At 71.8% G+C, this 55,573-nt stretch carries 56 protein-coding genes (2 of these 56 only partly in view); 28 read left to right on the forward strand and 28 right to left on the reverse strand.

Annotation, left to right across the window (positions count from 1 at the left end; genetic code table 11):
• The 3 genes from ABKA17_RS18970 to ABKA17_RS18980 all read right to left on the reverse strand — a co-directional run.
• Positions 1–105, reverse strand: the start of a protein-coding gene (locus ABKA17_RS18970) for a peroxiredoxin (RefSeq protein WP_353693267.1). It extends 363 nt beyond the left edge of the window; only the first 105 of its 468 coding nucleotides appear in the window; it begins with the start codon at positions 103–105; the stop codon falls past the left edge of the window.
• Positions 102–482, reverse strand: coding sequence for a DoxX family protein (locus ABKA17_RS18975; protein WP_353693268.1), 381 nt, complete (start codon positions 480–482; stop codon positions 102–104). Before ABKA17_RS18975 ends, ABKA17_RS18970 begins: the two co-directional genes overlap by 4 nt.
• A 74-nt stretch (positions 483–556) precedes the next feature.
• Positions 557–1,318 (reverse strand): AraC family transcriptional regulator, encoded by a 762-nt coding sequence (locus tag ABKA17_RS18980; protein ID WP_353693269.1) that lies wholly within the window; start codon positions 1,316–1,318, stop codon positions 557–559.
• Between the two features lie 54 nt (positions 1,319–1,372).
• Here ABKA17_RS18980 and ABKA17_RS18985 point away from each other — a divergent pair, with 54 nt between their 5' ends.
• Positions 1,373–2,542, forward strand: a complete 1,170-nt coding sequence (locus ABKA17_RS18985; RefSeq protein ID WP_353693270.1) for an MFS transporter — start codon at positions 1,373–1,375, stop codon at positions 2,540–2,542.
• Here the strand turns inward: ABKA17_RS18985 and ABKA17_RS18990 are convergent.
• The 7 genes from ABKA17_RS18990 to ABKA17_RS19020 all read right to left on the reverse strand — a co-directional run bounded on the left by ABKA17_RS18990 (position 2,500) and on the right by ABKA17_RS19020 (position 8,662).
• Positions 2,500–3,015 carry a MarR family winged helix-turn-helix transcriptional regulator gene (locus tag ABKA17_RS18990; protein WP_353693271.1) on the reverse strand — a complete coding sequence of 172 codons (516 nt, stop codon included), beginning with the start codon at positions 3,013–3,015 and terminating at the stop codon, positions 2,500–2,502. The two genes, ABKA17_RS18985 and ABKA17_RS18990, sit on opposite strands and share 43 nt — an antisense overlap.
• 125 nt (positions 3,016–3,140) lie before the next feature.
• Positions 3,141–4,310: an NAD(P)/FAD-dependent oxidoreductase gene (locus ABKA17_RS18995; protein ID WP_353693272.1), complete on the reverse strand. Its 1,170-nt coding sequence runs from the start codon at positions 4,308–4,310 to the stop codon at positions 3,141–3,143.
• Complete coding sequence (locus tag ABKA17_RS19000) at positions 4,307–4,501, reverse strand: ferredoxin (RefSeq protein ID WP_353693624.1); 195 nt, start codon at positions 4,499–4,501, stop codon at positions 4,307–4,309. The genes ABKA17_RS18995 and ABKA17_RS19000 overlap by 4 nt, the downstream gene beginning before the upstream one ends.
• A 53-nt stretch (positions 4,502–4,554) precedes the next feature.
• On the reverse strand, positions 4,555–5,787 hold the full coding sequence (locus ABKA17_RS19005; RefSeq protein WP_353693273.1) for a cytochrome P450: 1,233 nt from the start codon (positions 5,785–5,787) through the stop codon (positions 4,555–4,557).
• Positions 5,788–6,064: 277 nt separating this feature from the next.
• Complete coding sequence (locus ABKA17_RS19010; protein ID WP_502994287.1) at positions 6,065–6,775, reverse strand: response regulator transcription factor; 711 nt, start codon at positions 6,773–6,775, stop codon at positions 6,065–6,067.
• Complete coding sequence (locus ABKA17_RS19015; RefSeq protein WP_502994289.1) at positions 6,765–7,439, reverse strand: TetR/AcrR family transcriptional regulator; 675 nt, start codon at positions 7,437–7,439, stop codon at positions 6,765–6,767. The genes ABKA17_RS19010 and ABKA17_RS19015 overlap by 11 nt, the downstream gene beginning before the upstream one ends.
• Before the next feature lie 2 nt (positions 7,440–7,441).
• Positions 7,442–8,662 (reverse strand): cytochrome P450, encoded by a 1,221-nt coding sequence (locus tag ABKA17_RS19020; RefSeq protein WP_353693275.1) that lies wholly within the window; start codon positions 8,660–8,662, stop codon positions 7,442–7,444.
• A 324-nt stretch (positions 8,663–8,986) separates the two neighbouring features.
• Here ABKA17_RS19020 and ABKA17_RS19025 point away from each other — a divergent pair, with 324 nt between their 5' ends.
• Together ABKA17_RS19025 and ABKA17_RS19030 are read left to right on the forward strand one after the other, a co-directional pair.
• Positions 8,987–10,192, forward strand: a complete 1,206-nt coding sequence (locus ABKA17_RS19025; RefSeq protein ID WP_353693276.1) for a sensor histidine kinase — start codon at positions 8,987–8,989, stop codon at positions 10,190–10,192.
• Positions 10,189–10,872, forward strand: a complete 684-nt coding sequence (locus ABKA17_RS19030; protein WP_353693277.1) for a response regulator transcription factor — start codon at positions 10,189–10,191, stop codon at positions 10,870–10,872. Before ABKA17_RS19025 ends, ABKA17_RS19030 begins: the two co-directional genes overlap by 4 nt.
• 4 nt (positions 10,873–10,876) lie before the next feature.
• On the opposite strand, the gene ABKA17_RS19035 is transcribed toward ABKA17_RS19030, so the two are convergent.
• On the reverse strand, positions 10,877–11,557 hold the full coding sequence (locus ABKA17_RS19035) for a TetR/AcrR family transcriptional regulator (RefSeq protein ID WP_353693278.1): 681 nt from the start codon (positions 11,555–11,557) through the stop codon (positions 10,877–10,879).
• Between the two features lie 114 nt (positions 11,558–11,671).
• Here ABKA17_RS19035 and ABKA17_RS19040 point away from each other — a divergent pair, with 114 nt between their 5' ends.
• From ABKA17_RS19040 to hemC, 6 genes are all read left to right on the forward strand, one after another.
• Positions 11,672–12,409 carry an SDR family oxidoreductase gene (locus ABKA17_RS19040; protein ID WP_353693279.1) on the forward strand — a complete coding sequence of 246 codons (738 nt, stop codon included), beginning with the start codon at positions 11,672–11,674 and terminating at the stop codon, positions 12,407–12,409.
• 128 nt (positions 12,410–12,537) lie between these two features.
• Positions 12,538–13,518, forward strand: a complete 981-nt coding sequence (locus ABKA17_RS19045) for an ATP-dependent DNA ligase (protein ID WP_353693280.1) — start codon at positions 12,538–12,540, stop codon at positions 13,516–13,518.
• Positions 13,519–13,662: 144 nt separating this feature from the next.
• The gene (locus ABKA17_RS19050) at positions 13,663–14,439 is read left to right on the forward strand and encodes an NPP1 family protein (protein WP_353693281.1); all 777 of its coding nucleotides are present in this window, start codon (positions 13,663–13,665) and stop codon (positions 14,437–14,439) included.
• A gap of 102 nt (positions 14,440–14,541) precedes the next feature.
• Positions 14,542–15,561 carry a questin oxidase family protein gene (locus ABKA17_RS19055; protein ID WP_353693282.1) on the forward strand — a complete coding sequence of 340 codons (1,020 nt, stop codon included), beginning with the start codon at positions 14,542–14,544 and terminating at the stop codon, positions 15,559–15,561.
• Positions 15,562–15,602: 41 nt separating this feature from the next.
• A complete protein-coding gene (locus ABKA17_RS19060; protein WP_353693283.1) occupies positions 15,603–16,436 on the forward strand; it encodes a hypothetical protein in 834 nt (277 codons plus the stop codon).
• Between the two features lie 49 nt (positions 16,437–16,485).
• Positions 16,486–17,421 carry a hydroxymethylbilane synthase gene (gene hemC, locus ABKA17_RS19065; RefSeq protein WP_353693284.1) on the forward strand — a complete coding sequence of 312 codons (936 nt, stop codon included), beginning with the start codon at positions 16,486–16,488 and terminating at the stop codon, positions 17,419–17,421.
• Positions 17,422–17,424: 3 nt separating this feature from the next.
• On the opposite strand, the gene ABKA17_RS19070 is transcribed toward hemC, so the two are convergent.
• From ABKA17_RS19070 to ABKA17_RS19085, 4 genes are all read right to left on the reverse strand, one after another.
• The gene (locus ABKA17_RS19070; RefSeq protein WP_353693285.1) at positions 17,425–17,940 is read right to left on the reverse strand and encodes a hypothetical protein; all 516 of its coding nucleotides are present in this window, start codon (positions 17,938–17,940) and stop codon (positions 17,425–17,427) included.
• A 192-nt stretch (positions 17,941–18,132) separates the two neighbouring features.
• Positions 18,133–18,978, reverse strand: a complete 846-nt coding sequence (locus tag ABKA17_RS19075; protein ID WP_353693286.1) for an ABC transporter permease — start codon at positions 18,976–18,978, stop codon at positions 18,133–18,135.
• Positions 18,938–19,768 (reverse strand): ABC transporter ATP-binding protein, encoded by an 831-nt coding sequence (locus ABKA17_RS19080; protein ID WP_353693287.1) that lies wholly within the window; start codon positions 19,766–19,768, stop codon positions 18,938–18,940. Before ABKA17_RS19080 ends, ABKA17_RS19075 begins: the two co-directional genes overlap by 41 nt.
• Positions 19,765–20,211 (reverse strand): MarR family winged helix-turn-helix transcriptional regulator, encoded by a 447-nt coding sequence (locus ABKA17_RS19085; protein WP_353693288.1) that lies wholly within the window; start codon positions 20,209–20,211, stop codon positions 19,765–19,767. Before ABKA17_RS19085 ends, ABKA17_RS19080 begins: the two co-directional genes overlap by 4 nt.
• Before the next feature lie 228 nt (positions 20,212–20,439).
• Here ABKA17_RS19085 and ABKA17_RS19090 point away from each other — a divergent pair, with 228 nt between their 5' ends.
• Complete coding sequence (locus ABKA17_RS19090; protein WP_353693289.1) at positions 20,440–21,231, forward strand: RNA polymerase sigma factor SigF; 792 nt, start codon at positions 20,440–20,442, stop codon at positions 21,229–21,231.
• Positions 21,232–21,241: 10 nt separating this feature from the next.
• On the opposite strand, the gene ABKA17_RS19095 is transcribed toward ABKA17_RS19090, so the two are convergent.
• A complete protein-coding gene (locus tag ABKA17_RS19095) occupies positions 21,242–21,574 on the reverse strand; it encodes an ANTAR domain-containing protein (RefSeq protein WP_353693290.1) in 333 nt (110 codons plus the stop codon).
• 159 nt (positions 21,575–21,733) lie between these two features.
• Between ABKA17_RS19095 and ABKA17_RS19100 the strand changes: the two genes are divergently transcribed.
• Complete coding sequence (locus ABKA17_RS19100) at positions 21,734–22,537, forward strand: VOC family protein (RefSeq protein WP_353693291.1); 804 nt, start codon at positions 21,734–21,736, stop codon at positions 22,535–22,537.
• Here ABKA17_RS19100 and glgX read toward each other — a convergent pair.
• Positions 22,509–24,668 carry a glycogen debranching protein GlgX gene (gene glgX / locus ABKA17_RS19105; RefSeq protein WP_353693292.1) on the reverse strand — a complete coding sequence of 720 codons (2,160 nt, stop codon included), beginning with the start codon at positions 24,666–24,668 and terminating at the stop codon, positions 22,509–22,511. The two genes, ABKA17_RS19100 and glgX, sit on opposite strands and share 29 nt — an antisense overlap.
• Positions 24,665–25,150: a pep a2 gene (locus ABKA17_RS19110; RefSeq protein ID WP_353693293.1), complete on the reverse strand. Its 486-nt coding sequence runs from the start codon at positions 25,148–25,150 to the stop codon at positions 24,665–24,667. Before ABKA17_RS19110 ends, glgX begins: the two co-directional genes overlap by 4 nt.
• A gap of 226 nt (positions 25,151–25,376) precedes the next feature.
• Here ABKA17_RS19110 and ABKA17_RS19115 point away from each other — a divergent pair, with 226 nt between their 5' ends.
• The 10 genes from ABKA17_RS19115 to ABKA17_RS19160 all read left to right on the forward strand — a co-directional run bounded on the left by ABKA17_RS19115 (position 25,377) and on the right by ABKA17_RS19160 (position 40,665).
• Complete coding sequence (locus ABKA17_RS19115; RefSeq protein ID WP_353693294.1) at positions 25,377–25,676, forward strand: DUF5133 domain-containing protein; 300 nt, start codon at positions 25,377–25,379, stop codon at positions 25,674–25,676.
• A gap of 72 nt (positions 25,677–25,748) precedes the next feature.
• Positions 25,749–27,728 carry an alpha-1,4-glucan--maltose-1-phosphate maltosyltransferase gene (locus ABKA17_RS19120; protein ID WP_353693295.1) on the forward strand — a complete coding sequence of 660 codons (1,980 nt, stop codon included), beginning with the start codon at positions 25,749–25,751 and terminating at the stop codon, positions 27,726–27,728.
• Positions 27,725–29,443 (forward strand): maltose alpha-D-glucosyltransferase, encoded by a 1,719-nt coding sequence (gene treS, locus ABKA17_RS19125; protein WP_353693296.1) that lies wholly within the window; start codon positions 27,725–27,727, stop codon positions 29,441–29,443. Before ABKA17_RS19120 ends, treS begins: the two co-directional genes overlap by 4 nt.
• A gap of 28 nt (positions 29,444–29,471) precedes the next feature.
• Positions 29,472–30,836 carry a maltokinase N-terminal cap-like domain-containing protein gene (locus ABKA17_RS19130; protein ID WP_353693297.1) on the forward strand — a complete coding sequence of 455 codons (1,365 nt, stop codon included), beginning with the start codon at positions 29,472–29,474 and terminating at the stop codon, positions 30,834–30,836.
• A 4-nt stretch (positions 30,837–30,840) separates the two neighbouring features.
• Positions 30,841–33,042: a 1,4-alpha-glucan branching enzyme gene (gene glgB / locus ABKA17_RS19135; protein WP_353693298.1), complete on the forward strand. Its 2,202-nt coding sequence runs from the start codon at positions 30,841–30,843 to the stop codon at positions 33,040–33,042.
• A gap of 66 nt (positions 33,043–33,108) precedes the next feature.
• A complete protein-coding gene (locus ABKA17_RS19140) occupies positions 33,109–34,221 on the forward strand; it encodes a glutamate--cysteine ligase 2 (RefSeq protein WP_353693299.1) in 1,113 nt (370 codons plus the stop codon).
• 177 nt (positions 34,222–34,398) lie between these two features.
• A complete protein-coding gene (locus ABKA17_RS19145) occupies positions 34,399–36,300 on the forward strand; it encodes an AMP-dependent synthetase/ligase (protein ID WP_353693300.1) in 1,902 nt (633 codons plus the stop codon).
• 116 nt (positions 36,301–36,416) lie between these two features.
• Positions 36,417–36,821 (forward strand): ATP-binding protein, encoded by a 405-nt coding sequence (locus ABKA17_RS19150; protein WP_353693301.1) that lies wholly within the window; start codon positions 36,417–36,419, stop codon positions 36,819–36,821.
• Positions 36,822–37,043: 222 nt separating this feature from the next.
• Positions 37,044–38,408, forward strand: a complete 1,365-nt coding sequence (locus tag ABKA17_RS19155; RefSeq protein WP_353693302.1) for an NAD(P)/FAD-dependent oxidoreductase — start codon at positions 37,044–37,046, stop codon at positions 38,406–38,408.
• Positions 38,409–38,418: 10 nt separating this feature from the next.
• Complete coding sequence (locus tag ABKA17_RS19160) at positions 38,419–40,665, forward strand: FUSC family protein (protein ID WP_353693303.1); 2,247 nt, start codon at positions 38,419–38,421, stop codon at positions 40,663–40,665.
• Between the two features lie 34 nt (positions 40,666–40,699).
• On the opposite strand, the gene ABKA17_RS19165 is transcribed toward ABKA17_RS19160, so the two are convergent.
• The 4 genes from ABKA17_RS19165 to ABKA17_RS19180 form a co-directional block, all read right to left on the reverse strand.
• Complete coding sequence (locus tag ABKA17_RS19165) at positions 40,700–41,545, reverse strand: DUF1206 domain-containing protein (RefSeq protein WP_353693304.1); 846 nt, start codon at positions 41,543–41,545, stop codon at positions 40,700–40,702.
• A gap of 59 nt (positions 41,546–41,604) precedes the next feature.
• On the reverse strand, positions 41,605–42,456 hold the full coding sequence (locus ABKA17_RS19170) for an ANTAR domain-containing protein (protein ID WP_353693305.1): 852 nt from the start codon (positions 42,454–42,456) through the stop codon (positions 41,605–41,607).
• Between the two features lie 57 nt (positions 42,457–42,513).
• Positions 42,514–43,347: a SigB/SigF/SigG family RNA polymerase sigma factor gene (locus ABKA17_RS19175; RefSeq protein WP_353693306.1), complete on the reverse strand. Its 834-nt coding sequence runs from the start codon at positions 43,345–43,347 to the stop codon at positions 42,514–42,516.
• Positions 43,348–43,539: 192 nt separating this feature from the next.
• Complete coding sequence (locus ABKA17_RS19180; protein ID WP_353693307.1) at positions 43,540–43,959, reverse strand: ATP-binding protein; 420 nt, start codon at positions 43,957–43,959, stop codon at positions 43,540–43,542.
• Positions 43,960–44,153: 194 nt separating this feature from the next.
• Between ABKA17_RS19180 and ABKA17_RS19185 the strand changes: the two genes are divergently transcribed.
• From ABKA17_RS19185 to ABKA17_RS19195, 3 genes are all read left to right on the forward strand, one after another.
• Positions 44,154–44,387 carry a hypothetical protein gene (locus ABKA17_RS19185; RefSeq protein WP_353693308.1) on the forward strand — a complete coding sequence of 78 codons (234 nt, stop codon included), beginning with the start codon at positions 44,154–44,156 and terminating at the stop codon, positions 44,385–44,387.
• Positions 44,388–44,416: 29 nt separating this feature from the next.
• Positions 44,417–45,895: an aminotransferase class I/II-fold pyridoxal phosphate-dependent enzyme gene (locus ABKA17_RS19190; protein ID WP_353693309.1), complete on the forward strand. Its 1,479-nt coding sequence runs from the start codon at positions 44,417–44,419 to the stop codon at positions 45,893–45,895.
• Between the two features lie 273 nt (positions 45,896–46,168).
• On the forward strand, positions 46,169–46,621 hold the full coding sequence (locus tag ABKA17_RS19195) for a cyclic nucleotide-binding domain-containing protein (RefSeq protein WP_353693310.1): 453 nt from the start codon (positions 46,169–46,171) through the stop codon (positions 46,619–46,621).
• A gap of 160 nt (positions 46,622–46,781) precedes the next feature.
• Here the strand turns inward: ABKA17_RS19195 and ABKA17_RS19200 are convergent, their stop codons facing one another.
• On the reverse strand, positions 46,782–48,080 hold the full coding sequence (locus tag ABKA17_RS19200; protein WP_353693311.1) for an MFS transporter: 1,299 nt from the start codon (positions 48,078–48,080) through the stop codon (positions 46,782–46,784).
• Between the two features lie 104 nt (positions 48,081–48,184).
• Positions 48,185–48,799, reverse strand: coding sequence for a LysE/ArgO family amino acid transporter (locus tag ABKA17_RS19205; protein WP_353693312.1), 615 nt, complete (start codon positions 48,797–48,799; stop codon positions 48,185–48,187).
• A 69-nt stretch (positions 48,800–48,868) separates the two neighbouring features.
• On the opposite strand from ABKA17_RS19205, the gene ABKA17_RS19210 reads away from it, so the two are divergent.
• Together ABKA17_RS19210 and ABKA17_RS19215 are read left to right on the forward strand one after the other, a co-directional pair.
• Positions 48,869–49,768: a LysR family transcriptional regulator ArgP gene (locus tag ABKA17_RS19210; protein ID WP_353693313.1), complete on the forward strand. Its 900-nt coding sequence runs from the start codon at positions 48,869–48,871 to the stop codon at positions 49,766–49,768.
• 79 nt (positions 49,769–49,847) lie between these two features.
• Positions 49,848–50,210, forward strand: coding sequence for a peptidase inhibitor family I36 protein (locus ABKA17_RS19215; protein ID WP_353693314.1), 363 nt, complete (start codon positions 49,848–49,850; stop codon positions 50,208–50,210).
• On the opposite strand, the gene ABKA17_RS19220 is transcribed toward ABKA17_RS19215, so the two are convergent.
• Complete coding sequence (locus ABKA17_RS19220; RefSeq protein WP_353693315.1) at positions 50,188–50,910, reverse strand: TetR/AcrR family transcriptional regulator; 723 nt, start codon at positions 50,908–50,910, stop codon at positions 50,188–50,190. The two genes, ABKA17_RS19215 and ABKA17_RS19220, sit on opposite strands and share 23 nt — an antisense overlap.
• A 120-nt stretch (positions 50,911–51,030) precedes the next feature.
• Between ABKA17_RS19220 and ABKA17_RS19225 the strand changes: the two genes are divergently transcribed.
• Both ABKA17_RS19225 and ABKA17_RS19230 read left to right on the forward strand, forming a co-directional pair.
• Positions 51,031–52,251, forward strand: a complete 1,221-nt coding sequence (locus ABKA17_RS19225; protein ID WP_353693316.1) for a saccharopine dehydrogenase family protein — start codon at positions 51,031–51,033, stop codon at positions 52,249–52,251.
• 108 nt (positions 52,252–52,359) lie between these two features.
• Positions 52,360–52,614, forward strand: coding sequence for a WhiB family transcriptional regulator (locus tag ABKA17_RS19230; RefSeq protein WP_353693317.1), 255 nt, complete (start codon positions 52,360–52,362; stop codon positions 52,612–52,614).
• Here the strand turns inward: ABKA17_RS19230 and ABKA17_RS19235 are convergent.
• The 3 genes in view from ABKA17_RS19235 to ABKA17_RS19245 are tightly spaced (at most 19 nt apart) and all read right to left on the reverse strand, a layout consistent with a single transcriptional unit that may run on beyond the window.
• The gene (locus ABKA17_RS19235; protein WP_353693318.1) at positions 52,570–54,375 is read right to left on the reverse strand and encodes a sensor histidine kinase; all 1,806 of its coding nucleotides are present in this window, start codon (positions 54,373–54,375) and stop codon (positions 52,570–52,572) included. The two genes, ABKA17_RS19230 and ABKA17_RS19235, sit on opposite strands and share 45 nt — an antisense overlap.
• Complete coding sequence (locus tag ABKA17_RS19240) at positions 54,372–55,052, reverse strand: response regulator (protein WP_353693319.1); 681 nt, start codon at positions 55,050–55,052, stop codon at positions 54,372–54,374. Before ABKA17_RS19240 ends, ABKA17_RS19235 begins: the two co-directional genes overlap by 4 nt.
• Before the next feature lie 19 nt (positions 55,053–55,071).
• Positions 55,072–55,573, reverse strand: the 3' portion of a protein-coding gene (locus ABKA17_RS19245; protein ID WP_353693320.1) for a L,D-transpeptidase family protein. The gene runs 248 nt beyond the window's last position; the window shows 502 of its 750 coding nt (coding positions 249–750); its start codon lies off the right edge, out of view; the stop codon is at positions 55,072–55,074.

Genomic DNA, 55,573 nt, shown 5'->3' on the forward strand with positions numbered 1-55,573 from the left:
GATCGGCCCGTCGGCGAGCAGCGAGGTCAGGCTGCGCGGGGTGCCGGTCTCGTCGGGCAGCTCGAAGTCCTCGATCTTGTCCCCGACGTCGATGCGTGCGCTCATGCCTTGCTCTCCGTGTTCCGTGCGACGTTGCGGGCCCACAGGACGAGGGGCACCTGGAGCGGCAGCCGACCGAACGCGAGGGCCTTCTGCGGGGTGGGGCGGTGGCGCCAGTCGACGGCCATCTTCACGTTGGCGGGGAAGACGCCGACGAAGAAGGCGGCGGAGGCCAGCGCGGCGGCCTTCCGGGTGCGGGGCGCGAGGAGACCGGCCGCGAGGGCGAACTCGGCGACACCGCTCGCGTAGGTCCATGCCCTGGGCGGGCCCGGCAGGGACCGCGGGATGGTCTCGTCGAACGAGCGGGGAGAGGTGAAGTGGGTGACCCCCACGCCGGCCAGCAGAGCGGCCAACAGCAGGGGCGAGCGTTCGGACCGGGGCACGGTTCCTCCTATGGGGGGCCTGCCGCGCGATATTACTGGACGGTACATCCAGGTCGTACGGCGGCCTGTTTGCCCTACGGGGAAAGGCGGTTGTGGGTCCCGGGCGTGTGGCCGAAGGAGCGGCGGAAGACCTCGATGAAGGCGCTCGTGGACGACCAACCGCACCGGTGGGCGACGGTCGTCACGGGTGCGCCGTCGGCCAGCATCCGCAGCGCGTGGTAGAGGCGGGACTGGGTCCGCCACTGCGGGAAAGTCATGCCGAACTCGGCGCGGAAGAGGCGGCTGAGGGTGCGTTCGCTCGCGCCGGTGGCGGCTCCGAGGGCGGCGAGGGCGCGGGCGTCGGCGGGGTCGGCGTGGACGATCTCGCAGACCGCGGCGAGCCGTGGATCGGTGGCACTGGGCAGGCTCAGTGGCTGCTGGGGCGAGGCGCGCAGCTGGTCGCGGAGGACGGCGAGCAGCCGGTGGCGCTCGGGGCCCTCGTCGTGGGGGTCGCGGGTGTAGGCGACGATGAGCTCGCGCAGAAGGGGGCCTACGGCGAGGACGGTGGGGGCGTCCAGACCGAGCGGGTTGTCGTCGGCGGGCAGGCCCACCAGGTGCAGGTCGAGGTGGCCGTGGGCGCGGTGGGCGTGGACGGTGCCCGCGGGGACCCAGATGGCACGGTTGCCGGGAGCGAACCAAGTGCCGGCGTCGGTGGTGACCGCCAGGACGCCGGAGCCGGCGTAGACGATCTGGTGGTCGTCGTGCCGGTGCGCGTCGATGCGCTCCCCGGCGGCCAGGCTCTGGGCGCGGGTCGGCGCTGTCGGCGTATGGCGGATGACTTGGCGGGTGTCCGGCACAAGTAGGCAGTTTATCGAAAGCGCGCCATCCGCCGCTCTCGCGACGATCGTGGCATGACCGCGATACGCCATCTGTCCCTGGGCCACGCCTGTGTCGACGTCTATCAGGGTGCCGTGGCCGCCCTGGTGCCGTACTTCGTCGCCGAGCGCGCCTACGGTTACGCCGCCGCCTCGGGCGTCGTCCTCGCCGCGTCCTTGTTGTCGTCGGTGGTACAGCCGTTGTTCGGGGTGCTCACCGACCGGTGGGCGATGCCGTGGCTGCTGCCGCTGAGCGCGCTGACCGGCGGGGCGGGGGTCGCGCTGTGCGGGGTCACCGACGCGTACGCGCCGACCCTCGCCGCGGTCGCCGTCTCGGGGATCGGGGTCGCCGCCTACCATCCGGAGGCCGCCCGGGCGGCCCGGGTCGCGGCGGGCGGCAGTCACACGGCGATGGGCTGGTTCGCCCTGGGCGGCAACCTCGGTTTCGCGGCGGCGCCGCTGCTGGTGACGGCCGTCGTCGGGCTCGGCGGCCTGAGCGCCTCTCCCCTGCTGATCGTGCCCGCCCTCGTCGGGGCGGCCCTGTGCGCGGCCGCGGTGCGCTCGGCCGACGGCCGTGCCGCGTCCGCCCGTACGGCCACCGCCGCCGGCCGCGACGACTGGCCGTCGTTCCTGCGGCTGTCGGGGGCGATCGTCTGCCGGTCGATCGTGTTCGTCGCACTGAGCGCGTTCGTCTCGCTGTACGTCCGTGAGCGCACCGGCGGCGGGGAGGTGGCGGGCACGGTCGCGCTGTGTGTGCTCTACGCCGGGGGCGCGCTCGGCACGGTGACCGGAGGGCGGCTCGCGGACCGGTACGGGCGGCTGACGGTCGTGCGCCGCTCGTACGTGCTGACCGTCCTGGCCGTCGCGGGAGTGGTGCTCGCGCCGGGAGCGCTGGTGTATCCGTTCGTCGCGCTCACCTCGGCCTGTCTGTACGTGCCGTTCTCGCTGCACGTCACCCTCGGCCAGGACTATCTGCCGCGGCGGGTGGGGACGGCGAGCGGGGTGACGCTGGGGCTGACGATGAGCGTCGGCGGGCTGGTCGCGCCCGCTCTCGGGGCGCTCGCCGACGCCACGTCCCTGCGGACCGCGCTGTTCCCGCTCATCGCCCTGCCGGCGGTGGGCCGGCTGCTGATGTGGGGGCTGCGCGAGCCCGGCGCCGGGGGTCAGGCGGTGGTCGCGGGTTCCGTGTCGTCCTCGACGGCGTAGGCCAGGAAGTCGTCGACCATGCGGTGGAAGAGATGGGCCAGCTGCCCCAGCTCCTCGGGCGCCCACTCGGCCAGGGCGAGCTGCATACCGCGTACGCCGGCGTCCCGGACCCGGTCGATGGCCTGCTGCCCGGCCTCGGTGAGCTCGATGCGCTGGGCGCGCCGATCGTCGGGGTCGGGGACCCGGGTGACGTATCCGGACTTCTGGAGCTGCTGCACGGTGCGGGTCACGTGCGAGGCCTCCACGCCCAGCCGGTTGGCCAGCTCCCCGGGGCGCAGCGGCTCGGAGTCGGCGATCTGCCGGAGCAGGGCCACGGCGGCCCGGTCCAGGGGGACTCCGGCCAGGGCCATCAGCCGGTCGTGCTGCCGGGCGCGCGTGGCCAGGTAGGTGATGCGCGTCAGGGCCCGCTCGATCTCCGTGACTTCCGGAGATGCGGGGCCTTCGGGGAGTTCGGGGAGCGGTGAGGTGGCCATGGCCGCCACTTTACCATATTGTTGCGTAACTCAAGTAATATACTGCGTGCGTGTACCTGGCCTACTCCCCCGGCCGTACGCGGCGGTCCGGGGCGCCGAGAGCCGCTTCCCCCGGCACCCCTGCTTCAGACCGCGGCGCGCACCGTCTCGCTCCACGCCGCGCCGGTGACGATGGCCTGCCGCCACGGCCGGATCGCCTTGGGCGGCATGCCGACCGCGAGGACGCCGGTGACGCGGTCGCCGCCGCGGTAGGCGGCGATGAACCGCCGCTCGGCCAAGTCACCCTCGACCACGGCCACTTCGTCGTGACCGCGCAGGAAGCCGTGCGCCTGGATCTTCATGTCGTACTGGTCGGACCAGAAGTACGGCACCGGCGCGAAGGGCTTGCGGCCCCCGGGGTTGAGCAGGTTGCGGGCGGCGGCCATGCCCTGCTCTGCGGCGTGGGTGCGGTGCTCGATCCGCATCGACGTCCCGAACAGCGGGTTGTACCAGCGGGCGACGTCACCGGCGGCGTACACGTCACGCGCGGCCTCGCAGTACTCGTCGCAGATCACACCGTCGCCCACGGGCAGCCCGCTGCCCTCCAGCCACTCGGTGTTGGGCAGCGAGCCGACGGCCACCAACACCTCCTCGGCCTCGACCGGTTCACCGTCCGCGAGCCGCACCCCGTCCTCGGTCACCTCGGTGACGGTGACCCCGCAGCGCAGCTCCACGCCCCGGTCGAGATGGGCCCGCGACAGCACCTGCCCGACCTCCGTGCCGACGGCGTGCGCCAGCGGCACCGGGGCGGGTTCGAGCACGGTCACCTCGGCACCGAGCCGCCAGGCCACCGCGGCGGCCTCCGCGCCGAGGAAGCCGGCGCCCACCACGACCAGCCGCCGCCCCGGGCCGATCCGGTCGCGCAGGGTCAGGGCGTCGTCCAGGGTGCGCAGCACGTGCGCGCCCTCACCGGGCAGCCGACGCGGCCGCACCCCGGTGGCCACGATCAGTCCGTCGTACGACAGCGCCGAGCCGTCGGCCAGGTGGACCGTGCGCCCGGCGAGGTCCAGGCCGCTCGCGGCCACGCCGAGCCGCAGGTCCAGGCCCAGGGCGGCCAGGTCGCCGGAGGGGCGCAGCGCGAGCCGCCCGGGTTCCCACTCGCCCGCCAGGACCTGCTTGGACAGCGGCGGCCGGTCGTAGGGGGCGAGGGGCTCGTCCCCTACGAGGGTGAGCGGGCCGGTGTGGCCCTCGCGGCGGAGCGTCTCGACCGCCGCGAGTCCGGCGGCCGAGGCTCCGACGACGACGATCCGGTTCACTGCCGGACCAGTCGGATCGCGGCGGCCGGACAGACCGCGACGGCTTCCTCGACGTCGTCGACGAGTTCGGCGCCGACCTCCTCCGCCAGCAGGATCGCGATGCCGTCGTCGTCCTGGTCGAAGACGTCCATCGCGGCGAGCACGCACTGCCCCGAGGCGACGCACTTGTCGGCTTCCAGCTCCACCTTCATGGGATTGCCCTTCTTGTCGCGCGGTTGTCGGTCGTCGGCGGGACGGGGCGCCGTCACCAGGCCACCGGCAGCTCGTGGACGCCGTAGATGAAGGCGTCGTGCTTGAACTTCACGTCCTGGAGGTCGCAGGCGAGCTTCAGGGTGGGGATGCGCTTGTAGAGGGTGCCGTAGACGACCTGGAGCTCCATCCGGGCGAGGGGCTGGCCGAGGCACTGGTGGATCCCGAAGCCGAAGGCGACGTGGCGCCGGGCGTCGCGGGTGAGGTCGAGGCGGTCGGGGTCCTCGAAGACCTCGGGGTCGCGGTTGCCGATCTCGTTGACCACGATGATGCCCTCGCCGGCCCTGACGACCTCGCCGGCGATCTCGATGTCCTCCGTCACCGCGCGCCGTCGTCCCTGGTGGGTGATGTTCAGATAGCGCAGCAGTTCCTCGACCGCCGAGGCCACCAGTTTCGGGTCGTCGCTCTCGCGCAGGAGGGCGAGCTGGTCGGGGTGCTGGAGCAGGGCCGCGGTGCCGAGCGCGATCATGTTCGCGGTGGTCTCGTGTCCGGCGATCAGCAGGAGCAGGGCCATCTCCGTGGCCTGCTGGTGGTCGAGTTCGCCCGTGGTGATCCGCCCGGCGATGCTCGACAGCAGGTCGTCCTCGGGTACGGCGAGCCGCTTGCCGATCATCGTGGCGAGGTAACCGGCGATCTCCCGGGTGGCCGCGTTGCGCTCCTCGGCCGTCGAGGCGCTGCTGACCATCGTCTTGGTGTTCTCCTGGAACAGGGCGTGGTCGTCGTAGGGCACGCCGAGCAGTTCGCAGATCACCAGTGAGGGGACTGGCAGGGCGAACGCCTCGACGAGGTCGACCGGTTGCGGCCCGGCCAGCAGGTCGTCGATGAGGCCGTCCACGATCCGCTGCACCGCGGGCCTGAGCGCCTCGACCTTCTTGATGGCGAAGGGCGCCGTCACCAACCGGCGCAGCCGGGCGTGTTCGGGGTCGTCCATCATGATGAAGCTGAGCTTGCCCTCGCCGCCCTCGGAGCTCGCCTTGGACGGGAATCCGGGCCGGTCGATGTCGGAGCTGACCCGGGCGTCCCCCAACAGCGCACGCTGCTCGGCGTACCGGGTCACGAGCCATGGCTCGCTGCCGTCCCACAGGCGCACCTTCGTCAACGGCCCCTGTCCCTGAAGCTCTTTGAGGCCGGGAGGCGGGTCGAAGGGGCAGCGGGCGGCGCGCGGCATGGGGAACTCGGGCACGGCGTCGGGGGCTTCGGGCGGGGACCCGGCCAAGGTGTCGGCCATGGTTCTCCTCGGTGGTGGGGGGCTCCGGACGGGCGTCGGAGCGCCGGGGGGAAGGGGGGCGAGGCCTCGATGAGCACATGCAAACAGAGGGGGCTGACGGGCTCCGGTCAGTTACCTGACAGAAGGCTGACGTGACCCAGCTCACACACTCGGCGTATGGCGGATCGAGGCGGCAACTCTCCTGTTCATCACATGAGTTGAGAGGCGTCTCTCCGGACCGAACCCGACGGATCCGCAGCACCCGACGCCGGGACGCGCGGGCGGTCCGGGCGTTTGCTCAGTCCTGTGACTCGGCCCGTCCCAGCCAGTAGCCGAAGCCCCGTCGGGTGTGGATCAGCGTCGGCGCGTCCTGGTCCACCTTGCGCCGCAGCCGGGACACGAGCTGTTCGACCGCGTTGTCGCCGCGGAGCTCGCCCCAGACGTACCGGCCGATCTGCTCCTTGGTCAGGACTCGTCGGGCGTTGACGAGGAGGTGGCGCAGCAGCCGGTACTCGGCGGGCGTGAGGTCGAAGGTCCGCGTTCCGCGCCGGGCCCGGCAGAGGGTGTCGTCGAGCAGCAGGTCGTCGTGGCGCGGTCCGTCGTGGCGGCGCCTGGGGCCCGCCGCGCGCAGCAACACCTGCACCCTGGCCAGCACTTCGGCGATCCGGAGGGGTTTGGTGACGTAGTCCCTCTCGCCGAGGCCGAGTTCGGGCAGGAGGCTGTCCAGCGTGTCGTAGGCGGTCAGCAGGAGGACCGGCGGGCGGTGGGTGGCGGGCGGCCGGCGCTCCCGGCCGAGGCCGGGTACGTCGGGCAGGGCCGTGTCGAGGACCACGAGGTCGTACCGGTGCTCCGCGGCCCGTGTCAGTGCCTCGGCCCCCGTACCGGCCACGCTGACGCGGTATCCCGCCAACTCCAGTGTGGTCGCCAGCAGTTCGGCCACCTCCGGCCCGCCGACCACCAGCACGTGCTGCCCGGAGCCCCGCGCGAGCGCGGGCCGCTCACCGATCACGTACAGGCTCGGCCCGGCACGGTGTCACCGGTGCCAGCCAGATGCCGAGCACCGCGTCGCCGAGACCGGTCGCGGCGTCGTGCCAACTGGCGCGCGGGGTGGGCCTGTTCTCGGCGAGTGCGCGCTCCCGTTCGGCGGGCATGTGCACCAGCAGATGGCGGGCCATCGCACCGCGTTCGGCACGGACGTCGGCGGGCAGCTCGGGCAGGCACCGGTTGAACCCGTCGACGATCCGTCGCAGGGACGGGGAGGCGAGGGACTCCTCCACCATGATCTGGTGCAGCGCCGGGTCGGTCATCACCTGGGCGCAGAACCGCGCGAACCAGGTGGGGCCCTCCATGGCCCCGAGGTGTTCCAGGACCGGGCGGACCAGACAGTCCACCCAGTCCCGTACGTCCGTGGAGTCGCCGATCCCGGCCAGCAGCCGGGCGCGGATCTCCTCGATCTGTTCGGCGTGCTTGCGGACGATGGCGCGGACCAGGTCGGCCTTGGTGCCGAAGTGGTAGCCGACGGCGGCGTTGTTGCCCTGGCCCGCGGCCTCGCTGACCTGGCGGTTGGAGACCGCGTAGACCCCGCGCTCGGCGAACAGCCGCTCGGCCGCGGTCAGGATCAGCTCCCGGGTCACGCCGACCTGCTCCGCCCGTACCGCCCTGCCTGCCGCCATCATCACCATCGCACCGGGACTTCCCTCAGCCCTCCGACGGCCAGCCCCTCGAGCCGTCGCAGGTCCTCCGCCGCTACGGCGAGTTCCAAGGACGGAAGCCTACGCAACAGCACGTCGAGGACCGTTTGCAGCTCGACACGGGCCAGCGCCTGGCCCAGACAGGCGTGGGGTCCGAAGCCGAAGGCGAGATGCGGGTTGGGCTGCCGGTCGAGCGTCATCTCGTCGGGCGCCCCGAACACGCTCTCGTCGCGGTTGGCCGCCCCCATGCTGCACAGCACGGTCGTGCCGGCCGGCAGCACGGTGTCGCCGACCTCGGTCTCCTCGGTGAGGTAGCGCGGGATGCCGATGCCCGGGTCGGGATCGATCCGGAGTGCCTCCTCGACCGTGGGCCGCACCAGGGCGGGGTCGGCGAGGAGCCGTTCCCAGCGTCGGCGGTCGGCGAGGAGCAGGGCCACCGTCTTGCCGATCATGCCGGCGGTGGTCTCGTGCCCGGCGATCAGCAGGGACTGCCCGGTGTAGACGAGCTCCCGCTCGGACATCCGGTGCCCGTCGGGCTCGACGGCCTCGATGAGCGCGCCCAGCAGGTCGTCGCCCGGCGCCTCCCGTTTGGCGACCACGTGGGCGGCCATGTAGTCGACGTAGTCGTCCTGCGCGGTGTCGACCTCCTCCTGGGTGTACCGGGTGAGGTTGAGCAGGGCGTCGGACCAGCGGGAGAACCGGTCCCGGTCGGCGTCGGGGACGCCCAGCAGATGGCAGATCACCCACACCGGCAGCGGGAAGGCGAGGTGGGCCCCGAGGTCCGCGGGGCGGCCGTGTGCCACCATCTCGTCCACGAGGTGTTCGGCCATCGCCTCGATGCCCGGCCGGAGCGCGGCCATGCGCTGCACGGTGAACCACTGGCCCACCATCCGCCGCCAGCGCAGATGGGGCTCGCCCCGCTGCGGGATGAACCTGGCCATGTCGGTGTTGAAGACGCCGCCCGTCTCGTCGTCGGCGATCCGGGCGGCGTCCGCGGAATCCAGCACGGGGGCGAACCGCGGGTCGGAGAGGATCTGCCGGACGTCGTCGTAGCGGGTCAGCAGGACCGCCTCGTCGCCGCTGGGCAGGCTCACCCGGGCCACCGGGCACTCCTTGCGCAGCAGTTCCCACTCGGCGGGCGGCTCCAGCGCCGTACCGCCGTACATCGGATAGGTCGGCGCCTGCTTCTCGTCACTCCGGGACATGGGCCCTCCTCCGGTACGGCCGCGTCGCCGCAGGGTCAGGCAAACCCGGAGATCGCGCTAAGTCAAGCAGCTGACTTAAGATCGCTGCTTCTTTACGTGCCGCCCTCTCCGCGAGGGCGGCGCCGCCCTCATGCTCCGGGAGGAGGCCCGGCCCGGCACGTACTGCGTCCTCAGTAGCCCTGATTGGCAGCAGCCGCACGACGACCCGACCGCTCCGGCCAGGGATTCTGGAGCGACGGCCACGACCCGAGGGAAAGGAGCCGGCCCACGTCCGACATCCGGCGCGGTCGGCGACCACGTCCTGGCACCGACCGGAGAACCGCGATGAGCATCCCGTGGCAGCGCTACGCGGACGACCACGCCCGCACCGTCGACACCATGACGGCCGCGCTGCTGTTCGCGTGCTTCCTGCTCGGCAGCGAGATCAACTTCCCGAGCGCGTGCCGGCCGGCCCCTCCCGGACCCACCGTCGCCCTCGCCGGCCTCGCCTGCGGCTCCCTGTGCTGGCAGCGCACCCGTCCCCGGACCGTCGTCACGGTGACGACCCTGTGCACGGCCGCGGCCGGGGCTCTGGGCATGCTGCTCACACCGCTCCTGATGGCCCCGCTCATGCTCGCGCTGTACCGACTCGCCCTGCGCACCGACCGGCCGACCACCCGGTGCGCCTTCTTCGCCGCGCTCGCGCTGCTGATCACGACGGCCTACGCCGCCGATCCGGCCGACCACCCCTGGCCCCTGACGACCCTCGGCCCCGCCGCCTGGCTGCTGCTGCCGGTCGCCACCGGCAACGCGGTCCGCTTCCGCGACGCCTGTGTGCAAGCCGTACAGGCCCGCGCCGAGTACGCCGAACGCGGCCGGGAGGACGAGGCGCGGCGCCGGGTCGCCGAGGAGCGGGTGCGCATCGCCCGCGAGCTGCACGACGTCGTCGCCCACCATCTGGCCCTGGCCAACGCCCAGGCGGGCACGGCGGCACACCTGTCACGCACCCACCCCGAGCAGGCGCACCGGATCCTCGGCGATCTCGCGGTCACGACATCGGCGGCGCTGCGCGAGATGAAGGCGACCGTGGGTCTGCTGCGCCAGGCCGACGACCCCGACGCGCCGCTCGCCCCCAGTCCGGGGCTCGGTCGGCTGGGCGAGCTCACCGCCTCGTTCGAGTCGGCCGGCCTCACGGTTCGGGTCGACACCGAGGGCGCGCCCCAGGCCCTGTCGCCGGGCGTCGATCTGACGGCGTACCGCATCGTGCAGGAGGCGCTGACCAACGTCACCCGGCACGCCTCGGTCGCGGCGGCCCGCGTGCGCCTGCGTTACGCCCTGGACCATCTGACGATCACCGTCACCGACGACGGCACCTCGACCGCCACCGCCACGGAAGCCGGGCGTGGCTTCGGCCTGATCGGTATGCGGGAGCGGGCCCGGTCGATGGGCGGCGCGCTCAGGGCCGGGCACCGTGCCGAGGGCGGCTTCGAGGTGTCGACCCGGCTGCCGCTGTACCCCATCGCTCCGGAACCGGAAGAACGGACCCCATGACCATCCGCGTACTGCTCGCCGACGACCAGGCCCTGCTGCGGGCCACCTTCCGGATCCTGATCGACTCCTGCGAGGACATGGAGGTGGTCGCCGAGGCCGCCGACGGCTCCGAGGCCGTCGCCCTCGCCCGCACCCACCGCCCGGACCTCGTCCTCATGGACATCCGGATGCCCGGCACGGACGGTCTGGCCGCCACGTCCGCCATCTGCTCCGACCCGGGGCTGGCCGGCACGCGCGTGCTGATCCTGACCACGTTCGAGATCGACGAGTACGTCGCCCAGGCCCTGCGCGCCGGGGCGAGCGGCTTCCTCGGCAAGGACGTCACCGCGGACGTGCTGCTGGCCGGGGTCCGGACCGTGGCGTCCGGCGAGTCGCTCCTCTCCCCGCTCGCCACCCGCACGCTGATCACGCGCCTTCTCTCCGCGCCCGCCCAGGGCGCCCGGCTGGCGGCAGCGGGCGGCCTCGGCGCGCTGACCGCGCGTGAGCGCGAGGTGATGGCGTGGGTGGCGGAGGGGCATTCCAACGAGGAGATCGCCGAGAAGCTCTTCGTCAGCCCGTTGACGGTACGCACCCATGTGCACCGCGCCATGACGAAGCTGGGCGCCCGCGACCGTGCCCAGCTCGTCGTCATCGCCTACCAGTCGGGGCTCGTGCAGGCCCCGCCGCCCGGGGACCGCTGAGCGCTCAGCCCTCGGCGAGGGTGCCCAGCCACTGGTTCAGCAGGGCCGCCTCGACAGCCGTGAACGACTCGGGCGGCGCGGCGCGCAGCCGGGCGGCGAGCGTGGCGGCCGCGACGGGGACGCCGTCCCCCCGCTCGGGTCCGACCGACCGGGTCAGGGAGTCGATCACCGCGTCCCGCAGCCGGGCCGAGAACCCCGGGTCCGGGTACTGCTCCGGTCTGGTGAGCATCGACAGGGCCGCCCCGACGTTGGCGGACATGATCATCTGCGTGGCGAGGGCGGGCGGGACGGTGAGCCGGCCGGCCGCCGCGCAGCGTTCGAGGATGGCGTGCAGCAGGTCGTGGGCCTCGCGCGCCGCGGCGGGCGGAGCCGTCAGCTCGGGCGAGTACATGAGCCGGTAGTGGTTGGGGTGCTCCAGCGCGAAGCGCGTGTGGTTGTCCCAGCCGGCCTTGAGGTCCGCGACGGGATCCGCGCCGGGCCGGGCCGCCCGCTTGGAGGCGAGGTACTGCTCGAACCCCCGGTCCACCACGGCGGCCAGCAGCCCGGCCTTGTCGCCGAACAGCCGGTAGAGCATCGGCGCGCCCACTCCGGCCGCCTCGCACACGGCCCGGGTGGAGACATCGGCGGCCGGCGCCGCGGCGAGCAGTTCCGCGGCGGCTTCCAGGATCTTTTCCCTCGCGTCCATGCCTGCACGGTACGACATTCGTAACGCCGATACGAGCCGGGGAATACCGACGCTACGGAACTGTGTTATCGTCGTTACGAGCTACACGTAGCGTCGCTAACACGAGGAGCGGACATGACCACACAGCAGCGCGTCGCGATCGTCACCGGAGGATCGCGCGGGATCGGGCGCGAGGTCGCCCGACAGCTGGCCGCCGACGGGTTCGCCGTGCTCGTCGGGTACGCGGGCAACAAGGACGCGGCCGACGAGGTCGTGCGCGGCATCGAGGCCACCGGGGGCTCCGCCGTCGCCGCCCGCGCGGACGTCGGCGACGAGGCCGAGGTAGCCGCCCTGTTCGACCTGGCGGAGACGACGTACGGCGGGGTGGACGCCGTGGTGCACGCGGCGGGGCGGATGCTGCTGGCGCCCGTCGCGGAGCTCGATCTCGACGAGCTCGACGCCCTGTACCGCACCAACATCCGGGGCACGTTCGCCGTCGGGCAGCAGGCCGCACGCCGGCTGCGTCCGGGCGGGGCGCTGGTGAACTTCTCCAGCTCGGTCGTCGGCCTCGCCTTCCCGACCTACGGCGCGTACGCCGCGAGCAAGGGGGCGGTCGAGGCACTGACGCTGGTCCTCGCCCGGGAGCTGCGGGGCCGTGACGTCACCGTCAACGTGGTCGCGCCCGGCCCGACCGCCACCGACCTCTTCCTCGACGGCAAGGACGAGGAGACCGTGGCCCGGCTGGCCGCGCAGCCGCCTCTGGAGCGTCTGGGGACTCCGCAGGACATCGCCTCCGTGGTCGCCTTCCTGGTCGGCCCGGGCGGGCACTGGGTCAACGGACAGGTCCTGCGGGCCAACGGCGGCATCGTCTGACCGGCCGCCACCGCACCACCCGGGGCATTGCCTGACCGGCCGCCACCGCGCCACCCGGGGCAGCGCCGTTCAGGCGAAACCGTCCCCACGCGCGCGTGCCGGATGCGCGGCCCGTCGACAACTGACCCGTGGACCTCCCCCTGATCCCGCCCATGCTCGCCACGTCCGGCACCCTGCCGCCCGCCGCCCAGGACGCGCGGTGGGCCTACGAGACCAAGCAGGACGGGCAGCGCGTCGTGGCCTACCTCGCCGGTGACGGAACCGTGGTGCTCCGCGCCCGCTCGGGGGAGGACATCACCGCCGCCTATCCCGAACTGGGGCCGCTGGGCAGCGCGCTCGGCGCCCTGCCGGCCGTACTGGACGGCGAGGTCCTCGCGCTCGACGCACAGGGGCGTGCCGACTTCCAGTTGCTCCAGTCCCGCATGGGACTCGCCCACTCCCCCGGCAAGGCGGCACGCAAGGCCGCCGAAGTCCCCGCCCATCTGGTGCTGTTCGACGTGCTGCACCTGGCCGGCCGCCCGCTCACCGCGCTCCCCTACGTCCGGCGGCGCGACCGGCTGGAGGGCCTCGCCCTGGACGGCCCCCACTGGTCGACCCCCGGCGCGATCGTCGGCCACGGCCGGCAGGCACTCCAGGCCACTCGTGAGCACGGCCTCGAAGGCCTGGTCTGCAAACGGCTGGACTCGGTGTACGAGCCCGGGGTGCGTTCCCGCGCCTGGATCAAGATCCGGAACATGCAGAGCGAGGACGTCGTCGGCGGCGGCTGGCTGCCCGGCAAGGGGCGGCTCACCGGTCTGCCGGGCGCGGTGCTGGTCGGCCAGCGCACCGCCGGCCGGCTGCGCTACGTCGGCAGCGTGGGCACCGGCTGGAGCGAGGCCGAACGCACCCGGCTCGCCGCGCTGTTGCGGGCCGCCGCCACGGACACATGCCCCTTCGACACCGTGCCGCCGGTCGCGGGCGCGCACTGGGTCCTCCCCCGGCTCGTCGGCGAGGTCCGCTACAGCACCCGGACCCGGGTCGGTCTGCTGCGCCAGCCGTCCTGGCTCCGGCTGCGCCCGGACCTCACGCCGGAGGAGTCGGCGGCCGATCTCCCGGACGACCTCGTCTGACATCCCGAACAAGATCCAGATGTTCGGACGGTTGTTACCAGAGAGTCGCTTACGCCATCTTGGCGCGGACATGAAAAGTCGGGAAGCTGAACCTCCCATTCCCCCACAGCCGTTGGGCTGCGCCCGCACCAGGAGGAGGACGCAGTGTCGTCATCGTCGTTCAAGAAGCACCGCGCGAGATGGTTCACCGGGCTCGCCGGTGCCGCCGCCCTGGTCGTCGCCTTCCCCAGCGCCGCCTTCGCCGCCCCGCCCGCCGCCCTGCCCACCAACGCCGAGTCGGCCGAGTACACCTACCAGCCGGCCTGGGACTACGACACCGACGGCTGCTACCCCACGCCCGCGATCGGCCCCGACGGAACGGTCAACGGCGGTCTGAACCCGACGGGTTCGCTCAGCGGCGAGTGCCACGACCTCTCGGACCTGAACAACACCAACTCGTACTCGCGCTACAAGTGCAACAACGGCTGGTGCGCCTACATGTACGGCCTGTACTTCGAGAAGGACCAGGCCCTGGCGAACAGCAGCATCGGCGGGCACCGGCACGACTGGGAACACGTCGTGATCTGGGTGCAGAACGGCACAATCCAGTACGTGTCGACGTCCGCCCACGGCTCGTACTCGACGACCGCGACCTCCGGCGTCCGCTTCGACGGCACCCACGCGAAGATCGTTTACCACAAGGACGGCATCAGTACGCACGCCTTCCGGCTGGCGAACTCGGGCGACGAGCCGCCGGAGAACGCCAAGGGCACCTGGCAGTACCCGCCGCTGGTCGGCTGGAACGGCTACCCGTCAGGCGTCCGCGACAAGCTGGTCGCCTACAACTTCGGCAGCGCCAACTTCGCCCTGAAGGACGCGAACTTCGCCTCCGACCTGTCGAAGGCCAAGCCGTCGGGGATCTCCTTCGACCCCAACGCCTGATCCGGCGACGGGATCGGGCGCGAGACCTAGGACCCGTGCACCCCGCGGCTTCCGTCCCGCGCCCGATCCCGGCACCCGCGCTCGCGGCATAACGTCCGGCTCATGACCGACAACGACACGAGCGGACGGCTCGAAGAAGCCCTGGAACGCCTGCACGCCTCCGGCCCGGAACGCGACGGCTGGCTGACCAACCACGCCCCCATGGTCGTCGAGTCGCTCGCCGCCCACGGACAGGCGGGGGCCGTCCACCGCTGGGTCGACCTCTACACGGACAAGCTGGAGGACTTCCCCGACCGCGTGGCCCCCGTCACGGACGACAACTGGCGCGAGGCCCTGGGGGATCCACGCCGTATCGCGGACTGGACCGACCACTACTCACGCGCCCTCGCCGAGCAGCCTTGGCGAACGGTCCTCGCCACATGGTGGCCGCGCCTGCTGCCCGGCCTGTACGGCGGCGCCACCCACACCGTCATCCGGGTCGGCCACGCCGTACGCGCCCTGGAAGCCGACGAGAACGCGCCCCGGGTCACCGAACTCGCCCACGCGCTCGGCTACTGGGCGGCCCGGCACCAGCCGGTGACCGGCGTCGCCGCGCTGCCGGGCGCGCCGACCGCCCTGACGTCCCTGGACGCGGTGCCCGCTATAGAACCGGGCCACATGGGCTTCAGGGACCGTCTCGCCGCCGTCCACCGACTGCCCACCTGGGCCGGCGACGTGACGGACCCCGACACGGCCCGCGCCCGGCTCACCGAGCTCGTCCGGGCCGCCACCCACCGCTACGCCACCCACGGTCACGGCGAGCCGACCATGCTCGTCCACGCGGCCACCGCGCCCAACGCCGTACTGCGCACCCTGGACGCGCTGCCCAGGGACCAGTGGGCGCCGAGCCTGCACGCGGCATGGAACGCGTCCGCGGCGGTCACCGCGATGTACGGCCCCGAGGAGGCGGTCGCCTATGCCCCGCCCGCCCGTCTCACCCCGGAGGAAGTCCTGGAGCGCGCTCTGGCCCACGGCGACGAGCACGTCATCAAACTCACCGACACCGCCCTCGACTTCGGCGACGACCTGGCACTGGCGGCGGCACTGCGCTCGGTCGAGATGAGTGTCCCGCTCGCCGGATAAACGCGTGGATCACCGCGCCCGGCCCTGACTAGGGTGCGCGCATGGACGAGGAGAAGGCCTGGGTCGACGCGCGCACGCTGTTCCAGGCGCTGCGCGACCACGAGGGTGCGGACGCGTACGCCGGCGTGGTGGAACCCTGGCTCGCCCGGGCGCGGCTCGCCTACCGCGAGGCGCTCACGAGCGGTGTGGATCTGCTGGTCGCGACGGCGGTCGACGGGCCGGACGAGCGGTGCGGGGACCTGCTCTGGGAGCTGTACGCGCTGAGCCGGGTCAGCGACGTGCTGTTGACCGGCTTCCAGCCCCCCGGGGACCACGCCGGTGTCTGGCCCGCCGTCTCGCGCGCCGAGTACCTGCGCCTCTTCACCGGCCTGGGCCTGACGCCGTTCGAGGACACCGGGACCTTCGACCCGTTCCTGTACGAGATCGTGGAGGTCGAACAGGCCGAGGACCCGGACGAGCCCGTCCGGATCACCGAGGTCGTCTGGCCCGGAATGTGGGTCGGGTCCCTGCTGTTCGGCCGGGCCGGGGTACGGGTCCGCGCGGGCGCCCGGCACGCCGAACGTGGCGTGGCCGACCGTTCGCCGCTGTACTGGACCTATCTGCGCCGGTACCGGCCCACGGTGGACCTGTCGCAGGGCTGGGGGCACAACTCGCAGTGGCGCACGGACTTCCGGGTCGACCTGCGGACCGCCGCCGGTGACGAGGTCAACGCCTGCGGGCGCGAAGGCGTCGACGCGCTCGACTGGACCGCTCCCCGGCTCACCCCGGACGAACGGCGCGAACTCCTGCGCCACCGCTGCCTGGTGCGCACGCCGACCGACGCCGCCGCGCTCGCGGAGAGCGGGGACTTCTTCCCCTTCGACTGGCGCATGTGAAGCGCGGTACGGCACGGGCGCGGGGCCGTGAGGGTCTATCGTGTCCCGCATGTCCGTGCCCGAACTGATCCGTATCGTCTCCCGCGACTCGCCCATGGCGCTCGCCCAAGTGGAGCGTGTCCGCGCCGAGTTGGCCGTACTGCATCCCGGTGTGCGCACCGAGGTCGTGCCGGTGAAGACGACCGGCGACAAGTGGATGGGCGACCTGTCGCAGGTCGAGGGGAAGGGCGCGTTCACCAAGGAGGTCGACGCCGCGCTGCTGGCCGGGGAGGCCGACCTCGCGGTGCACTGCGTGAAGGACGTGCCCGCCGACCGGCCGCTTCCGGCGGGGACCACGTTCGCCGCGTTCCTGAAGCGGGACGACATCCGCGACGCCCTGATCCATCCGGGCGGGCTCACCCTGGACGAGCTCCCGGCCGGTGCCCGCATCGGCACCTCCTCGGTGCGCCGGGTCGCGCAACTGGCCGCCACGCACCCGGAGCTGGAGTGTGTGCCGTTCCGCGGCAACGCCAACCGGCGCCTCGCGAAACTGGCGGCCGGTGAGGCGGACGCGCTGCTGCTCGCGGTGTCCGGCCTGGAACGCATCGGGCGCGAGGACGTGATCAGCGAGATCCTCTCCCCCGAGACGATGATGCCGCCGATCGGCGCGGGCATCCTGGCCCTGCAGTGCCGCGAGGGCGACACCGAGCTCATCGACGCGGTCAGCGGGCTCGGCGATCCGGACACGCACCGGGAGGCCACGGCGGAGCGGATGTTCCTGCATGTGCTCCAGGGACACTGCAACAGCCCGATCGCCGGGTACGCGCGCGTGGACCACGGGGGCGAACTCTCCCTGCGGGCCTGCGTGTTCACCCCGGACGGCAAGACCCGGCTGAACGCCCACGAGTGGGCGGGCCGGCTCGACCCGGCCACGCTGGGCACCTCGGTCGCCGTGGCGCTGCTGCGTCAGGGCGCCCGGGAGATCATCGACGGCATCCCGCACTGACCGTCAGGCGGTGCCCTCTTCGGCCTGGTCGCGCAGGAAGTTGCTCACCTGGTGGGCCAGGCCTTCCCGTCCGCAGGCGCTCTGCACGGCGCCCTCCTGGAGGCCGATGCCGCCCGCCCACAGCCTGCGCTCGGCCCACTCCTCGTCGACCCGCAGCTGGATCTGTACGTCGACCAGGCTCAGGGACGCCTCCGGGCCCGCCGCGTACAGCACGGCGGTGGCCCGGCGCAGCGGGTAGACGTCGAAGCCCTCGATGAACTGCGAGTTGCGCCAGTCGATGAACGCGCTCTCGCCGTCGGTGCCGACCCGGACGTCGATCTGGCCGTCCTCCAGGTGGATGGTGGAGTGCCGGCCGCCGCGGTTCTCGACGGTCACACGGACGCTGAAGTAGGTGAGACCCTCGGCGGCGTCGTCCCGGCCGCGTGGTGGCTCGGAGGCTTCCAGCCGGTGGACGCGGACACGCAGGCCGGGATGCTCGTCGTACTCCTGCCAGTCCCCGACCACGTTCGGCTCGTACACAATCCACCTCTTGTCCCTCAGAGAGCTGCTTCCTATCTGTGTGCTCAGTGCACTGTCAAATGAGCAGAATGCGCTGTGGCCAGCGGATTCACCCCCTTTGATCAGTGATCAAGCCGTGCGCAGGAAGAACTCCCCGACGCCGGGGCGCACAGCACCCCGCGGGCGTGCCGCACATCACGTCCCGGCCCATGATCAGCGTGCGAGCCGGCCCAGCAGCGAGGAGGCCGCGGCGATGCCGAGTGCGGCGGCGACGAACAGCACGCCGAAGTCGAGCGCGAGATGGGCGGGTGTGCCGAGGAGGAGGCCGCGCAGGGCGTCCACTTGGTAGCTGAGCGGGTTGACCTTGCTGACCGTCTGGAGCCAGCCGGGCATGACGGCCAGCGGGTAGAGGGCGTTGGAGCCGAAGAACAGCGGCATGGTGATGGCCTGTCCGATGCCCATCAGCCGGTCGCGGCTGAGGACGATGCCGGCGATGGTCATCGACAGACACGAGAAGAACGCGGAGCCGAGGACGACGATCGCCGCGACACCGAGCAGCTTCAGCGGATTCCAGGTCAGGGCGACACCGAGCACGGCGGCGATGAGGATCACGACGACCGCCTGCACCAGGGACTTCACACCGGCCGCGAAGGCCTTCCCGGTGATCAGCGCCGAGCGCGGGGTCGGGGTGACGAGGAGCTTGTTGAGGATGCCGGCGTCCCGCTCCCAGATGATCTGGATGCCGTAGAAGATGGCGATGAACATCGCGGACTGGGCGATGATGCCCGGCGCCAGGTAGTCGATGTAGGGGATGCCGTCGGTGGGGATCGCCTTGATCCGGGTGAAGGTCTGGCCGAAGATCAGCAGCCACAGGGCCGGTTGGACGGCCCGGGTGTAGAGCTCGGTGCGGTCGTGGCGCAGTTTCTGCAGTTCGACGGCGCACATCGCGCCGACCCGGGCGGGCAGCAGCCGCCAGCCCGCGCGGGGGCGGGGCGGCTTCAGCAGCAGGCTGATCCCCTCAGCCGACACGGCCTGCGGTGCGGCGGGTGCTTCGGACATCGCGGAAGTCTCCTGACTGGTCGTCGAGTCCACTGCCGGCGATGTCCCGGAAGACGTCCTCCAGCGTGGGCAGCGGGTCGGTGGCCCGGGCGCCGCGACGCTCCCCGAGTCCGCGCCGCAGCTCCTCCGAGGTGCCGAGGGCGCGGATGCGGCCGCGGTGCATGAGACCGACCCGGTCGCAGTACTGGTCGGCCTCGTCCATGTAGTGGGTGGTGACCAGCACCGTCATGCCGGTGGCCGCGCGGACGGCGTTGATGTGCTCCCACACCCCCGTACGGGCGATCGGGTCGAGGCCGATGGTCGGTTCGTCGAGGATCAGCAGCCGCGGCGCGCTGACCAGGGCCTGGGCTAGTTCGAGGCGGCGGACCATGCCGCCGGAGTAGGTCTTGGCGAGCCGGTCGGCGGCGTCGGTGAGGTCGACGGCGGCGAGGGCCTGGGCGACCCGGGCGGCGCGTTCATGGCGGGAGACGTCGAAGACGCGGGCGAACAGGGCGACGTTCTCGCGGCCGGTCAGGCCCTGGTCGGCGGACAGCTGCTGAGGCACGTAGCCGAGCAGACGCCGTACGGCCATCCGGTCCTCGGCGGCGTCGTGCCCGAAGACGCGGACCATGCCCGCGGGGACCGGCAGCAGCGTGGTGATGCACCGGATCGCGGTGGTCTTCCCGGCACCGTTGGGGCCGAGCAGTCCGAAGACCTCTCCCTCGGCCACGGTGAGGTCGAGTCCGTCGACGGCGTTGGTGTCACCGAAGGCGTGGACGAGCCCGGTGCAGGTGACGGCGGACCGGGTCACGGTTCCTCCCCGAGGTTGTCGGCCAGGCGGCGCAGGGCCGGGATCGCGGCCGCCAGGGCTCGCAGGTCGGCCTCGTCGAGCCGGGCCGTCTGTCGTCGTACGAGGTCGGCGCGGCGTCTGCGCCACTCGCCGAGCCGGGCCTCGGCCGCGGGCGTCGGCAGCAGGCGCGCGGCGCGTCGGTCGGCCGGGTCGGTCCCGCGGACCAGATAGCCCTGCCGGGCCAGCTGATTGACGAGGGTCGACACCGAATTGCTCGCCAGGTACAGCTCCTTGGCGGCGTCCGAGATGCCGATGCCGGGCCGGTCCACGACCAGCCGCAGCAGTTCGACCTCGGCGCCGCGCAGCTGCGGTGCGGGCATCTCGCGGCGCAGTCGGCGCCGCACCAGCCGCTGGACGCCGACGAGCGCGTCGGCCAGCTCCTCCGGGAAGGTCTCCTGTTCCACGTCATCAGATTAGCTCTGTAGCAGAGGTAATGACTCTCAAGAAAAAGTCAAGGTCTTTCCGAGTGAAATGTCCTGAATTGTTTGAGTCGCTCCACAGCGGGCATTCGCATGTCAGTGCTTCGGACAGGAGGCACGTCCGTGGGAGTCGTCCCCGGTGTCCTCCGTCAGGTCCGAGCGCGCCTCCCATGTGTCTTTCCCATCCAGCATCTGCTGAGGGAGGTGCGCGCGATGCGCGTCACCACCAGAACGAAGCACCACCCCCACGACGACGCCCCCGACACCGCGGCATCCTTCGAAAGGCTCATCTCCCTGCCCGAGGGCCCGGAACGCAAGGCGTTGCGGGACCAGTTGATCGAGCTCTGGCTGCCGATGGCCGAGCGGATCGCGGTGCGTTTCAAGGGCCGCGGCGAGTCCCTGGAGGATCTCTACCAGGTGGCCGCGCTGGGCCTGGTGAAGTCGGTCGACCACTACGACCCCGCACGCGGCCACGCCTTCGAGGCGTACGCCGTACCGACCATCACCGGCGAGATCAAGCGGCACTTCCGCGACCACATGTGGACCCTGCACGTACCCCGCCGGGTCCAGGACCTGCGCAACCGGGTGCGCGCCGCCCTCAAGGACCTGTCCCAGACCACTCAGGGTCGACCGCCCACCGTGGCCGAGATCGCCGAGCGCGCCCAGCTCAGCGAGGACGAGGTGCGCACCGGCATGGAGGCCCTGGAGTGCTTCTCCGCGCTGTCGCTGGAGGCGGAGATGCCCGGCACCGACGGATACGCCCTGGGCGACGCCCTCGGCGCTCCCGACCCCCGCTACGACACCGTCGTGGACCGCGTCGCCGTGATCCCCTGTCTTCAGGCCCTCCCGGAACGCGAGCGGACCATCCTCTATCTGCGGTTCTTCCAGGGCATGACCCAGAGCCGCATAGCCGAGCAGCTGGGCATCTCGCAGATGCACGTCTCCCGCCTGCTGAGCGGCTGCTTCGCCCAGATCCGCGAGGAACTGCTCACCGAGGCCCGGTGACCCGGGGAGATCACTCCGGCGGTGATCCGGGGATCTGCGTCGGGCCGTGGCGGTCGAGCGCCTCCTCCAGCTCGGCGCGGATCTCCGGCGGCATGTCGCCGTTGCGCCCCCAGATGAGTATCAGATCCGCGACACTGCGCAGCTTGATGTTGGTGTGCTGGGAGACGTCCTTCAGTACGGCCCAGCCCTCGTCCGGAGTCACTCGCCCGAGCGCGACCATCATGCCGATCGCCTGGTCCACGACGGCATGCGCGGAGACGGCCTCCTTCAGCTGCTCCACTTCTTCCTGCAGCTCGAAAATGCGGTCTGTCTCGTCGCCAGGGCCGTCCCGTCCTGTGGTCACCCCACCATCCTCGTCACTCCACCGGTCCAGGGCCACCGGGCACACACCACTCGTTTCGGCCACGTCCGCCGGGTACTCGACAGGCGCCCGGAGCGGTTCCGGTCGGACACTGGTAGGAGACCGGGGGCTGCCGGCCGGCGAGATCAGGACGCGACTGCCATGAACCATGACTTCAGACGACCCGGTGGTACGACGGACGTCGTCTCCACGCACGCCGTGTTCGGCGCACCCTGCTGGGTGAGCCTGACCACCCGGGACCAGGAGGCCGCCGAGGGCTTCTACGCCGCGGTCCTGGGCTGGGAGTGGCGACCGGCCAAGCTCGGCGACCGGTTCCGGGTGGCCGTGGTGGACGACACGCCGGTGGCCGGGATCGCCGCGGTCGCGGCGATGTGGCAGATGGCGGTGGCCTGGACGCCGTACTTCGCCGTGCCCAGCGCGGACGAGGCCGTGGCGCGGGCGCAGGAGCGGGGCGGCACTGCCGCGGTCGGGCCGCTGTCCTTCCCGCCCGGGCGGGCGGCACTGCTGGCCGACCGCGACGGGGCGACCTTCGGGATCTGGGAGGGGGAGCTCGTCGCCAACTGGGGAAGCTGGCGCCGCGCGGCCCCGACCTTCATCCGGCTGCACACCCGCGACGCCTTCGACGCCGCCATCTTCTACGGCGAGATCCTGGACTGGGCCTCGGACCGGCCCGGCTGCTGCGAGGTCCGCTACGAGGGCGGCGAGGTCGTGCTGCGCAGCGAGGGCGACATCGTGGCCCGTATCGAGTCGGGGGCGCTGGGGGCGGCGCCCGATCCCACCATCCGGCCGCACTGGCAGGTGCACTTCGCCGTCGCGGACGTCGGCGCCTGCGCCGAGGCGGCGGAGCGGCACGGCGGAAGTGTTCTGTCCAAGGCCGGTGACGAGGCCGTACTGCGCGACCCCGACGGGGCGCGGTTCACGGTGACGGCACGCCGCGTGCGCTGAGCGGGGAGGTCGCCCCGGAGGGCGGCCGTGACAGCAGGACCAGACTGCGGGGCTCGACCGTCAGGGCCGTCTCCGCCTTGTGTTCCGTCTCGTCGGGGGCGCCCTTGGGCTCGGCGGTGTCGATCAGCGTCGTCCAGCGCTCGCCGTACGCCGGGTCCGGCAGCCGGAAGTCCACCGGCTCCCAGTAGCCGTTGAGCAGCAGCAGGAAGGAGTCGTCCACCACCGGTCGGCCGCACGGGTCCGGTTCGGCGATGGCGTCGCCGTTGAGGAAGACAGCGACGGAGTGCGCGTCGGAGCGCAGCCAGTCCCCGTCGGCCATCTCCCGCGCGTCCGGCGCGAACCACACGAGGTCGGGCAGCGGCTGCCCGGCGTACGTCACGGTCTCCCCGCGGAAGTAGCGCCGCCGGCGCAGTACGGGGTGGGCGGCGCGCAGTGCGACGACGTACCGCGTGAAGTCGGCGAGGTCGCGCTGTTCCTCGGTCAACCGCCAGTCGATCCAGGAGACCTCGTTGTCCTGGCAGTAGGCGTTGTTGTTGCCGCGCTGGGTACGGCCGAGCTCGTCGCCGTGGCAGAGCATCGGGATGCCCTGCGAGAGCAGCAGGGTGGCCAGGAAGTTGCGCTGCTGGCGGGCGCGCAGTTCCAGCACGGCAGCGTCGTCGGTCTCGCCCTCCGCCCCGCAGTTCCAGGACCGGTTGACGCTCTCGCCGTCCCGGTTGCCCTCGCCGTTGGCCTCGTTGTGCTTGTCGTTGTACGAGACGAGGTCGCGCAGGGTGAAACCGTCGTGCGCGGTCACGAAGTTGACGCTGGCGCGCGGCCGTCGCCGGCTGTGCTGGTACAGGTCGGAGGAGCCGGTCAGCCGGGACGCGAAGTCGCCGAGGGTGTGCTCGCCGCCGCGCCAGAAGTCCCGCACGGTGTCCCGGTACTTGCCGTTCCACTCCGACCACAGGGGCGGGAAGTTGCCCACCTGGTAGCCGCCCTCGCCGACGTCCCACGGCTCGGCGATCAGCTTGACCCGGCTGATCACCGGGTCCTGCTGGATCAGGTCGAAGAACGCCGACAGCCGGTCCACCTCGTGGAACTGCCGGGCCAGCGTGGCCGCGAGGTCGAAGCGGAAGCCGTCGACGTGCATCTCGGTGACCCAGTACCGCAGCGAGTCCATGATGAGCTGGAGCACGTACGGGTGCCGCATCAGCAGGCTGTTCCCGGTGCCGGTGGTGTCGTAGTAGTGCCCCCAGTCACCGTCCACCAGCCGGTAGTACGAGGCGTTGTCGATGCCCCGGAAGGAGAGCGTCGGTCCCCTCTCGTTGCCCTCGGCGGTGTGGTTGTAGACCACGTCCAGGATCACCTCGAGGCCGGCCGCGTGCAGCGTCTTGACCATCGACTTGAACTCGGTGACCTGCTGGCCGAGGGTGCCGTGGGCGGCGTAGGCGTTGTGCGGGGCGAAGAAGCCGATCGTGTTGTAGCCCCAGTAGTTGGACAGACCGCGGCCCTGCAACACACCGTCCTGCACGAACTGGTGCACCGGCATCAGCTCGACCGCCGTCACACCGAGGGAGGTCAGATGCTCGACGACCGCGGGGTGGGCCAACCCCGCGTAGGTGCCGCGGAGTTCGGCCGGGACGTCGGGGTGGGTGCGGGTCAGGCCGCGGACGTGGGCCTCGTAGATGACGGTGTCGGCGTAGGGCCGGCGGGGCGGGCGGTCGTCGCCCCAGTCGAAGAACGGGTCGGTGACCACGCCGAGCATGGTGTGTCCCACGCTGTCGGCGTCGGGGTCGTACAGCGCGGGATGGTGGTCCACCTGCCCGTCCACGGCCCTGCTGTACGGGTCGAGCAGCAGCTTCGCGGGGTTGCAGCGGTGGCCGAGCTCCGGTTGCCAGGGCCCGTGCACCCGGTAGCCGTAGCGCTGTCCCGGCCCGATGCCGGGCAGGTAGCAGTGCCATACGAAGCCGTCGACCTCGGCCAGGGGGACGCTGCGGTGGCCGCCGTCGTCGTCGACGAGGACCAGCTCGACGCACTCGGCGACCTCGCTGAACAGCGCGAAGTTGGTGCCCCGGCCGTCGAAGGCGGCACCCAACGGGTAGGGGTGCCCGCTCCAGACGGGCACCCCTTCCTTGCGTCGCGCTGCGGTCACCGGGCGTCCTCCAGGACGCCGCCCACGAGCGGCTCCTCCCGGGGCACCTGAAGCACCTCGCGCACGCTCGGCACGGGCGCCGAGGGCACCAGCGGGACGCGTTCGCCGGCGCGGGCACGCTGGGAGAACCAGATGACCTTGCTGCCGGTGTCCGTGGCGCAGCAGCCCCAGCCGTCGCTCATGGCGGCGATGTGCTCCAGACAGCCGCGCAGCTCCTGGTCCGGGCGCAGATCGCGGTCGTCGCCACCGACGGCCGTGATGAGGTGCTGGCCGTTCCACCACATCTCGATCGAGGTGAACTTGTCGGTCGCGTGCTCGTCGATGGCCTTCAACAGCAGTTCGGCACCGCGGCAGACGGGCTCGACCACGCTGTCGAGATCCCAGTACCGGAGGTGAGCGGCCAGAATGCGGCTGACCTGGCCGACCCGTTCCGGGGTGACGTCCACATCGAGGTGGTAGTAGCGGGGCACTGCGGTGTTCATCGTCGTTGGCTCCTCACCGGCGAGGCTCCCGCCGCTCCCCGTCCCGGTGGGACGGGCCCCGAACGCGCAGCGTGAGCAGTGATCGCTCCTGAGTCACCTCCAGAGTGGGAGTGCTACGCCATTCGTGCAACACGAGCGATCGGCGAGATGGTTGAAGCTCCAACAAGACGCTGCGTCGTCACCCGTGCACCATGAGTGAAACCCTCCATGGAAGGTGAACGGCGCCATGCTGCTACCGGCCAAGGCCGAAGTCGCCCGGCAACTGCGGCGTTACCGGGCCTGGGAACGCAAGATGCTCGCCTCCCCCGCCGACGGCGGAGCGCGGGCCACCTTCGAGGACTCGGGCTACACCCTCTGCGTGCTCATGGGGAAGCGCTGTGCGCGGGAGGCCGCGGACGCCGCCGAACGCTATCTGCGCACGAACCTCGTCACCTACCTCCGCGAGCAGGACGAGCAGGTCTGCTCGACCGCCGCGGTCAGACGAGCTCCGCCGGTGACGCTCGTGCGCACCCCCGCGGGGAGGTAGACCCTTCCGGCGCAGCTTCGATCCCCCGGCCGGGCCACGGGCCCGGCCTCAAGCACGGCGGAGGTGAGATCCATGAGCGCGAGCCACACCATCGGCCGCATCCCGGTACGGGACGTCCGGCCGCTCGTCGACGGCGGCCGGAGCCCGGCCAAGGCGGTCGCGGGGGAAACGTTCCAGGTCACGGCCACGGTGTTCCGCGAGGGCCATGACGCGGTCGCCGCCAACGTCGTGCTGACGGACCCCGAGGGCCGCCCCGGCCCGTGGACCCCGATGCGTGAACTGGCCCCGGGCACGGACCGCTGGGGCGCCGATGTCACCCCCGGCGCCGTGGGCCGCTGGACCTATCACGTGGAGGCCTGGGGCGACCCGATCGCCACCTGGCGCCGCCACGCCGGCATCAAGATCCCGGCGGGCATCGACGTCGGCCTCGTCCTGGAGGAGGGCGCCGAGCTCTACTTCCATGCGGCGGCCGGGGTTCCGGAGGTCGCGGGACGCGGGCTGGTGCTGGCCGCCGCGGAGGCCCTGCGCGACGACTCGCTGTCGATCTCGGTGCGGTTGGCGGGGGCGTTGACGCCGGAGGTGGACGCGGTGCTGGGCCGGTATCCGCTGCGCGACCCGGTCTCGGTCTCGGAGGCGCTGCCGCTGCTGGTGGAGCGGGAGCGGGCGCTGGTGGGGGCCTGGTACGAGTTCTTCCCCCGTTCGGAGGGCACACCGGAGCGTCCGCACGGCACGTTCCGGACGGCCGCGCGCCGGCTGGAGGCGATCGCGGCGATGGGCTTCGACGTGGTGTATCTGCCGCCGATCCATCCGATCGGGACGACGTTTCGCAAGGGTCCGAACAACACCCTGTCGGCCGGTCCGGACGATCCCGGGGTGCCGTGGGCGATCGGCTCGCCCGAGGGCGGCCATGACGCGGTCCATCCGGATCTGGGGACGATCGAGGACTTCGACCACTTCGTCGCCGAGGCGGCCGGGCTCGGTCTGGAGATCGCGCTGGACTTCGCGTTGCAGTGTTCCCCGGACCACCCCTGGGTGCACAAGCATCCGGAGTGGTTCCATCACCGCCCGGACGGCACCATCGCCTATGCGGAGAATCCGCCGAAGAAGTACCAGGACATCTATCCCATCGCCTTCGACGCCGACCTGGACGGGCTGATCGCCGAGACGGTCCGGGTGCTGCGGTTCTGGATGGGGCACGGGGTGCGGATCTTCCGGGTGGACAACCCGCACACCAAGCCGGTCGTCTTCTGGCAGCGGGTGATCGCCGAGGTGAACGCCACCGACCCCGACGTGATCTTCCTGGCCGAGGCGTTCACCCGGCCGGCCATGATGCACACCCTGGCCCAGATCGGCTTCCAGCAGTCCTACACCTACTTCACCTGGCGCAACACCAAGGAAGAACTCACCGAGTACCTGACCGAGCTGTCGGGTGAGGCAGCCGCCTACATGCGGCCCAACTTCTTCGCCAACACCCCCGACATCCTGCACGCCTACCTCCAGCAAGGGGGCCGTCCCGCCTTCGAGGTCCGCGCGGTCCTGGCCGCCACCCTCTCCCCCACCTGGGGCATCTACAGCGGCTACGAGCTCTGCGAGAACACCCCCCTCAGGGACGGCAGCGAGGAATACCTGAACTCGGAGAAGTACCAACTCCGCCCACGGGACTGGGAAACCGCCGACAGCATCACCCCGCTCATCACCCGGCTGAACACGACCCGTCGGAGCCACCCCGCTCTGCGCCGGCTCAGGAACATCCACTTCCACCACACCGACAACGACTCCGTGATCGCGTACAGCAAGCGCGCCGGTCAGGACACGGTTCTGGTGGTCGCCAACCTCGACCCCCATCACACCCAGGAGGCCACGGTCTCGTTGGACATGCCGCAACTCGGCCTGGACGGGAACCCATCCCTGTCCGTGCACGACGAACTGACCGGTGAGACCTATCACTGGGGCCGGACCAACTATGTCCGCCTCGAACCCGGTCGGACGCCCGCGCACGTGCTCCACGTCCAGCCATCGGCATCCGACACCGGAGGGTCAACAGCTTCATGACCGTCAACGAGCCCGTCCAGGACACCTTCGAGGACACCCCCGCCAAGGACCGGGATCCCGACTGGTTCAAGCGTGCCGTCTTCTACGAGGTACTCGTCCGCTCCTTCCAGGACAGCAACGGCGACGGTGTCGGCGACCTCAAGGGCCTCACCGCCAAGCTCGACTACCTGCAATGGCTGGGCGTCGACTGCCTGTGGCTGCCGCCGTTCTTCAAGTCGCCCCTGCGTGACGGCGGTTACGACGTCTCCGACTACACCGCCGTCCTGCCCGAGTTCGGCGACCTCGCCGACTTCGTGGAGTTCGTCGACGCCGCCCACCAGCGCGGCATGCGCGTCATCATCGACTTCGTCATGAACCACACCAGCGACCAGCACCCGTGGTTCCAGGAGTCGAGAAGGGACCCCGAGGGGCCCTACGGCGACTACTACATGTGGGCCGACGACGACAAGCAGTACGCCGACGCCCGGATCATCTTCGTCGACACGGAATCCTCCAACTGGACGTACGACCCGGTGCGCAAGCAGTACTTCTTCCACCGCTTCTTCTCCCATCAGCCGGACCTCAACTACGAGAACCCGGCGGTCCAGGAGGAGATCCTGGCCGCTCTTCGCTTCTGGCTGGATCTGGGAATCGACGGCTTCCGGCTCGACGCGGTCCCCTATCTGTACGCGGCCGAGGGCACCAACTGCGAGAACCTGCCCGCCAGCCACGACTTCCTGAAGCGTGTGCGCCGCGAGATCGACCTGATGTACCCGGACACGGTGCTGCTGGCGGAGGCGAACCAGTGGCCCGAGGACGTCGTCGACTACTTCGGCGACTACCAGTCCGGCGGGGACGAATGCCACATGGCGTTTCACTTCCCGGTCATGCCCCGCATCTTCATGGCCGTACGCCGGGAGTCCCGCTACCCGGTCTCGGAAATCCTCGCCAAGACCCCGGCCATCCCCTCGAACTGCCAGTGGGGCATCTTCCTGCGCAACCACGACGAGCTGACCCTGGAGATGGTCACCGACGAAGAGCGCGACTACATGTGGGCCGAATACGCCAAAGACCCCCGCATGCGCGCCAACATCGGCATCCGCCGCCGCCTGGCCACCCTCCTCGACAACGACCGCAACCAGATCGAACTCTTCACCGCCCTGCTGCTCTCCCTGCCCGGCTCGCCGATCCTCTACTACGGCGACGAGATCGGCATGGGCGACAACATCTGGCTCGGCGACCGCGACGCCGTCCGCACCCCCATGCAGTGGACCCCGGACAGGAACGCCGGCTTCTCCTCCTGCGACCCCGGCCGCCTCTACCTGCCCACGATCATGGACCCGGTCTACGGCTACCAGGTCACCAACGTCGAGGCGTCGATGTCGTCGCCCTCCTCGCTGCTGCACTGGACCCGCCGCATGATCGAGATCCGCAAACAGAACCCCGCCTTCGGCCTCGGCTCCTACACCGAGCTCCAGTCCTCCAACCCCGCCGTCATCGCGTTCCTGCGCGAGTACGAGGACGACCTCGTCCTGTGCGTGCACAACTTCTCCCGCTTCGCACAGCCCACCGAACTCGATCTCCGGGCCTTCGACGGACGCCACCCCGTGGAACTCATCGGCGGTGTCCGCTTCCCGGCCATCGGTGAACTGCCGTACTTGCTGACGCTGGCAGGGCACGGTTTCTACTGGTTCCGGCTCTCCCGAGTCGCATCCCGCATCGGCCGCCGACCATGAGCGTGCTCCGGCGAAAGGAGGCGTCACCATGCCGAAGACCGCAATCCTCCACCAGGGCCGTACGACCGTCCCCGGACCCATGGCCTCGCTCGCCGGGCTGCTGCGCGAGTGGCTGCCACGGCAGCGCTGGTTCGCGGGCAAGGACCGGCCCGTAACGGACCTCACGCTGCTGTCCATGACGGAGCTGTTCCCGGGCTGTCTGCATCTGCTGGTGCACGCCGGACACACGGCCGTCCCCGCCCCCGGCGGGGACCTCACCACGGCCGGCGACTGCTATCAGTTGCTGCTCGGCGTACGCAAGCACCTGTCGCCGCGCCTCGGCCGGGCCCTCATCGGGCGGGCGGAGGAGGGGCCGTTGGCCGGTCTGGTGGTCTACGACGCCCTCCAGGACCCCCGGGCGGCGCAGCTGCTGCTGGAGCGGTTGCGGCACCCGGGCTCGGCGGGCCCGCTGCGTTTCGAGGCGGACCCGTCGGTGCCGGTGCCCTCGGGGCTCGTGCCCCGGACGCTGGAGGCCGAGCAGTCCAACTCGTCGCTGGTGTACGGAGACTCCTTCATCCTCAAGGTCTTCCGGCGCGTCCAGCCCGGCGTCAACCCCGACCTGGAGGTGCCGGGTGCGCTGGCCGGGCAGGGGTGCCGTCGGGTGCCCGCACCGGTCGCCTGGTTCCGGACGACGCATCCGCAGGAGGCGACGCTCGGGGTGCTCCAGCCCTTCCTGCGCGACGCCTCCGACGGCTGGACGCTGGCCCTCCAGGCCCTGGCCTCCGGTGACGACTTCACGGCCCAGGCCCATGAGCTGGGGCGGGCCACGGCGGAGGTCCATCTCGCCCTGGCCGCCTCCTTCCCGGCCGGGGCCGCCGCGGAGAACGGCCGGACGGCGGCCGCGATGACCGAGCGGCTGACCGCCGCCGCGCAGTGTGTACCGGCCCTCCAGCCGTTCGTGCCCGGGCTGCGGACCGCCTTCGCCGCGCTCACCACCTGTGACTCCGGCCCACCCGCCCAGCGCATCCACGGCGATCTGCACCTCGGGCAGGTGCTGCGGGCCGGTCGCGACTGGTTCGTCATCGACTTCGAGGGCGAACCCTCCCGTCCGCTCGCCGAACGGCGCAGCGCCCACTCCCCGGTGCGGGACATCGCCGGCATGCTGCGGTCCTTCGACTACGCCGCCCGGCAGCGCCGCCCATGGCGTCCGGAGTGGGCGCGCCGCTGCCGTGAGGCCTACTGCGCGGGGTACGCCTCGCTCGCCGGGTGGGACCCGCGCAAGAAGCACGGACTGCTGCGTGCCTATGAGACCGACCGAGCCGTGTACGAGGTCCTGTACGAGGCCCGGCACCGCCCCGACTGGATGCCCGTACCGATGGCGGCGATCGAACGCCTCGCCGTGAGAGGAGCCTGAAGCCGTGGCCCTGCGCGACACCACGCCCCCCGAGGCGGGCGGCCCGGCCCCCTGCCGCGCCGCCCCTCCCCTGGACCCCGTCGACCGCGACCGGCTCCTGTCGGGTGCCCATCACGACCCGCACGCCCTCCTCGGCGCCCACCCGGTGCCGGACGGCATCGCCTTCCGCGCGCTGCGGCCCTTCGCGCGTGCCGTGAGCGTGGTCGTCGACGGTCAGCCGCACCGGCTCGTCTCGGAGGGCGACGGACTCTTCGCCGGGGTCCTTCCCCTCACCGCGCTCCCCTCGTACACCCTGCTGGTGTCCTACGGGGACGACGAGCGCGAGGTGCACGATCCTTACCGCTTCCTGCCCGCCCTCGGCGACGCCGACCTGCACCTCATCCGCGAGGGGCGGCACGAGGAGCTGTGGAAGGCCCTCGGCGCCGAACCGATGACCCACCAGGGCGTGACCGGCACCCGCTTCACGGTGTGGGCGCCCAACGCGCGCGGGGTCCGGGTCACCGGGGACTTCACGTGCTGGGACGGCACAGCGTTCCCGATGCGGTCGCTGGGCGCGTCCGGGGTGTGGGAGCTGTTCCTGCCGGACATCGGCGAGGGCGCCCGGTACAAGTTCGAGATCACCTCCCGGGCCGGGGACCGCTTCCTGAAGGCGGACCCGATGGCCCGTCGTGCCGAGGTTCCGCCGGACACCGCGTCGATCGTGACCGTGTCCCACTACGAGTGGAGCGACGCCGAGTGGATGGCGCACCGGGGGGATGTTCCGGTGCACGAGGCGCCGTTCTCCGTGTACGAGGTGCATCTGCCGTCCTGGCGACCGGGTCTGACGTACCGTCAACTCGCCCAGGAGCTACCGGCGTACGTCAAGGATCTCGGCTTCACCCACGTCGAGTTGATGCCGGTGGCGCAGCACCCGTTCAGTGGCTCCTGGGGTTACCAGGTCACCGGCTTCTACGCGCCGACGGCCCGGCTGGGCACCCCGGACGACTTCAAGTTCCTGGTCGACGCCCTGCACCGGGCCGGACTCGGCGTGATCATGGACTGGGTACCCGCCCATTTCCCCAAGGACGACTGGGCGTTGGGGCGGTTCGACGGCGAGCCGCTGTACGAGCCGGGTGACTGGCGGCGGGCCGAGCATCCGGACTGGGGGACGTACGAGTTCGACTTCGGACGCGTCGAGGTGCGCAACTTCCTCGTCGCCAACGCCGTGTACTGGTGCGAGGAGTTCCACATCGACGGGCTGCGGGTGGACGCGGTCGCCTCGATGCTCTACCTCGACTACTCCCGTGACTCCGGTCGGTGGACGCCCAATGTGTTCGGCGGCCGCGAGGACCTGGACGCGATGGCGTTCCTCCAGGAGATGAACGCCACCGTGTACCGGCGGGTGCCGGGGGTCATGACGATCGCCGAGGAGTCCACCGCGTGGGGCGGGGTGACGCGGCCCACCGAGAGCGGCGGTCTGGGGTTCGGGCTGAAGTGGAACATGGGCTGGATGCACGACTCGCTCGGCTACATCCAGCACGAGCCGGTGCATCGCAAGTACCACCACCACGAGATGACCTTCTCGATGGTGTACGCGTACAGCGAGAACTACGTGCTGCCCATCTCCCACGACGAAGTCGTGCACGGCAAGCGGTCGTTGGTCTCGAAGATGCCCGGCGACTGGTGGCAGCAGCGCGCCACCCACCGCGCCTACCTGGGCTTCATGTGGGCCCACCCCGGCAAGCAACTCCTCTTCATGGGGCAGGAGTTCGCCCAGGGAGCGGAGTGGTCGGAGCCCGATGGTCCCGACTGGTGGCTGCTCGACCCCGGCTACGGTGCCGAGGCCGATCACCGCGGGGTGCGGGACCTGGTCCGCGATCTCAACACCGTCTACCGGGCGACCCCCGCCCTGTGGCAGCGGGACACCACCCCGGACGGCTTCCGGTGGGTGGTCGGGGACGCGGCGGACGACAACGTCTTCGCGTTCCTGCGCCTCGACGCCGAGGGAGTCCCCCTCCTCGCCGTCTCCAACTTCTCCCCTGTCGTCCGCGAGGACTACCGCCTCGGCGTCCCCGACGACGTCCCCGCGTGGCGAGAGGTCCTCAACACCGACGCTGAGCGCTACGGCGGCGGCGACGTCACCCTCAGCGAACCGGTGAAACCGGAGGACGGTGTCGTAAGACTCACCCTGCCGCCGCTCGCGACCGTATGGCTCAGTCCTGTGTGATCAGCCGTCCGCTGGGCAGTCGGGGCGTACTACCTCGTCGTCGTCGCGGCAGAAGGGCGGCATCACGTGCGCACCGTAGGAGTGGAGGAGGAACTCCTCCTGGTCGCCCCGGAGACCGGCGAACCGCGGGCCCTGTCGGCCGCGGTGCTCGCCCGCGCCGCGCACGACGGCGCGGACGGCGAGGTCTTCGAGAAGGAGCTCCACAACCAGATGCTCGAGTTCGCCACCCATCCCCAGTCGGAGATGGCGGAACTCGCCGCGGAGATCGTCCGCTGCCGCAAGGAGGCGGCCCGGCACGCGGGGGAGATCGGCTGCGCCGTCACCGCGCTGGCGACCTCTCCGCTGCCGGTCAGCCCCACGGTGAACGTGGGACGCCGCTATCAGTGGATGGCGGAGCAGTACGGCGCCACGAGCAAGGACCTCGTGCTGGGGTGCCATGTCCATGTGTCCGTCGAGTCCGACGACGAGGGCGTCGCGGTGATCGACCGGATGCAGCCCTGGCTGTCGGTGCTGGCGGCACTGAGTGCCAACTCCCCGTTCTGGCAGGGCCGGGACACGCGGTACAGCAGTTATCGCAGCCGGGTGTGGCAGCGGTGGCCGTCGGCCGGTCCGACGGAGGTGTTCGGCTCGGCCGAGTGCTATCACCGGCGGGTCGCGGACATGGTCGCGACCGGGGTGATCCTCGACGAGGCGATGGTCTACTTCGACGCACGGCTGTCCCAGCGGTACCCGACGGTGGAGCTCCGGGTCGCCGACGTGTGTCTGCACGCCTCCACCGCCGCGCTCATCGCCACTCTCGCCCGTGGGCTCGTGGAGACCTCGGCGCGGGACTGGCGGGCGGGCCGCGAGCCGTGGGGACACAGTGTGAGCCTGCTGCGGCTGGCCGCCTGGCAGGCCGCCCGGTCGGGGCTGACCGGGGAACTGCTGCACCCGGCGACCATGCGCCGGCTGCCCGCGGAGACGGTCGTACGAGCGCTCCTCGAGCACGTCGGGGAGGCGCTGGCCGAAAGCGGTGATCTCGAGCGGGCGCGGGAGGGCTGTGCCGCGCTGCTGCGGCACGGCAACGGCGCGCGCGTCCAGCGGGAGCTGCTGGCGCGGACCGGAAGCCTGCGCGAGGTGGTCACCGAATGCGTGCGCCACACCCAGGGGGAGAACGGTCCGCTCCCACCGCACCTGTAGCAGCGCATACCTCCAGGAACACCGCCACGCACAGCACCCACGGTCACAGCTAGATCATCAAGTACGGCCTAGTTGTCGAATCCCTGCATCGAACGCGCCGACCTCGGCTAGATTCGGGCACCGCCGATAACCGTGCTCGTCGGTGGAGTCACACCCCGTACACACCAGGAGCAGCGCATGCGCGACGTCGCCCTCGCTCCCCCGTCCGTCTCACCGCTGACCGGCGGGCTCGCCGACAGCGTCTTCGAGACGGCGGCCCGCAACCCGACCCTGCCGATGCTCGCGCGCCGCCCCTCCCCCGCCGGCCCGTGGGAGGAGGTGACGGCCGTGGAGGTGCGGGACGAAGTCGTCGACCTCGCCAAGGGCCTGGTCGCCTCCGGGATCGCGCCCGGCAACCGCGTGGCGATCATGGCGCGCACCCGGTACGAATGGACGGTTCTCAGCCATGCGCTGTGGGCCGTCGGCGCCGAGGTCGTGCCCATCTACCCGACGTCGTCCCGGGATCAGGTCGCCTGGATCCTGCGGGACTCCGACTGTGTCGGCGTGGTCGTCGAGGACGAACAGAGCGTGATGACGGTCGGCTCGGTGTGCGCGTCGCTGCCGCTGCTGCGCCATGTCTGGCAGTTGGACGCCGGCGCGCTGGAACAGCTGGCGGAGCGGGGTGAGTTCATCCCGCTCACCACGGTCGAGTCGCTGCGCCGCATCGTGATGCCGGACTCCACCGCGGCCGTCGTCTACACCTCCGGCACCACGGGCCGCCCCATGGGCTGCGCCCTGAGTCACCGCGGTCTGGCGAGCGCCTGCGACACCCTCCTGGAGGGCTGGGGCCACACGGTGGTACCGCCCGGCGGACAGGGCAGCGTCCTCGCCTTCCTGCCGTTCTCCCATGTGTACGGCCTGCTCGTGCAGAGTCTGTGCATCCGCGGCGGTCTGCTGATGGGCCATGAACCGGAGCTGACCGAGGCGGCGCTCTCGGCGGCGCTGCGCTCGTTCCGGCCGACGTACTTCTGTGGCGTGCCGTCGCTCTTCGAGCGGATCTACAAGACTTTCCTGCGGACGGCCCAGCAGACGGGCCGCGGCACCCTGTTCGAGCGGTCCGCGGAGACGGCCCGGGACTTCGCGGCGGCCGTCGAGCGCCACCGCCTCGGCCAGGGCCCGGGACCCGGCCTGGACCTGAGGCTGCAACACGCGCTGTACGAACGAACGGTGTACCGCAGACTGCGCTCCGCGTTGGGCGGCCGGGTCCTGCGGGCGACCTCGGGCGGCTCGCCGCTGAGCCGTGAACTGTCCCTGTTCTACGAGGGCATCGGCATGTACGTGAACGACGGCTACGGCCTGACGGAGACCAGCGGCGGGGTCACCGCGCAGCCGCTGGGCCGGGAGAAGTCGGGAACCGTCGGCCAGGCCCTGCCGGGCACCGTGATCATGGTGGCCGAGGACGGGGAGATCCTGGTCAGCGGGCCCTCGGTGTTCCAGGGGTACGTCAACGACGAGCCCGCGACCCAGGCCGCGCTGGGCGGCGGATGGCTGGCCACCGGGGACCTCGGACAGCTGGACTCCGAGGGCTATCTGTCGATCACCGGCCGCAAGAAGGACGTCATCATCACCGGCGGCGGCAAGAGCGTGGCGCCGGCCTTCCTGGAGCAGCGGCTGCGGATGCATCCGCTCATCCACCAGGCGGTCCTGGTGGGCGACGACCGGCCCTGTGTGGGCGCCCTGATCACTCTCGACCCGGACTTCCTGGCCCACTGGCGCGGCGGGCTCTCGCTGCCGGGGGACGGGCCGGGACGTCAGGCGCGGGAGGAGAACGCGCTGCGGGAGGAGATCGGACGGGCCGTGGCCGCCGCCAACAGCGCCGTGTCCCGGGCGGAGTCGGTCCGGGTCTTCCGGGTGCTGCCGGAGCCGTTCGACCTGGCCAGCGGGCTGCTCACGCCCTCGATGAAGCTGCGGCGGGACGAGATCGTGCGGCACTACGCGTTCGAGATCGACGCGATGTACCAGGCACGCTCCCGCACCCCGCGACACCAGGCGACCGACGAGGTCGCGGGCTGGGACGACGTGGACAACGTGTTCCGATGACCGGGTCAGGTCCCCGTGGCCCGATTGACCTCAGCGCCCCCGGGAACTCGCAGAAGTGGCGCCGCCGAGGAGCGCCGGACACAGGACTGGGCACGCGAGCACCGTAGGAACGACCATTGGCTTCTGTGGAGATCCCCAGCCGCACCACCAGCTTCGCGGGCGAGCCGCAGAGCGTCACCGGCGCGCGGATCGCCGCGGACGAGTACCTGTACGCGCTCGCGCACGCCGTGCCGCCCGCGACGCCCGAGCACTGGGACGACATCCTGCTCGTCGTCACGGAGCTGGCCGCGAACGCCGTCCAGTACGCCCCGGGCCCCTTCGAGCTGTCCCTGCGGCGCACCTTCGACGGCGTCCACGTGACCCTGCACGACACCAATCCCACCCCTCCGTCGCCGCGTTCCTTCCATCCGAACAAGGGGGGTGGCGGCGTCGGCTGGCATCTGATCCACGCCCTGTGTGATCAGGTGAGTGTGGTGACGGAGGACAACGGCAAGGACGTGCATGTGTTCCTGCCCTGGTGAAACGCCCGGCTCGCTCTCGTGAAACACACGACTTTCACACCCACCCGGTGCGCGGGCGCACCGGGGCGGGCAGGGTGGTGCACAACGCGTTCGTCTGCCTGCCGCGCCCGGCTGGCGGAACGACCGAAGGCACGATGGGATCGATGTTGCACGACAGCGATCCAGGGGCAGGCGTACGGCGTCCGTATCGGACCGCCGGAGCCGCAGAAGGGAAGAACGACCGTGACACGACCCAGGATCCTGGTGGTCGGCGCAGGTTTCGCCGGCGTGGAGTGCGTGCGCCGACTGGAACGCAAACTCGCGCCCGACGAGGCGGACGTCACGCTGGTGACGCCATTCGCCTATCAGCTCTACCTCCCGCTGCTGCCCCAGGTCGCCTCCGGCGTGCTGACGCCCCAGTCGATCGCCGTCTCGCTTCGGCGCAGCAAGAAGTACCGCACGCGGATCGTGCCGGGCGGCGCCATCGGTGTGGACCTGAAGTCCAAGGTCTGCGTGGTGCGGACCATCACCGACCAGATCGTCGACGTGCCCTACGACTACATCGTGCTGGCGCCCGGCAGTGTGACCCGCACCTTCGACATCCCGGGCCTCACGGACCACGCGTTCGGCATGAAGACGCTCGCCGAGGCCGCCTACGTCCGGGACCACGTCATCTCGCAGCTCGACCTCGCCGACGCCAGCGAGGACGAGGCCGAACGGGCCTCGCGGTTGCAGTTCGTGGTGGTCGGCGGCGGCTACGCGGGCACCGAGACCGCGGCGTGTCTGCAAAAACTCACGCACGCCGCAGTGAAGCGCTACCCGCGCATCGACCCGGGGCTCATCAAGTGGCACCTGATCGACATCGCGCCGAAGCTGATGCCGGAACTCGGCGACAAGCTGGGCAGCAGCGCGCAGCAGATCCTGACCCGACGCGGCATCGACATCTCGCTCGGCACCTCCATCGCGAAGGCCGGACCCGAGGAGGTCACCTTCACCGACGGCCGGGTGATCCCCACCCGCACCCTGATCTGGACCGCCGGCGTGGTCGCCAGCCCGCTGATCGCGACGCTGGGCGCGGAGACGGTCCGGGGGCGGCTCGTGGTCACCTCCGACATGAAACTGCCGAGCCACGACGGCGTGTTCGCGCTCGGCGACGCCGCCGCGGTCCCCGACGAGGCCAAGGACGAGGACGGCGCGGTCTGCCCGCCCACCGCGCAGCACGCGATGCGGCAGGGCAAGCACGTCGCCGACAACGTCATCGCGACCCTGCGCGGGCAGTCGACGTCTCCGTACGTCCACAAGGACCTCGGTCTGGTGGTGGACCTCGGCGGCAAGGACGCCGTGTCCAAGCCGCTCGGCATCGAACTGCGCGGTCTGCCCGCCCAGGTCGCGGCCCGCGGCTACCACTGGGGGGCGCTGCGCACCAACGTCGCCAAGGTGCGCGTCGCGACCAACTGGACGCTCAACGCGCTCGCCGGTGACGATTTCGTGCGCACCGGCTTCCAGGCCCGCAAGGCCGCCAAGCTGCACGACTTCGAGTACACCAACGCGTATCTGACGCCGGAGCAGGTCCGGGCGCACGTGGAGGGGACGGACCGTCAGGAGTAGTTCACCCCGGTTGCGGGAGACGGGTCGTCCGGGGCGGGCGCGGCTGCGGGATCTGGTGGCCGCGTCCGACCCCGGACTGCTGCGGCTGGCGGCCGGGCTGCGGACGGTGGGCGCCATCGCGCTCACGCTGGCCGTGCTGGGCCTGTTCGGGGCCGGGGTGCCGCATCTGGTGGCGGGGGCGATCGCGGCGATGGTCGCCACCTTCGCCATCCGGGAGAAGGAGCGCGCCGCGCAGGCCGGCACGCTCGCGCTGGGCCTGCCGGTGGCGCTGGCCGCCGTCAGCCTCGGGGCACTGCTGCGCTCCCATGTGGTCGCCGGTGACCTGTTCTTCGTCGCGCTGATCTTCTGTGCCGTCTACGGGCGGCGGTACGGCGACCGGGGCACCGCGCTGGGGCTGATCGGATTCCAGGTCTACTTCGTCTCCCTGTTCGTCGGCGCCACGGTCGACGCGCTGCCCCGGCTGTACGGCGCTCTCGTCGTCGCCTTCCTGGCCAGTGCCGTCGCGCGCTTCGCGCTCGTGCCCGAGACGCCGACCGGCACGCTGGAGCGGCTGCGGGCGGCCTTCCGCGCCCGGCTGGCCCAGCTGGTGGCATCGCAGCTTCACCTGCTCGACGCGAGCGGGCCGGAGGAGCTGGAGAAGGCGCTGGAACAGGTGCGCGAGGGCACGGCCCGGCTGCACGAGACGGCGCTGATGATCCAGGGCCGGCTGGAGGCCGGCACGGACGACGAGGGCACGGCACGTCTCGTGCAGCGGCGCGTCGCGGACGCGGAGGTCGCCGCCGAGCGGCTGGGGCTGTCGCTGCTGACCGCGCGCAGCGCCGAGCGGGCGGACACGCTCACCCTGCATCTGCCGGGTGCGCCCGTGCCGCCGGGCGGGCCGTCGGCCGGACGGGACCGGGTGACGGACACCCTGCGGCGCGATCTGGAGGCGCTGCGGCTCCTCGTCCTGCGGCCCGTCGACGTACAGCCTGGTACGGCGCTCTCGCATGTGCGCAACCGGCTGCTGGGCTACCGGGACGAGGAGAACCTGCCGCCCGCGCCGGCGGCCGTCCAGGACGTGTTCCGGGGCATCGGTGAGGCGGCCCGCGCGGTGCTCGGGCTGCGGGTCGCGCTCGACGGGCCGCAGGACGAGTCGGACGACAGCCCCGCCACGACGCGTTCGCGCGAGGAGCTGGACGCCGAGGACGCGGCGATCGACGCCGCGGAGGAGCCCGCTCAGGAGGAGCCGACGGGACTGCGGCGGCCCACGACGCGGGCAGCGGTGCAGGTCGCGGTGGGGTCGTCGCTGGCCATCCTGGGCGGTGAGCTGCTGTCCAGCCACCGCTGGTACTGGGCGGTGCTGACCTGCTGGATCGTGTTCGTCAACACCGCGTCCACGGGCGAGATCCTGGTCAAGGGCTACCGGCGGCTGCTGGGCACCCTGCTCGGGGTGGTGGCCGGCATCGGACTGGCGGGTCTGGTGGGCCACCACACGTGGACGGCGTTCGCGGTGGTGCTGGTCTGCGTGTTCCTGATGTTCTACACGGCGCCGCTGTCGTACACACTGATGTCCTTCTTCGTCACCGCCGCGCTCGGGGTGCTCTACACCCTGATGCACACCTACAGCCTGTCGGTGCTGGTGCTGCGGGTGGAGGAGACGGCGCTCGGCGCGGCCTGCGGGGTCCTCGCGGCGGCGCTGGTACTACCGGTGCGCACGGACCGCCGTACGAACGATCTCCTCGTGGCGGTGCTGGACCGGTTGGCGGACGTCACCGAGACGGCCGTGGACCAGCTCAGCGGCGGGCCACCGGCCGAACTGCTCGACCTGGCCCGCGATCTGGACCAGGCGCTGGCCGACCTGCGGGCGGCCACCCAGCCGCTCACCCACCCGGTCACACCGCTGCGGGCCCGGCGGGACACCGCGCGGTACGTCGTCGCGCTGCTGGAGACCTGCGCGTACCACGCCCGTTCGCTGGCGGCGACGGCCGAGCTACTGCCCACGCACCCGTCGATCGCGGCGGATCCCCGGCTGCGCCGGGCCGGGCGGCGCATTCTGCACAACATCCGGGCCCTCGCCGCGCATGTCGCCGACGACCGCTCCGCGGATCCGGTCGAGACCGGCCCGAGCATCGCCTCACTCCTGGAGCCCGGCGCCCCGGGCGCACCGCGCTACGGCCGGGTCACCGACCGGGTGCTGCGGCATCTGCAACGGCTGGACGAGGGGGTGGTGGGGCTGGCCCGGCCACTGGAGGTGCCGGTGACCGGGCCGAAGGGCTGACCCGGCCGCCGCCGTGCCCCTCACACCATGGCCCTCACACCCGGCGCCAGCGCGCCATCGCGAAGGAGAACAGGCCGAACAGCACCAGGCCGGCCGCCACCAGAACCAGCAGCCACGGTCCGAGCGGGGTGTCGGCGAAGGAGCGCAGCGTGTCGTCCAGGCCCTTGGCCTTGTCGGGTTCGTAGTCGACCGCGGCCCGTACCGCGAAGGCCCCGGCCGCGGCGAAGACCAGCCCGCGGGCCGCCCCGCCGCCCACTCCGGTCACGTCCACCAGCCGCCGGACCCTCGGCGACATCTCGCCCAGCTTGAACTTGTCGTGGTAGGCCCGCATGACGGCCCGCGCGCCGATCCACACGCCCGCGACGACGATCCCCGCCCCGGCGAGGCCGACGATCCACTGTCCGCCGGGCATGTCCAGCACCTTGGACGTGACGTCCCGGGACTGCTTGTCGCTCGACCCGCCGCCCCCGCTGCTGGAGCCCGAGCCCGCCGCGAACGACAGCACGGAGTAGGCGACGAACGCGTAGAACACGAACCGGGCCGCCGCCAGCAGGCGTTTCTTCGCCGACCGGCCCTCGGGGCCGACCGAGCCGAACACGACCTCCGACAGCCGCCACAGGGCCATGCAGACCAGCCCGATGCCCAGCGCCCACAGCATGGCTTTGCCGAACGGCTTCTCCGACAGTTCGGCGAGGGCGCCGCCGCGGTCCGCCTGGCGTTCGCCGTCGCCGAAGGCGATCTGGAGCGCCAGCACACCGACCATCAGGTAGATGACGCCTCGCGCGGTGAGTCCCGCGCGGGCGGCGCCTTCCGTGGCGGAGCCCCGTGCCGACCTGCTGATCACCGGCCGACCGGTCCCCGCCGTCGCACTCCCGTTCATCTCTCGACCTCCCGCACTCCGAATGCCCCGGTCAGGGCAAGGCACACACTCCGCACGGGCTACGGCCGCGCCTTCCCGCCGCCCAGGGCGTGCAGGTACTCCAGGGCGTCCAGGACGACCGTGCGCTCGTGCCAGGCGAGCCATCGGCCGGCCTGTGCGCCGACCACCTCCAGCACCTTGAGCTGTGCCTCCGTCAGTGCGTCGACGGTGTGGTCGAGATGGGCCGAGACCATGCCCACGCACAGGCCGGCAGAGGTGGTCAGCGGCACGCTGTGACAGGCCAGGCTGCCCGCGGCGAGGATCGCCTCACGGGCCGGCGCGTCGAAGACCGGATCCGTCTCCACATTGCGCACGGTGACCTGGGCGACCTCGCGCGCGGCTCGTGCACACGACGTGCCGTCGTCGCCGACGTGTCCGAAGAAGTCGACGAAGTCCTCCGTGAGCCCGGTGTGCGCCTCGATGCGCAGGCCGCCCCTGACCCGGTCGACGAGCTGGACGTTGCCCATGTCCGTGCCGACGACGGCCAGCGTCTGGCTCAGCACGGCCTTCAGGACGCCGCCGCGGTTGCCGGGCCCGATCTGCCGTGCCGCCGGGAAGCTGAGGGCGGGTTCCGCCAGTCGGGCCCGTCCCGGGAACCACGGTCGGTCCCGGGCGTCCGGACGCGGGGCGGAGAGCAGGGTCTCCGCCAGGGTGCGCATCTTGACGTTGTACCGCTGGGACGCCAGCCGCATGAGCGTGAACGCGCTGTCCGGTCCGGGCAGGGCGTACCGCTCGCGCAGCAAGCCCTGGGCCTCGGCGATCAGGGAGTGGGCCCGGGCCCGGGCGCGCAGATCGCGCACCTCGGCCCGCAGCCGTCGGACCTCGTCGTGGTCCGCTCCGTCGTCCACCCCGGTCCGTCTGGGCTCTGTCATGCAACTCCTTGGTTCGGTTCGCCGGAGCAGTGGTCTGCCCGGCCTGGGATCGTGCGGTCAGACGCTCGCGCGCTCGCCCAGCACCTCGGCGCGTACCCGGGCGCAGCTGCGGCTGATGAGCCGGGAGACGTGCATCTGGGAGATGCCGAGCTGGTCGGCGATGCGGCTCTGGGTCATGTCCTCGAAGAACCGCATGTAGAGGATGGCGCGCTCGCGTTCGGGCAGCCGGCTCAGCCCCGCCTTGGCGGACTCCCGGTCGACCACGGTGTCGTAGGAGGAGTCGGCGGTGCCCAGGGTGTCGGCGAGGCTGTAGCCGTCGTCGTCGGAGGAGAGTTCGGCGTCCAGGGACAGCGCGCTGAAGCTCTCCAGCGCCTCCAGTCCGGCGGCCACCTCCTCCTCGGTGAGCCCGGTGTGGGCGGCGAGGTCCGCGGCGGTGGGTTCGGGGGTGCCCGGGGTCTGGGTGAGCTCCCGGCGGGCCACCCGTACCTTGTTGCGGAGTTCCTGCACCCGGCGGGGCACCCGCAGGGCCCACATACGGTCGCGGAAGTGCCGCTTGACCTCGCCGGTGATGGTGGGCACGGCGTAGCTCTCGAAGGCGCCGCGCTCCGGGTCGAAGCGGTCGACGGCCTTCACCAGGCCCAGGGCCGCCACCTGGCGCAGGTCCTCCAGCGACTCGCCGCGCTCGCGGAAGCGGCCGGCGATGCGGTGGGCCATGGGCAGCCAGGCGGTGACCAGTTCGTCTCGTACGGCATCCCGCTCGGGACCGTCCTCGAGAACGGCCAGCCGGGCGAACAGAGCCGCGGTGTCGGGAGCGTCGTCGTGGCGCCGCCTGACGGCCGGGGTGGTCGTGGCGGGCGTGCCGGTACGGCTTGTCGACATGTCGATGCGCATGCGGAATCGCTCCTGAACGGTGGTTTCAGGGGGTATTGCCGCGGGAGCAGGGTGTCGGCCGAACACCCGAAGGGGGACCCAGGGGCGGCCATACCGCTCCCGTCGGCGCGCCTCCGGTCCGAAGCACGAAACTGCGTCTGCCCTCACCCCGGGGGCCCAAACTCCGCTTCTCCGGGAAAGAGCAACCGACCGTCAGGACAGGGGTACGACCGCCGTGATGCACTTGCCTCCGCAGGGCAGGTCGGTGACCCGCACATCGCGTGCCAGCCGGCAGACGATGGGCCAGCCGAGCCCGCCGACGCGTCGCCGCCCACGCGCGTCGAGGGGTTCCTTGGCCTCGGGGAACGCGTCGCTGCGGTCGCTGACCGAGACCCGTACACCGGGCTCGACGACATCGACACGGAAGTCGGTGACTCCGCCGCCGTGCAGGATCGCGTTGGTGGTGAGCTCCGAGGCGACGAGCAGGGCGTCGGCCAGGGCTTCACGGTCACAGGTCGTGCGGGTGGCGCGGCAGCGTTCGGCCACGGCACGCTCGACGGCTCGGCGCGCGTCGGCCGGCCGGCTCGGTCGCCGGTACCGTTCGGTGGATTCGGTCCTGTGCTTCTCGCACATCCCAGAGCTCCCTGATGAGTGGGGGGCAAGCCGGGGCGCTCGCGTACAGCACGGCATTCCCGCCCGGCGGCAGCGGTTTCCCTCACGCTGCGCGAGCGCCGAAAAAGGTCTCTTCTTTCGGCTGACCTCCACAGGGCCTGTCAAACCTCGAGAGCGGGAGTCGTCCGAAGTCGGTTGCGGGGTACCCGGTCGCCATGTCGGATGTCGTGGACTCAGACGAACTGTTGCGTCGCATCCAGCGGGCCCGGGCCTGTGCCCTGGAGGAAGAGGGCGCCTGGCGGACCCGGCGCGACGCCCTGCGGCCGAACGACCCGGAGGGTGCGCGGGAAGCGGCCGTGCGGACGCTGGCCTACGGGGCGGTGCTCAGGGTGCTGGACGAGATCCTGACGCCAGGCAGGAGGCCTGGGAGGTCCGAGCGCTCTGATTGACTCCCGGGCTCCCGGGAACCCGGGTCGCCATGACTCTTGATCACACGAGGGCACCGGTACTCGAAGCGCTCGACGACTACCACCGCAAGGAGCGGCTGTCGTTCACCCCACCCGGGCACAAACAGGCCCGGGGTGCCGATCCCGCGGTGCGGGAGGTGCTGGGCGACGCGGTGTTCCTCGGTGACGTCCTGGCGTCGGGCGGTCTCGACGACCGGCTGACCCGGGGCCGGGTGCTGGAGCGCGCCGAGCAGCTGATGGCCGACGCCGTGCACGCGGAGCACACCTTCTTCACCACGTGCGGCAGTTCCCTGTCGGTCAAGGCGGCGATGCTCGCCGTGGCGGGACCGCACGAGAAGCTGCTGATCGGGCGGGACGCCCACAAGTCGGTGGTCTCGGGCCTGATCCTGTCCGGCATCGAGCCGGTGTGGGTCGAGCCCCGCTGGGACGCGGAGCGGCATCTGGCGCATCCGCCGTCCGCCGCGGAGTTCGACCAGGCGTTCACCGACCAGCCCGACGCCAAGGGCGCCCTGATCACCAGCCCCACCCCGTACGGCAGTTGCGCCGATCTGGCGGCCGTCGCCGAGGTGTGTCACCGGGACGGGCGGCCGCTGATCGTGGACGAGGCGTGGGGCGCGCATCTGCCGTTCCATCCCGATCTGCCGTCGTGGGCGATGGACGCGGGCGCCGACATCTGTGTGACGAGCATCCACAAGATGGGCAGCGGTCTCGAACAGGGGTCGGTCTTCCATCTTCAGGGCGAGCACGTGCCGCCCGAGGTGCTGAAGCTGCGGGCGGATCTGCTGGGCACCACCAGCCCGTCGGTGCTGCTCTACGCCGGACTGGACGGCTGGCGGCGGCAGATGGCCCTGCGCGGCAAGGAACTCATGGGCGCCGCGCTGGATCTCGCCGCCGAGGTCCGGACCGCGGTGGAGGAGATCGACGGTCTGCACGTCGAGGGCCGGGACGACTTCTGCGGTCCGGGTCGCGCGGACGACTTCGACCCGCTGCCCGTCGTCATCGACCTCGGCGGGCTCGGCATCACGGGATTCCAGGCGGCGGACTGGCTGCGTACGCAGCGGCGGATCGACGCCCATCTCACCGACCACCGCCGGATCGGCGCCCAGATCACCCATGGCGACGACAACGGGACGGTCACCGAACTGCTGGACGCGCTACGGGCGTTGGCGCGGGCCGCGCCCGGACTGCGACCGGCTCCGCGGGTGGACGTGCCACCGCCGTCCGAGCTACGGCTCGCGCAGGCCTGCCTGCCCCGCGACGCGTTCTTCGGGCCCACCGAGGACGTGCCGGTACGGGAGGCCGCCGGTCGGGTCGCGGCCGAGATGATCACGCCGTACCCGCCCGGGATCCCCGCCGCCCTCCCCGGTGAGCGGCTGACCGAACCCGTGCTGCGCTATCTGTCGACGGGGCATGCGGCGGGGATGAACCTGCCCGATCCGAGCGACCCCGAGCTGAAGACGATCCGCGTGCTGAAGGACGAGTCGAAGTGAAACGGGTCACTTGACCGGCTTTCGTATACGCAAAATCCGGCTAGATGATTTACGGTTCATCCATACGTGGTCATGGGGTCGACCGTATCCGTCCTCCATGCATCACCTCTGTACTGCCCTGGCTGGCCTCCCCCGTCCAGCCAGGGCTTTTTCATGCCCGCGCGCCGGCGGCACCGGAAGTACCGTCCGCCGAGGTGCCCCGGCCGCCCGCAGCGGCTGAAATGGGCGTAGGGAAAGCACCGGAACCGAATCGCCGGCGAGGAGCCCCGCGTCATGACCAAAGCGACGAGACTGCTGACCGCCCTGCCCCCGCCCCAACGACAGCGCCTGATGGCCCTGGCCCGGGAGGTCTCCTTTTCCGAGGACGCCCGGATCTTCGAGGCGGGGGGTACGGCCGACCGCTTCTGGGTCATCCGCTCGGGCGCGGTCTCCCTCGACCAGCAGGTGACGTCCCAGCAACGGGTGACCGTGGCCGGCCTCGGCGCGGGCGATCTGCTCGGCTGGTCATGGCTGTTCCCGCCGCACCGGTGGGACTTCGGCGCGGTGGCCTTCAGCCCGGTCCGGGCCTACGAGTTCGACGCGGCGGAGGTGCTCGGGCTGTGCGAGGAGGACCCCCAGCTCGGCCTGATCCTGGTGCGCAGCGTCGCCGAGATCCTGGCGTACCGACTGGAGACGACCCGGGGCAAGCTGATGGAGCAGTACTCGATGCATCGGCGCGCACTCTGAGCGGCCGGGTGAGGTCCACTGCGGCTCGGCAGCCTCCCTGAGGGGCTCGGGGCTGTGTCGATGTGCGGCAGCCGCCGCGCGGGCGCGACCAGCCACGGCGGCGCCGCAGCCGAACGACGACCCGTCCGGCCACCGCACGCCGGGCGGAGCGCTCGGCGGGTCAGATCCGGTAGCGGCGCAGCGCGGGCACGGTGGCGGCCAGGCCCAGCATGACGATGACGACGAGGAGGCCGCCGCCCGCGACGGCCGTACGCGGGCCGAAGGCCGAGCCGGCGGTGCCGTGCAGGACGTCGGCCAGGCGCGGGCCGCCGGCGACGACCACCGTGAAGACGCCCTGCATACGGCCGCGCATCTCGTCGGTGGCCGCGGACAGCAGGATCGCCCCGCGGAAGACCATGGAGACCATGTCGGCCACCCCCGCCAGGGCGAGGAAGGCCACCGCGAGCCAGAGGCTGTCGCTCAGCCCGAAGCCGGTGATGGCGACGCCCCAGACGACGACCGCGCCGATGACCATCCAGCCGTGCCGGCGGGCCCGGGAGAACGTGCCGGAGAACAGCCCGCCGAGCACCGCGCCGATCGGGATCGCCGCGAACAGCAGCCCGAGGGCCAGGCCTTCGCCGTACGGCGCGTAGGTCTGGGAGGCCAGCTGCGGGAACAGGGCGCGGGGCATGCCGAGGACCATGGCGACGATGTCGGCGAGCATCGACAGCAGCAGCACCTTGTGCAGGGCGATGTAACGGAACCCGGCTGCGATCTCACGCACCCCGGCGCGACGCTTGGCCTGGGTCGCGAGCGGGGGCAGGGCGGGCAGCCGGTAGACCGCCCACACCGTGACGCACAGCGCCAGGGCGTCGATGAGGTACAGCTCCGGCAGGCCGATGACGGGGATCAGGGCGCCGGCCAGGAGCGGGCCGACCACCTGGCCGGTCTGCATGACGGTCGAGCCGAGGGCGTTGGCCGCGGTCAGCTCCTCCGCGGGCACCAGCCGGGCGATGGAGGCGTTGCGGGCCGGGGCGTTCAGGCCCCAGAACGCCTGCTGCACGGCGAGCAGGACCATCAGCACGGCCACGGACTCGAGGCCCGTCGCGGCCTGTATCCAGAACAGCAGCGAGGTGACGGCGATGCCGGTGTTGGTGATGAACAGCAGCTTGCGGCGGTCCATGGTGTCGGCGATGGCGCCGCCCCACAGCGCGAACACCATGAGCGGCAGCAGCCCGGCGAGGCTCGCGTAGCCGACCCAGGCCGAGGAGCCGGTGATGTCGTAGATCTGCTTGGGCACTGCGACCGCGGTGAGCTGGCTGCCGACGGCCGTGACGATGGTCGAGCTCCACAGCCGCCGGTAGGCGGGCCGGCGCAGCGGGCGGGTGTCCATGGCGAACCGGCGCCAGCCGCGCCGGGCCGGTTGCCCCGGGTCCGGGTCCGGAGTGTGCTGTTCGGTGCTGCTCTCGCTCGTGCCCACGGCCGTCCTGGTTGGTCGCTACATCTTTCGGAACCGGGGCTCACTATGGCAGTTCCGTCCGAGCATGCGGGACCCGCGATCTCAGCTTGCGGACAGGGCGAGGCTCAGGCGCCGGCGATGAGCATGCCGCCCATGGCGATCATCGTCGCCGCGACCAGTGCGTCCAGGACCCGCCAGGCCGTGGGCCGGGCCAGGAAGCGACCGAGCAGCCGGGCGCCGAAACCCAGGGCCGCGAACCAGCACAGGCTGGCGAGGACCGCGCCCAGCCCGAAGGTCCAGCGCAGCTCACCGCGGTCGGAGGCGACCGAGCCGAGCAGGAACACCGTGTCGAGGTAGACGTGCGGGTTGAGCCAGGTCAGCGCCAGACAGGTCAGCACGGCCCGCTTGCGGGACCCCGCCGCCTCGCCCTCCGTGAGCAGGGCGCCGGCCGGCCGGAACACCCGGCGGGCGGCGAGGGCGCCGTAGCAGAGCAGGAAGATGCCGCCGATCCAGCCGACCGCGGTCACCGCCTGCGGCCACGCCACCACCAGGGCGCCCAGTCCGCCGACGCCGAGCGCGATGAGGGCCGCGTCCGAGAGGGCGCAGATGCCGACGACGGCGAGGACGGAGTCGCGGCGGATCCCCTGGCGCAGCACGAAGGCGTTCTGGGCGCCGATGGCGACGATGAGCGAGAGGCCGGTGCCGAATCCGGCGGCAGCGGCGGCGAGCGATGCGGTCATGTCGCCGACGCTAGGCGGGTGGCGATCTGGAGTACAGCTAAAGATTCTTACGTATCATTAGCTCTCGTGATGTCAGAGCTTCCCCTCGACCAGGTACGGACCCTGCTGGCCGTGGTCGACGAGGGCACCTTCGACGCGGCCGCCGCCGCCCTGCATCTGACGCCGTCGGCGGTCAGCCAGCGCGTCAAGGCCCTGGAGCAGCGCACCGGCCGGGTCCTGCTGGTGCGCACCAAGCCGGTGCGGCCGACCGAGTCGGGCGAGGTGATCGTGCGGTTCGCCCGGCAGTTGGCGCGGCTGGAGCGGGACGCGCGGGCGGAGCTCGGGATGAGCGCGGCCGGGGAGGCGACGCGGGTGTCGGTCGCGGTCAACGCCGACTCGCTGGCGACCTGGTTCCTCCCGGCGCTCACCCGCGTGCCCGCCGAGGTCCCGCTCACCTTCGAACTGCACCGCGAGGACGAGGAGCACACGGCGACGCTGCTGCGGGAGGGCCTGGTGATGGCGGCCGTGACGTCCTCCCCCGACGCCGTGTCGGGCTGCTCCGTGCGGCTGCTGGGCCGGATGCGGTACTTCGCCGTGGCGAGCCCGGAGTTCGTCGACCGGTACCTGGGAGACGCTCCCCTGCGGGAGGCCCTCGCCGAGGCGCCCACGGTGGCCTTCGACCGGCGCGACTCCTACCAGGACCGCTTCGCCCGGAGCCTGCGCCGCGGCCGGGGCGGCGCGAGCCCGGCCCGCCACTACGTCCCCACCTCGGAGGGCTTCGTGGCCGCTGTCGCCCTGGGCCTGGGCTGGGGCATGGTCCCCGACGTCCAGGCCGGACCCCTGCTGGAGACGGGCCGCCTGGTCCATCTCGCGCCCGACCACCCGATGGACGCCCCCCTGTACTGGCAGCAGTGGAAACTGGACTCGCCCGCGCTGGCGTCCGTGGCCGAGGCGGTGGCCGCCGCGGCGGCGGAGGCACTCGGCGGCTAGCCGTCAACCTCGTACCTCCGAGGTGCCGCGGGGCGCGACACCGGAGCCAGGGTGGTGACCCCAACGGGAGGAGACCACCATGCTCACCAGGACCAAAGCGGGACTCGCCGCGCTCTTGACCGTGCCGGCGCTGATGATCGGCTTCGCCGGGCAGGCGCAGGCGGACGGCTACTGCGGGGCCGGCCGTGTCTGCATGTGGGAGGACGGCAACTTCGAGGGCAGCCGGTATGTGGACGTCGTCGCGGGCGGCCCGTACGACATCGACAGCTGGGACGGCGACAACGAGATCAGCAGCATCGACAACGCCTCCGACGACTACATCGTGATGTACGACAACGACGACCTCACCGGCTTCCTCGGCTGCGTCCAGCCGCACCAGCGGATCGCCGAGCTGTGGCGCAACGACGAGATGGAGAGCTTCATCGCCCGGAGCTTCTGCTGAGCAGGGCGGTCAGCTGGGCCTCGGCGCTGTCCAGCAGCATCTCCAGCGCGGTCGGATAGGCGCTGTCCACCATGCGCGCCGCCAGCAGCGGAGCCGCCTCGGCGATCCGGGGGTGGGTGGCGCGGGGCAGGCGGGCGTACGTCGAACGCCACATGTCCTCGTCGGCGTGGAGCGCGGCGCTCGGCAGCGCCAGGGAGGCGGCGTCGAGGGCGGCGAAGGCCAGGGTCTGGTCGATGAAGGCGTGGTAGACGCGCACCGTGTCCGGCAGCGGGAACCCGGCGGTGCGCAGCACGTCCAGGACCGCCTCGTCGGCGGCGAGTTCGTTGGGCCGCCCGGTGACCCGGTTCGTGGTCAGCAGGGCGGCCTGCGGATGGGCGAGGTACGCGGCGTGGATGCGCAGCCCGACGGCGCGCAGGTCCGCCCGCCACTCCCCCGTCGGCTCCCAGCCCCGCAGCGCCTGCCCGATGAGCGCGTCGCCGATGGCGAGGGTCAGCTCGTCCATGCCGCGGAAGTAGCGGTAGAGCGTGCTCGGGTCGGCGTCCAGGGCGAGGCCGAGGCGACGGGCGGTCAGCCCGGTGCTGCCGTGCTCGCGCAGCATCCGCAGCGCGGTCTCGACGATGAGCGCCTCGGACAGCACGGTGCCGCTCTTGGTGGGCCGGCGCCGGCGCCGCTTCTCCTCGGGTACGACCGCTTTCGGCATACCGCTCCTCCGCCCGCCCGCCTTATGCCAACGCCATTGACCTTAACCGAGCGGGCGGCGTTGTATCTCCGTCAGGGGCCCCACCGATGTCTTGGACCTTCGACCGACGGAGTGCTTGTCATGCGTGTAGTGCTCGTGGGAGCCGGTGGCGTGGGCACCGCCATCACCCGGATCGCGGCCCGGCGGCCGTTCTTCGAGGCGATGGTGGTCGCGGACTACGACCTGACCCGCGCCGAAGCCGCCGTAGCGGCCCTCGGTGCCGAGGAGACCCGCTTCCGGGCCGCGCGTGTCGACGCGAGCGACGAGGCGGCCGTGGCCGCGCTGCTGGAGCGGCACGCGTGCGACGTGCTCCTCAACGCGACCGACCCGCGCTTCGTGATGCCGCTGTTCCGCGCGGCGCGGACCGCCGAGGCCACCTATGTCGACATGGCGATGTCCCTGTCGCGGCCGCACCCCGAGCGCCCCCACGACGAGTGCGGGGTCAAGCTCGGCGACGCCCAGTTCGAGGAGTCCGTCGACTGGGAGAAGGCGGGCAGGCTGGCGCTGGTCGGCATGGGCGTGGAGCCGGGTCTGTCGGACGTCTTCGCCCGGTACGCGGCCGACGAACTCTTCGACGAGATCGAGGAGATCGGCATCCGCGACGGCGCGAACCTCACCGTCGACGGCTACGACTTCGCCCCCTCCTTCAGCATCTGGACCACCATCGAGGAGTGTCTGAACCCGCCGGTGGTCTACGAGGCCGAGCGCGGCTGGTTCACCACCGAGCCGTTCAGCGAGCCCGAGGTGTTCGACTTCCCCGAGGGCATCGGTCCCGTCGAGTGCGTGAACGTCGAGCACGAGGAGGTGCTCCTCGTCCCGCGCTGGATCGACGCGAAGCGCGTCACCTTCAAGTACGGCCTGGGCGACGAGTTCATCCAGACGCTCAAGACACTCAATCTGCTGGGCCTGGACCACACGGAGCCGGTCACCGTGCCGGGCCCCGACGGCCCGGTGCGGGTCTCGCCCCGGGACGTGGTCGCCGCCTGTCTGCCCGACCCGGCCGCCCTCGGCGAGCGGATGCACGGCAAGACCTGCGCGGGCACGTGGGTGAAGGGCGTCAAGGACGGGGCGCCGCGCGAGGTGTACCTGTACCACGTGGTCGACAACCAGTGGTCCATGGCGGAGTACGGCTCCCAGGCCGTGGTGTGGCAGACCGCGATCAACCCGGTCGTCGCCCTCGAACTCCTCGCCTCCGGCGCCTGGTCGGGGTCGGGCGTCCTCGGCCCGGAGGCCTTCCCCGCCGGTCCCTTCCTGGATCTGCTGACCGCGTACGGCTCGCCGTGGGGGCTGCGCGAGCAGTGAAATCGAGTTTTCCGGAACTCCGTTGTTTCACTCGCGCATCGACAGGTGACCCGAAAGCGAGTAAGCCATCCGCGAGGGCACGGACGACTTCGAGCGCAGGTGACATCAATGGACAACTGGCGAACCCATGCCGCATGCCGCCACGAGGACCCCGACCTCTTCTTCCCGATCGGGAACACCGGCCCGGCACTGGGGCAGACGGAGCAGGCCAAGGCGATCTGCCACCGCTGCCCGGTCCGGGAGCGATGCCTGGAGTGGGCCATGGACACCGGGCAGGCGATCGGCGTCTGGGGCGGTACCAGCGAGGCCGAGCGACGTTCACTGCAGCGGCGCCGGGCCCGGGCCGGGCGCAGCTCCGGATAGGCCCGGCACCCGCAGGGTGAAGACACTTCCCACCCCCGCCTCGCTCGCCGCCCGGGCCGTGCCACCGTGCGCGGCGACGAGGTGGCGGACGATCGGCAGACCGAGCCCGCTGCCGCCGGTACGGCGGCTGCGGGACTTCTCGGCCCGCCAGAACCGGTCGAACACATGCGGCAGATCCTCGGCCGCGATCCCGCTGCCGGTGTCGGCGACCTCGAGGACGACCTCGTCGCCGTCGGACCGCGCGGACAGGGTGACCGTGCCGTCGGCGGGCGTGTGCCGCAGCGCGTTGGAGACAAGGTTGCCCAGCGCCTGCCGCATCCGCACCAGGTCGGCGTCCAGCCACGGCTCACCGTCGGTCTCGGTGCGCAGGGCCACGCCCGCCGTGTCGGCCGCCACCCGGTACGCCGCGGCGACCTGACCGATCAGCTCGTCGACGTGGACCGGCTCGCGGTGCACCCGCAGCGTGCCCGCGTCCGCGGCGGCGAGGTCCTGGAGGTCGTCGATGACCCGCTGGAGCACGAGGGCCTCCTCGTGCAGGGAGCCGAGCAGCGCGGGGTCCGCTTCGACGACACCGTCCTTGGTGACCTCCAGCCAGCCTCGGATATTGGTGAGCGGGCTGCGCAGTTCGTGGGCGATGTCGCTGACCATGGCCTTGCGCTGCGCCTCCAGGCGTTCCCGGCGTTCGGTGAGGTCGTTGAAGGCCGCGGCGAGGATCCCGGTCTCGTCCCGCGTCGTCACCGGCACACGCACATGCAGCTCCGGCGGCTGCTGGGCGGCCGCGGTCAGCGCCCGCAGCGGCCGGACCAGCCGGGTGGCGACGACGGCGGTCACGGCGACGGTGACGGCGAGCACGAGCCCGGCGACACCGATGACCTTGGCCTTGTTGGCGGGGGACATGTCGAAGCGCACGGCGGTCTGTTGGTCCCCGCCGCCCAGGAACAGCTCGGCGGTCGGGGCCACGTAGGGGTCGAGCTGGGTGCGGCGGGCGGCGTCGACGCAGGCCTGGGCCTGGCGCGCCCCCTCGGCCTCCGCGTCGCTGCCGAACTTGGCCGTCTTGTACCGGTCGGTGGCGAGGAAGGGCACGTCGTAGTGCAGGTCGTGCCGGGCGAAGCAGCCCCGGGCCAGCTCGACGAGCTCGGCGTGGGCCGACTTCTCGGTCGCGGTCGGGGTGTTGAGCCTGCCGTCCGCGCACGGGTAGGGCGCGTCCTCCTCGCTGAGGACCGGGCGGCCGCTGGGTGTCTCGACGATGTCGGCGTCGACGCCGTTGCGGGCGAAGCAGTTCTGGCGGACGAGCGCCAGCTTGCCCAGCCGGGCGCGTTCCTCGGCCGTCAGCCGGTACGGCCCCACCACCCGCGGGTCCATGCCGCTGCGCTGCGCCCCGCGGTCGGTGTAGGTGTCGGTGCGCAGGGGGTCGACGGCGGCCGCGGCCCGCGGCGGCAGGGAGGTGCCCGCCGGCGCGGAGTCGACGATGGGCACTCGGTCGGTCGTGGTGAGCGCGATCCGCCGGCCGGTCTTCTCGGACAGTTCCCGTACGGTCCCGGCGACGCCCTTCCAGTCGGGGTGCGTCGCGGCGTATCCGCTGAGCCGCGCCAGGACGTCCATGTCCTCGGCGAGCACCTGCCCCTGTTCCTCCCGCAGCGCGCGAGTGGTGGTCTCCACCGCCAGCCAGGCCGTCGCCGCCACCGAGCACACCGCGATCAGCACCGAGGCGATGAGCAGCCGGACCGTCAGCCGCTTGCGCAGGGGTATGCGGCCGCTCATCCGCGGCCGCCGCTCAGCTTGTAGCCGACACCGAACACGGTCAGCAGCCGCACCGGTTTACGCGGGTCGGCCTCGGTCTTGCGCCGCAGGTTCATGATGTGGACGTCGACGGCCCGCTCGGTGGACGCCCGGTCGATGCCGCGGGTGCACTCCAGCAACTGCCGCCGGGTGAACACCCGCTCGGGTTCGGCGGCCATGGCGAGGAGGATCGCGAACTCGGCGGGTGTGCACTCCACTTGCTCACCGTCGCACCGCACCTCGTGCCGTACCGGGTCGACCTGGAGCCCGGCGGCACGCACGACGGCCGCGGTGTGCCCACTGCGGCGCAGGACCGTACGGATGCGGGCCATCAGCTCGCGGGGGCTGTAGGGCTTGGTCATGTAGTCGTCGGCGCCCATGTCCAGACCGAGCAGCACGTCGTCCTCGGTGGAGCGGGCGGTCAGCATGAGCACCGGGGTGTCGCCCGCGCGCCGCAGCGCCCGGCACACGCCCAGCCCGTCGACCACGGGCAGCATCAGGTCCAGCACGACCAGGTCGGGTCTCAGCCGCCGTACCGCGTCGAGGGCGGCGCCGCCGTCGTGGACCACGGTGGCGGTGTGGCCCTCCGCCAGCAGGGAGCGGCGTATGAGTTCGGCCTGCATCTCGTCGTCCTCGGCGACCAGCACATGTGCGCACACCTGGCGGATCCTAAGCCGCTCAGCGGGCCAGCGAGTCGGCGTCGCCCATGACGACGACCGGGCGGCGGGCCGGGTCCAGCGCCCGCAGGAGCTCCTTCATGTGCTCCTCGGCGAGGCTGACACAGCCGTGGGTGGGCCCGCCGTGGTCGACGTGCAGCCATATCCCGCCGCCGCGGCCCGCGCCGAGCGGCCGCGTCCAGTCGAGGGGTGAAGTGCCGGGCCTGCGGTTGTAGTTGATGGCGATGACGTAGTCGAAGGAGCCCGCCAGGGGTTCGCCCTCGAAGCCGGTGCCGGTCGCGGTGAAGCCGCTGCCGTGGTCGTACGGCAGGCGGGTACCGGGGTCGCCGAGCCGTCCGCCGGCGTCGGTGAGGCCGAACACGCCGACGGGTGAGCGCAGATCGCCGGCGTGGTGGTCGCCGGTCCAGCCGCGCAGCGCGTTGTGCGCGGGCCAGGTCTCCCCGGCCTCCCAGCCCGCGTCGGTGCGCTCGTACAGGACGACGCTCGACCGGGAGGAGTCCTTG

Origin of the sequence: Streptomyces sp. RG80, from assembly GCF_040446465.1 — a bacterium.
Classification (GTDB): domain Bacteria; phylum Actinomycetota; class Actinomycetes; order Streptomycetales; family Streptomycetaceae; genus Streptomyces.

Bases quoted from the DNA above. Each gene is read 5' to 3' on its own strand.
- ABKA17_RS19040 (WP_353693279.1), top strand. From the start codon at position 11,672: ATGACCACACAGCAGCGCGTCGCGATCGTCACCGGAGGATCGCGCGGG.
- ABKA17_RS19205 (WP_353693312.1), bottom strand. From the start codon at position 48,799: ATGACCGCATCGCTCGCCGCCGCTGCCGCCGGATTCGGCACCGGCCTC.
- ABKA17_RS19025 (WP_353693276.1), top strand. From the start codon at position 8,987: ATGAGCATCCCGTGGCAGCGCTACGCGGACGACCACGCCCGCACCGTC.
- ABKA17_RS19225 (WP_353693316.1), top strand. From the start codon at position 51,031: ATGCGTGTAGTGCTCGTGGGAGCCGGTGGCGTGGGCACCGCCATCACC.
- ABKA17_RS19180 (WP_353693307.1), bottom strand. From the start codon at position 43,959: ATGTGCGAGAAGCACAGGACCGAATCCACCGAACGGTACCGGCGACCG.
- ABKA17_RS19055 (WP_353693282.1), top strand. From the start codon at position 14,542: ATGACCGACAACGACACGAGCGGACGGCTCGAAGAAGCCCTGGAACGC.
- ABKA17_RS18985 (WP_353693270.1), top strand. From the start codon at position 1,373: ATGACCGCGATACGCCATCTGTCCCTGGGCCACGCCTGTGTCGACGTC.
- ABKA17_RS19020 (WP_353693275.1), bottom strand. From the start codon at position 8,662: ATGTCCCGGAGTGACGAGAAGCAGGCGCCGACCTATCCGATGTACGGC.
- treS (WP_353693296.1), top strand. From the start codon at position 27,725: ATGACCGTCAACGAGCCCGTCCAGGACACCTTCGAGGACACCCCCGCC.
- ABKA17_RS19190 (WP_353693309.1), top strand. From the start codon at position 44,417: ATGACTCTTGATCACACGAGGGCACCGGTACTCGAAGCGCTCGACGAC.
- ABKA17_RS19110 (WP_353693293.1), bottom strand. From the start codon at position 25,150: ATGAACACCGCAGTGCCCCGCTACTACCACCTCGATGTGGACGTCACC.
- ABKA17_RS19120 (WP_353693295.1), top strand. From the start codon at position 25,749: ATGAGCGCGAGCCACACCATCGGCCGCATCCCGGTACGGGACGTCCGG.
- ABKA17_RS19220 (WP_353693315.1), bottom strand. From the start codon at position 50,910: ATGCCGAAAGCGGTCGTACCCGAGGAGAAGCGGCGCCGGCGCCGGCCC.
- ABKA17_RS19195 (WP_353693310.1), top strand. From the start codon at position 46,169: ATGACCAAAGCGACGAGACTGCTGACCGCCCTGCCCCCGCCCCAACGA.
- ABKA17_RS19215 (WP_353693314.1), top strand. From the start codon at position 49,848: ATGCTCACCAGGACCAAAGCGGGACTCGCCGCGCTCTTGACCGTGCCG.
- ABKA17_RS19035 (WP_353693278.1), bottom strand. From the start codon at position 11,557: ATGGACGCGAGGGAAAAGATCCTGGAAGCCGCCGCGGAACTGCTCGCC.
- ABKA17_RS18990 (WP_353693271.1), bottom strand. From the start codon at position 3,015: ATGGCCACCTCACCGCTCCCCGAACTCCCCGAAGGCCCCGCATCTCCG.
- ABKA17_RS19235 (WP_353693318.1), bottom strand. From the start codon at position 54,375: ATGAGCGGCCGCATACCCCTGCGCAAGCGGCTGACGGTCCGGCTGCTC.
- ABKA17_RS19210 (WP_353693313.1), top strand. From the start codon at position 48,869: ATGTCAGAGCTTCCCCTCGACCAGGTACGGACCCTGCTGGCCGTGGTC.
- ABKA17_RS19030 (WP_353693277.1), top strand. From the start codon at position 10,189: ATGACCATCCGCGTACTGCTCGCCGACGACCAGGCCCTGCTGCGGGCC.
- ABKA17_RS19230 (WP_353693317.1), top strand. From the start codon at position 52,360: ATGGACAACTGGCGAACCCATGCCGCATGCCGCCACGAGGACCCCGAC.
- ABKA17_RS19115 (WP_353693294.1), top strand. From the start codon at position 25,377: ATGCTGCTACCGGCCAAGGCCGAAGTCGCCCGGCAACTGCGGCGTTAC.
- ABKA17_RS19130 (WP_353693297.1), top strand. From the start codon at position 29,472: ATGCCGAAGACCGCAATCCTCCACCAGGGCCGTACGACCGTCCCCGGA.
- ABKA17_RS19165 (WP_353693304.1), bottom strand. From the start codon at position 41,545: ATGAACGGGAGTGCGACGGCGGGGACCGGTCGGCCGGTGATCAGCAGG.
- ABKA17_RS19170 (WP_353693305.1), bottom strand. From the start codon at position 42,456: ATGACAGAGCCCAGACGGACCGGGGTGGACGACGGAGCGGACCACGAC.
- ABKA17_RS19060 (WP_353693283.1), top strand. From the start codon at position 15,603: ATGGACGAGGAGAAGGCCTGGGTCGACGCGCGCACGCTGTTCCAGGCG.
- ABKA17_RS19090 (WP_353693289.1), top strand. From the start codon at position 20,440: ATGCGCGTCACCACCAGAACGAAGCACCACCCCCACGACGACGCCCCC.
- ABKA17_RS19175 (WP_353693306.1), bottom strand. From the start codon at position 43,347: ATGCGCATCGACATGTCGACAAGCCGTACCGGCACGCCCGCCACGACC.
- ABKA17_RS19000 (WP_353693624.1), bottom strand. From the start codon at position 4,501: ATGAAGGTGGAGCTGGAAGCCGACAAGTGCGTCGCCTCGGGGCAGTGC.
- ABKA17_RS19185 (WP_353693308.1), top strand. From the start codon at position 44,154: ATGTCGGATGTCGTGGACTCAGACGAACTGTTGCGTCGCATCCAGCGG.
- ABKA17_RS19005 (WP_353693273.1), bottom strand. From the start codon at position 5,787: ATGGCCGACACCTTGGCCGGGTCCCCGCCCGAAGCCCCCGACGCCGTG.
- ABKA17_RS19015 (WP_502994289.1), bottom strand. From the start codon at position 7,439: ATGGCGGCAGGCAGGGCGGTACGGGCGGAGCAGGTCGGCGTGACCCGG.
- ABKA17_RS19145 (WP_353693300.1), top strand. From the start codon at position 34,399: ATGCGCGACGTCGCCCTCGCTCCCCCGTCCGTCTCACCGCTGACCGGC.
- ABKA17_RS19100 (WP_353693291.1), top strand. From the start codon at position 21,734: ATGAACCATGACTTCAGACGACCCGGTGGTACGACGGACGTCGTCTCC.
- hemC (WP_353693284.1), top strand. From the start codon at position 16,486: ATGTCCGTGCCCGAACTGATCCGTATCGTCTCCCGCGACTCGCCCATG.
- ABKA17_RS19075 (WP_353693286.1), bottom strand. From the start codon at position 18,978: ATGTCCGAAGCACCCGCCGCACCGCAGGCCGTGTCGGCTGAGGGGATC.